The following is a 57671-nucleotide window of genomic DNA, read 5'->3' as shown; positions in this document are numbered from 1 at the left end:
CCGGATTGAGATTTTTAGAGGCGTATTGCATGATTAATTGTCCTGTGGTGGTTTCACCAGTGAAGGCAACTTTATCCACTCTTGAACTCGATGCCAAAGGTTTTCCTGCCTCTGGCCCAAAACCATGTACTACATTAACAACACCGGGAGGAAACACATCTGCAATTTTTTCCATCAACAAAGTGGCTGAGGAAGGGGTTTGTTCGGCTGGTTTCAACACCACGCAGTTCCCTGTAGCCAAAGCTGGTGGTAATTTCCATGATAACATTAATAGAGGAAAATTCCAAGGAATGATTTGCCCCACCACACCAAGTGGTTCTTTAATATTCATGGAAAGTGTATTGGCGTCCAATTCGGAAGCCGTCCCTTCTTCTGAACGAATACAAGCCGCAAAATAGCGCCAATGATCTGCCGACAATGGCACATCGGCATTTAGGGTTTCACGGATTGGCTTTCCGTTGTCGCAGGTTTCCACCAAAGCAAACTCTTCCAAATTGTCTTCAATAATATCGGCTACTTTGTTCAATAATAAAGAGCGCTCAGTGGCCGAAGTATTGCCCCACGCTTCTTTGGCCGCATTGGCCGCATCCAAGGCCAATTCTATATCCTCTTTTTGTGATCTAGGATACTTAGCGATTAGGCTATTATCTACGGGTGAGGTGTTTTCAAAATAATCACCCCCAACAGGTGGCACAAACTTCCCATTGATAAAATTGTGGTAGGTGTCCTTAAATTTTGGTTTAGAATAACTCATTTTTTTTTCACTTTTTAAGTTTAACTTTTTAAACAACTTCAAATCAAAACGTTACAACACGAACTAAAATTACCATGTTTGCAATTTGAAGCCTAAATATTTGACTATTGTGTAACTTTTATAAATATATTTTACCATATTAGCAATTTATTGAACATAATTATCATATTTTTGAACAAACCTATCATTTCAACCTTTTTTTGAATAATTTGAAAATCACGCTATGAATTCCTTGTTGAATCAACATAAAAAACACAGGAAACTAACCACACTAGTAGAGAACAGAACAACCTATAATGCGGACTATGCCGAATTGAATATTTACGAAACCCACGCCTATGCAGAACAGGTTTCCTTAACGTTCGATTTCCCAATTATTGCTAGTATGCTTACAGGAAAAAAAGTGATGCATTTGGATGGCATGCCTGCTTTTGATTTCTATCCGGGTGAATCGGTAGTGATGCCTACCAACAAGGAAATGGTTATTGACTTTCCTTTAGCAACCGCTGAAAGCCCAACACAGTGTTTGGCTTTGGGAATTGATGAAGGCAAAATAGATGAAGTGGTAGAAAAGTTTAATCAGAAGGTGACTATAGAGAATGAGAATAATTCGTGGAAACTGAATGAAACAGCCTCTCACCTAATCAACAATACCGATGTAAACCATTTGGTGGAGCGCTTGGTGTATACTTTTACCAATAGTAACAAATCCAAAGATGTGCTTTTGGATTTGATGATTCAAGAGCTGATTGTAAGGTTATTACAAACAAAAGCCAAGGCCTTTTTACTAAATGACCCTGACCATATGTTTAATGATACCCGTATTGGAATGGTCCTTAAGTATATTAAGGACAATCTTACCAACAAGGATATAACCGTAGATTTATTGGCTGAAAAAGCCTGTATGAGTACCTCTCATTTTCATAAGAAATTCAAAAACACCCTTGGTATTTCCCCTATAGATTACATTAACTCCGAAAAAATCAAGTTTTCCAAAAAGCTAATGAAGGAAGTCAAGGATTTTAGAATGTCTGAAATTGCATTTAAATCAGGGTTCAACAATACCAGCTATTTCAACCGACAGTTCAAAAAGCTGGAATTGATGACACCGCAACAATTTAAGGCCTCAATCAGTAAGTAATTATTGCTTTAAAAAGTCTGCAAACCATTTAGCCGAAGCTTTAGGTGTGCGCTCCAAAGTATCAAAATCTACATAGTGCATTCCAAAACGCTTGCTGTAGCCCGACGCCCATTCAAAGTTATCCATAAAGGACCAAGCAAAGTAGCCTGTTAGGTTCACCCCCTCTTCAATGGCTTTGGCACATTCTTCCAAATAGCCTTTAAAGAATTCCACACGTTTTGCATCATTGACTTCGCCATTTTCAAGTTGGTCGTCATAAGCACAGCCATTTTCGGTAATGACAATATTTGGATGGTCATAACGATCGGAAATCCAATGCAACAATTTTCTACAGCCCCAGGGCACAACAGCCCATTGCATTTCGGTTAATTCCCAATTGGGATCCAATGCTAAATTCACATCTTGATCCTCACTCAAACCTCCGTTACCATAAACCGAACCTGCATTGATTTGTTTAGCTTCCGAAGCCAACATAGTTGTATAATGGTTCAAACCAAAAAAGTCCGTGGAACCTAAAAGCATCTGGCGTTCTTCCTCCGTAAACTTAGGCAAACGGTCTCCCAAACGATCTTCCATACATTTTGGATATTTTCCAAAATAAATGGGATCTGCAAACCAAGCCAAGAAGAATTCCAAAGCACGTTGAGCCGCCTTTTGGTCTTCAACAGCATCGGTTAAAGGCTCTCTCCAATCACAATTATTGGTAATGCCAATTTTTCCTTCTTGTTCCTTTTGAAATTTAGTTCTGTAAAGTTGTACCGCCTTGGCATGGGCAATCAAAATATGGTGTCCAGCCAAATAAGGCTCTGTATTCGAAATACGTCCCGGTGCAAACACGCCTTGGCCGTAACCCAAAATAGCCACAACCCAAGCCTCATTGAACGTAATCCAATGTTTTACACGATCTCCAAAACGCTCAAAACACAATTGGGCATAGTCCACAAACACATCGGTGATTTCCTTGTTAAGCCATCCGTCCATTTCCAACTGAAGTGCCAGAGGTAAATCCCAATGGTACAAAGTCACCCAAGGCTCTATGTCATTCGCTAAAAGCTCGTCAATTAACTCTGAATAAAATTGAATTCCCTTTTCGTTGATTTCGCCTTGTCCCTGAGGAAAAATACGCGACCACGAAATAGAAAATCGGTAGGCCGTAAGCCCCATTTGCTTCATTAGGGCCACATCTTCCTTCATTTTATGATAATGATCACAAGCAACATCGCCCGTATCTCCTTCAAACACTTTGCCCGGTATTTGGCAAAAAGCGTCCCAAATAGATGGCCCACGACCATCTGTATTCCATGCACCTTCAATTTGATAGGAAGAGGTTGCCGAACCCCATACAAAATCCTTCGGAAATTTCATTTTTCAGTAGTTTTTATTGAGTCGGCAAGTTATTTATTAATGCGCAGACATGGTAGTAATATTTTGTCAAAATTGAATAAAATGTAACAGCAACAGTAAGAAACTTTCTCTAATGTCCCTGCGCTTCTTTAGCACCACTCGGGATCCTAATAAGTTCCACAATTTCCTGAACATCCTCTGGCGGAGCCTTTGTAAACTTCATGATGACAATAGACACAATAAAATTGCATAGCATGGCGATACTCCCAAAGCCTTCAGGAGAAATACCAAACCACCATTCACTTTTATCCGGAAGCTCCTCATCCAACCAGCCCAATTTGTATTTGATCATGTAGAACAGCATTAAAGAAATCCCCACAATCATCCCCGCAATCGCCCCTTCTTTGTTCATTTTTTTATAGAAAATTCCCAAAATAATGGCCGGAAAAAAGGAAGCGGCGGCCAACCCAAAAGCCAGTGCCACAACAGCCGCAACAAAATCTGGAGGATTGATACCGAAATATCCAGCCACACAAACCGCCCCAACAGCCGATAATCTTGCTCCGATAAGCTCTCCATTTTCAGAAATGTTTGGTTTGATGATTTTTTTGATCAAGTCATGAGATACTGAAGCAGAAATCACCAACAGTAAACCGGCTGCTGTAGACAAAGCTGCAGCCAAGCCACCAGCCGCCACAAGGGCAATCACCCAATTGGGCAATTTGGCGATTTCTGGATTTGCCAAAACCATAATATCATTATCAACCTTGAGTTCATTTTGAGTTTCATCTGCCACATAATTGATGATTCCATCATTGTTTTTATCCGTAAAGGAAATTAAACCTGTAGTTTCCCATTTTTTGAACCAATCCGGAACGGAAGCATAGGCTTTATTCGACACCGTTTCAATCATATTGGTTCTAGCAAATACCGCCACAGCTGGAGCCGTAGTGTACAAAATAGCAATTAGCAACAAGGCCAAACCTGCCGATTTACGGGCATCCTTCACTCGTTTCACCGTAAAAAACCTAACAATAACATGTGGCAATCCAGCCGTTCCAACCATCAAAGCCAAAGTAATGGCAAAGACATCCGTTAAAGATTTTGAGCCGTTGGTATATTCCGAAAAGCCCAGTTCAGCACTAAGCCCATCCAATTTATCCAATAAATAGGTTTCGGAACCATCGGCCAACTGACTTCCAAATCCTAATTGCGGAATCGGATTTCCCGTCATTTGAATGGAAATAAAAATGGCCGGGACCATAAAGGCGAAAATCAACACGCAATATTGCGCCACCTGTGTATAGGTAATCCCTTTCATCCCTCCCAACACAGCATAAAACAAGACAATAAGCATCCCGATAATCACACCGGTATCAATATCCACCTCCAAAAATCTCGAAAATACTACGCCAACGCCACGCATTTGTCCCGCCACATAGGTAAAGGACACCAACAAAGCACAAAACACGGCTACAATTCGAGCGGTTTTGGAATAATAGCGATCCCCAATAAAATCTGGCACGGTAAACTTCCCAAATTTCCTCAGATAAGGCGCCAACAACAAGGCTAATAACACATAACCTCCAGTCCATCCCATAAGATAAACGGAACCGTCATACCCACTGAAAGAGATGATTCCCGCCATGGAAATAAAAGACGCTGCACTCATCCAATCGGCAGCGGTGGCCATTCCATTGGCTAAAGGAGAGACACCTCCACCCGCAACATAAAATTCGTTGGTAGATCCTGCCCTAGACCAAATGGCAATGCCTATATACAATGAAAAAGTTAACCCTACCAATATATAGGTCCACATTTGCACATCTACTGTCAAAAAAATATTATTCATCATAGCCATATTTTTTATCCAATTTGTTCATCAATCTCACATACACGAATATCAAAACCACAAACACATACATAGAGCCTTGTTGGGCAAACCAAAACCCTACTTTAAACCCTCCAATTTTTATGGCATCCAATTCCTCTTTTAATAAAATTCCCGCACCATAGGACACCGCGAACCATATGGCCAACAAAATGAGTACATACCTAATGTTTTCTTTCCAATAGGCTTTAGAACGTTCTTTATTATTCATTTGATTTTAATTTTTGAAGATATTTTTGCAATTCTTTCACGACCCTAGGCGCCATGATCAACGTGGCAATCATCGTGGGAAATGCCATCAAGGCAAATACACCATCTATTAAATTGATTACTAGATCCAACTTAGTGGCAGCACCAAGGATGATACTTCCTATATAGAAATAATTGTAATAGTGTTTTTTATCGGCTCCAAACAGAAAGGACATGCACTTTCCTCCGTAATAGGAATAGGTAAACAAGGATGATAAGCTGAATACCGCAATACATAATAAAAGGAGATATGTTCCGATATGGGGAATTGCCTCTGAAAATGCCATAGCCGTTAAGGATACCCCATCCTTCTCTGAAGATTGCCATACTCCTGTGACCAAAATGGCTAAAGCTGTTAAAGTACAAACCACCAAGGTATCAATAGCAGGCCCTAACATAGCCACTAGACCTTCTCGCACAGGTTCCGATGTTTTGGCCGCTCCATGTGCCATGGGGGCTGTCCCTATTCCAGCTTCGTTGGAAAAAGCGCCCCGACGAATTCCCAAAAGGATCAATCCACCGACCATGCCTCCCAGAAAAGCATCACCCTTAAAATTACCCGGGGCAAAGGCATCTGTAAAAATCATCATTAAATATCTGGGTACTTCCTTGAAATTAACCGCAAGAATGACCATGACCAAGCCAAAATACAATACCACCATACTTGGCACTAATTTGGAGGCCGTTTGACTAATGCGTTTCAAACCACCCAATACCACCAATGCCGTGATGGATGCCAAAACAATTCCCAAGACAATTTTGGATTTCCAATCTACAGCAATCCCATTTGGAATCAACAAAATATCATTGATTGCCTGAGCCAATTGGTTGGCATTAAATACTGGCAATGCACCTATTAATCCAGCCATACTAAAAAAAATGGCCATTGGTTTCCAAGATTTTCCCAACCCTTCGATAATAAAGTACATAGGGCCTCCTTGCAATTCACCTGCACCATCTTTTCCCCTATACATAATTGCTAAAGTGGACGTGAAAAACTTGGTAGACATACCAACTACAGCACTAATCCACATCCAAAATACAGCTCCAGGACCTCCTATCGAAATGGCAACCGCCACTCCAGCAATGTTTCCCATGCCAATGGTTGAAGATAAAGCTGTAGTCAATGCTTGAAAATGGCTGATTTCACCTGGATCACTAGGATTGTCATATTTCCCCCTTAAAACCTGAACGGCGTGACCAAAAAGTCTGAAGGACATAAATCTGGATAGCAGCAATAAATACAAGCCACCTCCTATCAACAAAATCAGTAATGGTAATCCCCAAGCGAGCGAAGAAAAGTCGGAGACGAGTTGGTTAAGTTGGTTCATATTGGCTTTTGTGGATTATAAATGTAAGAAAAGCCAATGAATTTTTTAAACTTTATATTTTCAGAATCACACTTCTTTAAGAATACCTTAATTATAATCCCAATTTTTTATAAATCGAACATAAACCCAAAACTGATACGCATGGCATCTCTTTTAAAGGTTTCATCAAAATAAAACCCGTCAATATTACCATCAAATTTAACCGATTTAACTCCGTAGTCTACCTCTAACCCCAAGGTCATTCTATCATAAGCATCATACATCAGGTTCAGGATACCATAGTAATGTCTATGACGAAAATCACCTGCGATATAGTCTAATTCTGCTTCCGTTTCATCAATAATTACATAGCGCTCGGAATCGTTCGTACTATAACGTGTGTATCCAAAAACTGCATTGCCGTGCAGCTTTTCATTAAAAAAGTATTCATAGGTAACCCATCCCCCAAAAGCCAAAGTTCCTTTAAAATCATTTCCAACGGCAGGATATCCATCATAGCCAAATCCAGAAATAGTTGTGAGGTAATAGGAAATACCTTTACCGCCTACCAATTGAAATTGAAAACAATTGCGGTCAACCGTATGCTTACCACTAAAGGTCACACCATAGCCAAAAAAGTTATCCACCTCGTCGTTAAGTTTGTACTTAATATTTCTTAGAATAGATGCCAAACGCAAATGCCCCCAAACCTTCTGATAGGTCATTGCAAAAGTGACATCTGGTGTAGACTGGTGTGTATCATCCAAAAAAGGCTGAATTTCCTGAAGGGTGAAATAATCATCTTGAGGTGCTTCCAGGCTTATCTCATACTTCCATTTTTCGTCATTGAAAGTATTCATATATTTAATATGAGGGTTACGAAGCCAAATTCCAGAAGGAGGCCCTTCCAACTCCATAATGTTGGGCCAAAGATCTTCATCCCCAAAATTGTTCCAGTTTTGCCCAATCTGCCAATGCTTACTTTCCACATAGGCTTTCCTTAAACGTACATGCCCATTGCCACCCCAAAAATCGGATTCTACTATGGCCTTAATCTTTTGCCCATCTGGCATCACAATAAAAGTTGACCACCTAATCTGGGTTTGGTACATATCAACGTTAAGACTTGTTTCATCATCATCTCCAAACACATCGATATAACCAATATTAAAGGTGTCATTCCCCTGAAGTCCTCCAAACAAATCTAAATAGCCATTTAGTTTCATATGCACCCCCATACTACTTTTAAATTTGGGAGCACCATTAATAGAATCTTTGGATGTTATGGTGAGATATGGATCTTGTGCGAAACAATCTGTGGTAAAAAACAGGCACAAGAAAAAGCTAAGGGTAAAGAGTGGTTTCATGGTTAATTAATTTACGATTAAAGTTAAAAAATTTAACACAAAACCACACTAACTTACTTAAAAAGAAAAAGGTAGCTTTTTAAAGCTACCTTTTATTAAAATCCAAAATGGAGTATTGTTTTTATTTTAAATATTCCAAAACATTAGCTTCTATTCTGCTTTGGATATCACTTACATCTGCCTTCACAAAAGTCTCTCCTATAATGTTTTCGTAAAGCTCGATATAACGCTCACTTACTGTTGTAATGTACTCATCTGTCATTTCTGGAACCGCTTGTCCTTCCAAGCCTTGGAATCCATTAGAGATTAACCATTGACGCACAAACTCTTTAGACAATTGCTTTTGTTCTTCTCCTTTTTCTTGACGCTCTTCATAGCCTTCGGCATAAAAATAACGGGAAGAATCAGGCGTGTGGATTTCATCGATCAATACAATTTTACCGTCCTTGGTTTTACCGAATTCATACTTGGTATCTACTAAAATCAAACCTCTAGAAGCTGCAATTTCAGTTCCTCTTTGGAATAATTTACGCGTGTAATCTTCCAACACCAAATAATCTTCTTCAGAAACAATCCCTCTAGCCAAAATGTCTTCACGGGAAATATCTTCATCGTGGTCACCTTGCTCCGCCTTTGTTGCAGGAGTGATAATTGGCTGTGGAAATTTATCATTTTCCTTCATACCTTCAGGCATCTCTACACCACATAACAGACGTTTTCCTGCCTTATACTCCCTAGCCGCGTGGCCAGACAAATACCCACGAATTACCATTTCTACTTTGAAAGGCTCACACAACGCACCTACCGCTACATTAGGATCTGGAGTAGCTGTTAACCAATTAGGAACCAAATCTTCGGTAGCTTTCATCATGTTGGTTGCAATTTGGTTTAAGATTTGCCCTTTGAATGGAATTCCTTTTGGCATTACCACATCAAAAGCACTTAAACGATCCGTTGCAATCATGACCAATTGCTCGTCATTGATATTGTATACTTCCCTAACTTTTCCTTTGTAAACGCTTTTTTGCCCAGGAAAATTAAAATTGGTATCTATGATAGTATTACTCATAAGGTCTTAAAAATTGTCTCTATAGTTTGATCAATAAAAGTTAACCTGTTTGGGTTAATCGCTGCAAATTTACAAAATAGTTAAGCAACCTACATCAATAAAAAAAAGTTACTTATAGTAAATTTTGCAGATTCAAACTATTCCCTATTTTCAATGCTTTTATAAGCCTCAATTACCTTTTTCACCAATTTATGACGAATCACATCTTTGTCATCCAGGAATACCATCCCTACCCCTTCTACATTCTTTAAAATGAGTAAAGCTTCCTTAAGACCTGAAATGGTACGTCTAGGCAAATCAATTTGTCCTGGATCTCCCGTCAATAAAAACTTAGCGTTTTTTCCCATACGGGTCAAAAACATTTTCATTTGGGCGTGTGTGGTATTTTGGCCTTCATCCAAAATGACAAAGGCATTATCCAAGGTACGTCCTCTCATAAAGGCCAAAGGCGCAATCTGAATCGTTCCGTTTTCAATAAGCGTCGTCAATTTTTCCGTAGGAATCATATCCCTTAGGGCATCGTACAAAGGCTGCATATAGGGGTCTAATTTCTCCTTTAAATCCCCCGGTAAAAACCCAAGATTTTCCCCAGCTTCCACAGCTGGCCTTGTAAGGATGATTCGTTTGACCTCTTTGTTTTTAAGAGCTTGTACTGCAAGCGCAACTCCCGTGTAGGTTTTTCCTGTACCCGCCGGACCAATGGCAAAAACCATGTCGTTTTTGCGCATACTTTCCACCAATTTACGTTGGTTTAGGGTTTGGGCTTTTATCAATCTTCCTCCCACACCATGAACAATGGTTTCACCACTTTGCTCTGAAGTTGTATAATCATCAGTGCTTTGGCTAGTCAATACGCGTTCTATAGCGTTTTCATCCAGTTTGTTGTATTTGCCAAAATGGCCCATCAACATAGTAAGGCGGCGGTCAAATTCTTCGAGTAGATCTTCGTCGCCATAAGCTTTAATTTTATTGCCTCTTGCGACAATCTTCAGTTTGGGAAAGTACTTTTTAAGAAGTTCGATATTTACATTGTGCGCTCCAAAAAACTCTTTTGGAGCAATTTCTTCCAATTCAATTATAAGTTCATTCAAAAGCTAAGTGATTTAGTACATTATTCTGTTTTTGTTTTATTAGTTTTGTGGTAAATAAAACGGGCGCCATTTTTTTAATTCTCAGAATAAAAATAGCAGAAATAAATTGTAATTAAATTGACTTCGGTTATTTTTATTTGAATTTTTTACACAATGGAAAGCTACATAATTTTAATGAAATTTAGGTTAAAAAACTATCAACAATTTTAAATGGCAATCATTACATTAACGACCGATTTTGGTGAAAAAGACCACTTCTCCGGAGCCGTTAAAGGCGCTATTTACAGTCAACTTCCTGACGTTCGCATTGTTGATATCTCGCATTCGGTGTCCCCTTTCAATGTTCCCGAAGCCGCCTATATCATCCAAAGTGCCTACAGCAGTTTTCCAAAGGGAACCATACACGTTATCGGGATTGATTCTGAATTAAACCCAGAAAACAAACACATTGCAATTAAACTGGACGGCCATTATTTTATCTGTGCCAACAATGGCATTATGAGCATGATTTGCTCCGAAATTGCACCAGAGAAAATTGTGGAGATTAACATACATGATAAAATTGAAACCAATTTCCCTGTGCTGGATGTCTTTGTAAAAGTGGCTTGTCATATTGCCCGAGGTGGTACTCTTGAAGTGATTGGTAAAGTGATTGACCACATCAAACCAATCAAAAACCTAACACCCTTTGTAAATGATGAGAAAAACCAAATTATAGGAAGTGTAATCTACATTGACAACTACGGAAACGTAGTGACCAACATCAAACGTAAATTTTTTGAATCCATCCAAAAAACACGTCCTTTTGAAATTTCGGCAAGAAGCCATAAGTTCAAGGAAATATACAATAAATACAGTGATGTAATCAACTTTGATACTCCTAAAGAAAAACGCTACGACCAAGGAAAAGGACTCGTGGTGTTCAATTCTTCCAACTACATTGAAATTGCTATTTACAAGAGTAACAGTAGTACCGTAGGAAGCGCCTCTACCCTTATGGGACTGCAAATGCGGGATACGGTGACCATCAACTTCTTTTAGCGCAAGACCCTTTAATATTCAATTAACTAAATTACACATATGTTTGTACGGATCGTGAAAATGAGTTTTCAACCCGAAAAAATAGACACTTTTCTTTCCAATTTTGAAGCCAACAAAACTAAAATACGTGCTTTTGAAGGCTGTCAGTTTTTGGAATTATACCGAGACAAAACCAACCCCAACATCTTTTTCACCTACAGCTATTGGGACACCGAAACCGATTTGGAAAACTACAGACATTCGGAATTGTTCAAAGGTGTTTGGGCCAATACCAAACCTCTCTTTAATGCCAAACCAGAAGCTTGGAGCGTCGATAAATTGGAATCATTGGCTTAATACCTTCCTTCTCTCAAAATCTTCAAAGGCAATCCCATTTATTTTTTTACTTTTAACACCTAAAGTCAAGAAATGCTAGCTATACTTAAAAAAGAAATCAATTCGTTTTTTGCCTCCCCCATAGGCTACCTTGTTATTGCGTTGTTTTTATTGCTCAACGGCTTATTTTTATGGGTCTTTAAAGGCGATTTTAATATTTTGGACAACGGTTTTGCAGACCTGACCACCTTCTTTACCCTAGCACCTTGGATTTTAATTTTCTTGGTTCCCGCCATCACCATGCGAAGTTTTTGTGATGAGAAAAAACAAGGTACCCTGGAGCTTCTCCTCACAAAACCGGTGAGCCAAATTCAAATTGTGTTGGGCAAATATTTAGGTTCCCTGCTGTTAATTGTCATGGCTTTATTACCCACGCTGCTTTATGCTTATAGCATTTACAAACTGGGAAACCCAGAAGGTAATTTAGATGTGGGCAGTACCCTTGGTTCGTATTTTGGATTGTTGTTTTTAGCCGCCGCTTATACTGCCATTGGTATTTTTTCTTCGACACTTACCGACAATCAAATTGTGGCGTTTATCAGTGCTGTATTTTTATGCTTCTTCTTCTATTTTGGATTTGAAGGGCTTTCCAGTCTCAACCTTTTCGGTGATACGGTTTACCTAGAAAAACTAGGTATGGAAAACCACTTTAAAAGTATGAGCCGTGGGGTTTTGGACACTCGGGATTTGCTCTACTTCTTGAGTATTATTGCAATTTTTGTGTTGCTGACTGCTAAACGTATCCAAACAAAAAACATCAATAAGAAGGATATCATAGGGCTTTCCACTTTTGTTATAGGCTTATTGGTTTTTAATGTTATTGCCCAAAGCATCTACAAAAGATTCGACCTTACCCAAGATAACCGGTATACACTTTCGCAAGCTGCTTTAAATACAGTTTCTGAAGTAGATTCTCCTTTAATTGTAGATGTTTTTTTGGAGGGAGATTTCCCTTCGGAATTTAGACGCTTAAAGGAAGAAACCCGTCAGATTTTGGAAGAGTTTGCTTTATACAATTCCGATGTAACTTTTAACTTCATCAATCCTGTAGCCGATGAAGCAACACGTGACCAAAACATTCAACAATTGGCACAACGTGGTCTACAACCCTTTCAATTATCGATAAAGGAAAGCGGCAAATCATCACAAGAACTTATTTTCCCTTGGGCTTTGGCTAGCTATAATGAGCAAACGGTTAAAATTCCATTGCTGAAAAACAATATTGGAGCTACAGACCAAGAACGTGTGAACAATTCCATTCAGCATTTGGAATATGCCTTTGCTGAGGCTTTCAAAAAACTTACCACCACAAAAGATAAAAAAATAGCCATCCTAAAAGGAAATGGTGAACTGGAAGACATTTATATCGCCGATTTCTTAAAGACACTGAAAGAACACTACAACATTGCACCATTCACCATGGACAGTGTTGCCAATGCTCCTGAAAAAACGTTGAAACAGTTAGAAGGTTATGATCTGGTCATTGCCGCCAAACCAACTGTTCCTTTTTCCGAAGAAGAAAAATATGTTTTGGATCAATACACCATGAACGGCGGTAAAAGTTTGTGGCTAACGGAAGCTGTTATTATGGATAAGGACAGTTTGCTGAATGAAACTGGACGTGCCATCTCAATCATGAGAGACAACAACCTTAATGATTTCTTCTTCAAATACGGAGTTCGCATCAATCCTGTCCTGGTTAAGGATATGTATTCGGCGCCAATTACTTTGGCAATTGGAGAAGGTAACAATACGCAGTTTCAGCCACTTCAATGGCCATATTCGCCTTTAGCTGCCAACAACCCAAACCACCCTATCACGAACAATATCAACCTGGTGAAATTTGATTTTGCCAGTCAGATAGACACCTTGAAGAACAGTGTTGACAAAACCATTTTATTGAGAAGTTCCAGCCTTACGCAGTTGGAAGGTGTGCCACGAGAAATAAGTTTAGAGATCGTTACCCAAGAGCCGAATCCTGAAGCCTTTAACAAAGGTCACCAAACCTTGGCGGTTCTTTTGGAAGGTGAATTTACTTCGGTGTACAACAACCGTGTAAATCCTTTCAAACTATCCCAAGATAAAACTACCAGTGTCCCTACCAAAATGATTGTTGTTGCCGATGGTGACGTGATCAAAAATGATGTGGTTAGAAACCAACCACAAGAATTAGGATTTGATTTCTTCACCAAACGAAATTTTGGCAACAAGGAGTTCTTGGAAAATGCCGTAAATTACCTTTTGGAGGATGATGGACTTATAAACATTAGAACCAAGGAAATTGATTTGGCCTTTTTGGATCCTCAAAAAATAGCCGAGCAAAAAACCAAGTGGCAGCTTATAAATCTTGTACTTCCACTCCTTTTGCTGGCCCTTTTTGGACTAGGTTTCAACTATGCCAGAAAGCGAAAATACACTTAACAGTTGTTAATAAGTTTGTTTTAATTTAAAAGTGGTTTAGGATATATTTGTAGGACAATCTAGTATATAAAAACAAATACATGAAGTTTATAGTATCGAGTACGTATTTACTTAAACAATTACAGGTTCTGGGAGGCGTCATCAACAACTCCAATACGCTACCTATTTTAGATAATTTCCTTTTTGAATTAAACGATTCCAAGCTTGTAGTTTCTGCAAGTGATTTAGAGACTACCATGTCTTCTGTGATAGATGTAGAAAGTGATAGTACCGGAAGTATCGCCTTACCTGCGCGCCTGTTACTTGATACCTTAAAAACATTCCCTGAGCAGCCCTTAACTTTTGTGGTTGAAGACAACAATACTGTTGAAATTAGCTCTAACCACGGTAAATATGCCTTGGCATATGCCGATGGCAATGAATTCCCAAAAGCTATTGCTCTTGAAGATCCAAGTACTACAACTATTGCTGGTGATATTTTGGCGACTGCCATTAGCAAGACCATTTTTGCTGCTGGGAACGACGATCTTCGCCCTGTAATGAGCGGTGTGTTCTTCCAGTTTTCAACAGAAGGTTTGACCTTTGTGGCAACCGATGCCCACAAATTGGTAAAATATACCCGTGAAGATGTAAAAGCATCTCAGGTGGCTGAGTTCATCATGCCTAAAAAACCTTTAAATCTTTTAAAAGGAATTTTGGCCACCAATGAAGATGCCGTAACAATTGAATACAACGACTCCAATGCCAAGTTTATTTTTGACAACTCAGAGTTGGTATGTCGTTTGATTGATGGAAAATACCCTAACTACGAAGCGGTAATTCCTAAAGAAAATCCAAATAAACTTTCTATAGACCGTACGCAGTTTTTAAACTCTGTACGTCGTGTGAGTATCTTCTCTAACAAGACGACTCACCAAATTAGATTGAAAATTGCTGGTGCAGAATTGAATATTTCTGCAGAAGATATCGATTACTCAAACAAGGCCGAAGAGCGTCTAACTTGTGATTACCAAGGAGACGATATGCAAATTGGGTTCAACTCTCGTTTCTTAACCGAAATGTTGAACAACCTAAACTCTGACGAGGTACAATTGGAAATGAGTTTACCAAACAGAGCCGGGATCCTTACTCCTATTGATGGTTTGGACGAAGGAGAATTGATTACCATGTTGGTAATGCCAGTAATGCTAAATTCGTAATTAACTGACCCAAAATAAGTGTTAAATAAAAAAAGAGCTCACAATTTTAGTGAGCTCTTTTTGGTTTATCTCTTTATAAAAATAACTAACTAATAAAATTAAGAGATAAGGGATATTTAGGAACTTCTCCGTTACTTGCTTTTATGGCATTAATGATTGGAAATGCCAATGAAATCAATCCTACTACAATCAAGGTTACAATTCCAAGACCCAATAAAAAAATCAAAGGAATACTTAAAAGTGAATACACAATGATACTTAATTGAAAGTTCACAATTTCCTTTCCTTGTTGATCCATAAAGTACACACGATCCTTTTGGGTCAACCAAAGCACCAAAGGCACTATGAGCCCTCCAACACCAGTAAGACATGTCAACAACTGGCTTAAATGTGTTATTACCAATAGTTGTTTATCTTCTCTCATGGCTATTATTTAAATTGATTACACCTATTGGTAGGATAAATTCCAAAAACGTTACAAAGCAACTTAAATATTTTTATAAACTCTCCTTAAAACGAAAAAGGCCAATTCGCGATTCACGAATTGACCTTTTTCCATCTATATTAGTTTTTGTCTTACTTTAATGTAGAAGGACAAACATAATTGGTTACAGGAATACCTGCATTTTTAATGGCTGCAAATCCTCCAGCAACATCCACCAAATTGTGGATCCCACGGCTCTTTAAAATGGATGCTGCAATAACAGAACGGTATCCTCCAGCACAGTGCACATAGAATGTTTTATCCTCTGGGAACTCTGCCAAGTGATCATTTAAGAAATCTAACGGCGTAAAATGAGCAGTCTCAATATGTGAGGCAGTAAACTCTCCATCTTTTCTAACGTCAAAAATTGGCAAGTCTTCTTTTTCCATACGGGATTTCAATTCTTCTGCAGAAATTGAAACCAAACCATCGGTCTCCTTTCCAGCTTCACTCCAAGCCTCAAAACCACCTTTCAAATAGCCAAGAGTATTATCAAATCCAACTCTTGACAATCTAGTCACGGTCTCTTCTTCTCTTCCTTCTGGACATACCAATAATATTGGTTGTTTGGTGTCTTTTATCAAAGCACCTACCCATGGCGCAAATCCACCATTGATTCCAATAAAAATAGAACGTGGGATATGCCCTTTTACAAAATCTTCTGGATTGCGAACATCCAACACCATAGCGCCAGTTTCATTGGCGGCCACTTCAAATTCTTCAGGGCTTAAAGCTCTAGTACCACGTTCCAACACCTCATCGATATCTTCGTAACCTTCCTTGTTCATTTTCACATTCAATGGGAAATATTGTGGAGGCGGCAACAATCCATCGGTTACTTCCTTGATGAACTCCTCTTTGGTCATGTCTGCTCTTAAAGCATAATTCATCTTTTTCTGGTTACCTAAAGTATCTACCGTTTCCTTCATCATGTTCTTTCCACAGGCAGAACCAGCACCGTGTGCAGGGTATACAATCACCTCATCTGCCAACGGCATGATCTTAGTACGTAAGCTATCATAAAGATATCCTGCCAAATCTTCCTGAGTCAATTCTTTTCCTTTCTGGGCTAAATCTGGACGCCCTACATCTCCCAAAAACAAGGTATCTCCACTGAAAATGGCGTAGTCCTTTCCGTTTTCGTCTCTTAATAAATAGGTAGTGCTTTCCATAGTATGCCCTGGTGTGTGCAGAGCGATAATGGTAACGTTCCCCAATTTAAACTCCTGACCATCCTTAGCAATGATCGCTTCAAACGAAGGATTCGCGTTTGGTCCATATACAATTGGAGCCCCAGTTTGCTTAGACAAGGTAACGTGGCCACTCACAAAATCGGCATGGAAATGGGTTTCAAAAATGTATTTGATGCTTGCATTGTTTGCTTCTGCTCTATCTATATAAGGCTGTACTTCCCTTAATGGATCAATAATAGCCACTTCACCATTACTTTCTATGTAATAGGCTCCTTGGGCCAAACATCCTGTGTATATCTGTTCTATCTTCATAATAAATGATTTTCTTAATTATTCGCCTACAGCACTTTACAAAGTTACTATAAGCTTAGTTACCATTGAATAAATTCTCTAATTATAATATAAACTGCCATGATCAATATAAACCAACCAAAACTCTTTTTAAGCTTGGAATTAGACACATATTTTGAAAGGGATCCCCCAATCAAAATACCGATAATGGTCAATGCTGAAAACAATAGTAAAAAGGTCCAATTAATGGTTTGCGTATGAACGTCTCCCAAAAAACCGATAAGGGAATTGATGGCAATAATTACCAAAGAAGTTCCTACGGCCTTCTTCATCGACAAACCAGCCCAAAGTACCAATGCAGGCACATATAAAAATCCGCCGCCAGCACCTATAAGCCCTGTAATGACACCAATAACCATTCCTTGAACAAAGGTCTTGTAATATGGTTGTGGTTTATGAACTTCTTCTGTTTTTCCCTTCTTTTTGATCATGGAAGTGGCTGCCATAAACATGACCACCGCAAAAAAGACCATGATTAACATATCCTTGGAAAGTACATAGCCTCCAATATTGAATATTTCTTCAGGGATGTATGGGACCAAAAAGCGTCTTGACATATAAACCGCCAAAAACGACGGAAATGAAAAGGCCAATCCGGTTTTAAAATCAACTTGCTCCTTTCTGTGTTTTTGAACCACTCCCACCAAGGAAGATGAGCCTACCACAAATAAGGAATAGGCCGTAGCCACAACAGGGCTATAACCAAGAAGATACACCAATAAAGGCACTGTAAGTATGGAACCTCCTCCACCTATCAAACCTAAAACCACTCCAATTACTAGAGCTGCAACATAACCAACTATATCAATCAATGTCTTTAATTTTGGTGCAAAAATAATTTACTTACCGCAATTCATGGTAACATTGGTTACAGTTTATTATAGATCTAAGACTTTGATGCTGTTACGGTGAAGTTTGATATGCCCTTCCTTTTCCAAGGATTTTAGAAGTCTAGAGATTACTACTCTAGAAGTATGCATATCATTGGCAATTTCTCTATGGGTTACATTTATAAGGTCATCATGATTGGCCATAGCCTTGTCCTTTAGGTATTTTAACACCCTTTTGTCCATTTTTAAAAAGGCAATGGCATCAATGGCTTCCAACAACTCCGTCATGCGTTCGTTATAGCTCTGAAGAATAAAATTCTGCCAACTTTTGTACTTGGTCATCCATTCGCCCATTTTTTGAACAGGAATCATGATTAACTGCGCATCTGTTTCAGCAACCGCTCTAATTTCACTTTTCTTCTGCTCCATACAGCAGGATAAGGTCATGGTACAGGTATCGCCTCTTTCAATAAAATATAGAATCAGTTCGTCACCCTCTTGATCTTCGCGTAAAATTTTAATGGCTCCCGAAATTAACAAAGGCATAAACTTGATGTACTCTCCTATTTCTATCAAAATATCCCCTTCCTTGACCTCCTTAAAGGTTCCAAATTCCTGAATTTCCTCAAGCAATTCATCTTCAAACAAATAACCGTAATATTGTTGTAACGCGTCCTTCATAAATGTGTATTCTAAGAGGTGTTAAAGATAAGATTATAAAACTAATGTACCACACCTCTATTTTTACAAATCTCTAGAAGAAATATATCGTATTGAATACCAAAACAAAACAACTTTAACCAGCATAAAAATACATGTAGAAGAATAAAAATTTGAGGAATATTCGTTATATTCACCAAGAAATAACGACAGTAAAATCATGATATCCGTATCCGAAGCTTTAAACATATTAAACGGCATCAATATTCCGTATAAATCAGAAATATGCCCTTTGGATGAGGCATTGGGAAAAGTCCTATTTGAAGACATTTTTTCTCCTATTGATATGCCTCCGTTTCGCCAATCCGCCATGGATGGATATGCCATAAAATGGAGCATCTCCAAAAGCTATACGCTAATTAATGAATCGAAAGCCGGTGACACGCTTAACCATTCTTTGAATGATGGCGAGGCAGTACGCATTTTTACGGGCGCTTTGGTCCCTGATACTGCGGACACCATTGTGATACAGGAGCACGTTACAAGGAACAGTGATGCTATTACTATTGATAAACTACCAGAAAAGTCAGCCAACATTAGACCAACCGGCGAACAGATAAAAAAGGGAGGCCTCGCCCTAGCAGAAGGAACCAGTCTTAATGAAGCTGCAATTGGCTATTTGGCCAGCTTAGGAATTAATGAAGTTAAGGTTTATACGTCTCCTAAAGTTGCCATAATTGTTACGGGAAATGAATTGCGAGCGCCCGGAACCTCTCTCAAACCTGGAGAGATTTACGAAAGTAACGCCGCCATGCTATCGGCTGCTTTGAGAAAAATTGGTATCACCAATATAACAAAGTATAAAGTAGAAGATACTTTTGAAGCTACAGTAGAAACTATTTCCAAGGCCATAGCTGCCTCAGATGTGGTATTTGTCTCAGGAGGGATTTCTGTGGGTGATTATGATTTTGTAAGGGAGGCATTACTTAAAAACAATGTCGAAGAGGTGTTTTATAAAATCAATCAAAAACCGGGGAAACCTCTGTGGTTTGGACAGAACGAAAGTGCCTTTGTGTTTGCCTTCCCCGGCAATCCGGCCTCAGCCCTAACCTGCTTTTATGTCTATGCGCTTCCTCTACTAAAAAAGTATAAGGGATTTAATAATGGAGCATTACAGCGCATACAGGCCAAAACCAAACGCGATATTAAAAATCCTTCGGGGAAAACATTGTTTTTAAAAGCGCATTTGGAACATGATGCTGTAGAAGTTTTACAAGGGCAAAGTTCTTCTATGTTGCATACGTTTGCACTAAGTAATGCATTGGTGTGCATCCCAGAACATATTTCAGAAGTTTCCAAAGGTAACATTGTTGAATGCATCAAATTGAATGAACAATGAAAATTAAAAGTAGGGTTTGGATTGAGAATGACGGCAAAACCTTTTTAGGTTTCGGACGTATTTTACTGCTCAAAAAAGTGGAAGAAACCTCCTCTATCAATGCTGCGGCCAAGGCCATGAATATGTCCTATAAAAAAGCATGGAAATTGATGAATGACATGAACGATATTTCCAAAGAGCCTATTCTTATTAAAAATATTGGAGGTAAAAATGGCGGAGGCACTACCCTTACCCCATACGGAAAAGCCTTGATTGAACAATTCGAAACCATCAACAACAACTGTATGGCCTATTTGGAATCGGAATTTAAAAAATTGGAACTATGAGCATGCTAAGCACAGAAGCCTTCATCCTTTTTGCAATTATTTTAGTTGTGATTGCCTTTTTGTACGCTAGTGTTGGTCATGGTGGTGCCAGTGGCTATTTAGCCTTAATGGCCCTGTTTTCATTCCCTATTGCCTTTATGAAACCAACGGCCCTTTTACTGAACATTTTTGTGTCTGGGATTTCCTTTTGGTTTTTTAAGAAGAATAAACACTTTAGGTGGCAACTGTTCTATCCTTTCGCCATCACATCTATTCCTGCCGCATTCTTGGGAGGCTACTTAAGCATCAACCCAACCTTATACAAACAAGTTTTAGGGGTGTTCCTAGCCATCGCCATCATGAGAATTCTAGGGTTATTTGGAAAAGAACAAAATATTCAAAAACCTATTAAGCTTCCGTTGGCATTGGCCATTGGTTTTGGAATCGGACTATTTTCTGGAATGATTGGTATTGGCGGCGGGATTATCCTTAGCCCTGTTATCATTCTATTAGCGTGGGGAAACATGAAAGAAGCTGCGGCTGTTTCGGCTCTGTTCATTTTCGTGAATTCTATTTCAGGGATTTTAGGTTTTACATACAATCAGAATACCATTCCTATGGAATCTTTTGTATTTATACCAATAGCTTTAATTGGTGGGACCTTAGGCGCCCTCTACGGAAGTAGAATTTCTACCAATGTACAATTGAAATATATTTTATCGATAGTCTTACTGATTGCCTCCATTAAATTAATGACCTTATGAGTTTTGCGCCCAACATAACGGCTTATATTTTGTGCGGTGGCGCCAGCAAGCGTATGCAGGAGGAAAAGGGCTTGGTACTTTATAAGGGGCAACCATTCGTTAAACATGTCATCGACGCCTTGCATCCTATTACTTCCAATATTTATTTGGTGACTTCCAATGAAGCCTATCGCCAATTTGGACTGGAATTGCTTCCTGATATTTATAGTAATAAAGGCCCTGTTGGAGGCATTTACACTGCGTTGAAACATTCTTCAACAGCAAACAATCTTATCTTGAGTTGTGACATTCCAGAAGTGTCTACCCAGGTCATCTCAAAATACATCATAGCAAATCTTTCTGAAGCCGATGTAACCTATGTTAGCAATGGAACGGATAATTTTCCCCTTATTGCAGCTTATTCCAAAACATGTTTACCAATTTTTGAAAAAGCCTTAGCGCAAGACAATTTGAAATTGCGAAGCGCAATTGAACAATTGAATTGTAATCGGGTTATTGTTGAAGAGGAAGACCAATTGGCACTAAGAAACATCAACACGAAGGAAGAATTACAAACTTTAATCAATGAAACCCAAGATACCATGGGAACTAAATTGCAAATTATGGAAACAAACGAACTATATCCCATTTTTGTAAAAGTACACCAACTCGATGTGCTTATTGTTGGTGGCGGCAATATTGGTCTGGAAAAGTTATCATTTATGTTGAAATCCAGCCCCAGTGCCAATGTAGAAGTGGTTTCTATAACTTTTCATGAAGAATTGGTTGCATTGGCAAGTAAACACCCTAGTGTAAAGCTTACTCAAAAAGCCTATGACATTTCAGATTTGGAAAATAGGCATTTGGTAATTGGCTGTACCGATAGTCTTGAAGTCAACTTACAGATAAATAAGGATGCTAAAAGTAAGCACCTTTTAGTGAACATCGCCGACACCCCAGATCAATGCGATTTTTACCTAGGCGGAATCGTGACCAAGGGCAATGTGAAAATTGCCATTTCCACAAACGGAAAATCTCCCACCACCGCCAAGCGTATCAGACAGTTTTTGGAAGATGTCATTCCGGAGGACATCAACCAATTGGTCAACAATCTTAACGCCTACAGAAAAACAATTAAGGGCGATTTTGAAGAAAAAGTGAAACAAATGAACCAAATCACAAGTGGTTTGGTCAATAAAAAAGAATAATATGGCTGTTATAAAATATTTTGGTGCGGTTGCTGAAATTACACAGTGCACAGAAGAACATATAGAAGTGAAGAATGAAACATTAAGTGACATCCTAAAACACTTATTTAAGAAATATGAACTTCAGCAATTGCCAATCCATATTGCTTTAAATGCCAATTTAGTTAGCATTGAAGCCGAAACGGCAATTGCAAATACCGATGAAATAGCTTTATTACCACCATTTGCAGGAGGATGATTATGAATAGATACAGCAGACAAATTAATTTGCCTCAAGTAGGCATTTCTGGGCAGCAAAAACTTACCAATGCCAATGTGTTGGTTGTGGGTGCTGGTGGTTTGGGATGTGCTGTATTGCCATATCTAACATCGGCTGGAATTGGGACCATAGGCATTATTGATGGAGATACTGTTGATGAAACCAATTTACATCGCCAAACACTTTACAGTGAAAAAGACATCAATCTCAGCAAAGCAAAAACTGCAGCAGAACATTTAAAGAAAAATAATTCAACAGTATCTATTGAAACCTATGATGCTTTTTTAAATGGTAAAAATGCTTTGGACATCATTCCTAAATATGATTTGGTAATTGACGCCTCAGACAACCTTACGACACGTTACCTTATTAACGATGCCTGTGTGTTGTTGGACAAGCCGTTTATCCATGGCTCGGTTCACCAATTTGAAGGACAGGTCACGGTATGTAATTACCAAAATGGGCCAACTTACAGATGTTTGTTCCCCGAAGCCAACGGCAATGTTCAAAATTGTGAAGAAGCAGGGGTTCTAGGAACTACGGTTGGCCTCATAGGTATGTTACAAGCCAATGAAGCCATGAAACTCATTTTAGATATTGGCGAACTGTTATCAGGAAAACTATTGGTGTATAATGCCTTGACCTCGTCACAACACATCTTTTCCTTTTCTAAAAAGCAGGAGCCAGTTATTGACAAGACATTTTATTCCGCCCAATATTTAAATAGTTATGTTAGGAATCAATCCATTACTGAAGCACTTCAAAATGATATAATCCTTATTGACGTTAGAGAAACAGGAGAATTGCCTTCTATAGAACACCCCAATGTGCTCAAGCTTCCGCTTTCTACCTTAGAATTAAATCTAGACAGTTTAAATCCTGAAAATATCTATGCTGTTTTCTGTCAAAGCGGGGTAAGAAGCAAGCAAGCTGCTAACATTTTAAAACAACAACAATTCAAATCCATTATATGTATCACCGATGGCGCCGAAGCCATTTCAAAACTATTGAAAGATGAAAAAAGTATTCATTGACGGTCCTATTTCACCGGAATTCATTTCAGAATCCATTCGCAAGCACCAAACAAAAACCGATATTGGTGCCCACAATATCTTTTTGGGACAGGTTCGCGCCGATGTGGTGAACAATAAAACGGTCGCTGCTATCGACTTTACTTGTTATGAAGCCATGGCTAATGAAATACTAACTGATATTAGGGAAAAAGCATTTAAAACCTTCAACCTTACCTGCATGCATATTTACCATAGTTTGGGTACCGTGAAAGCTGGAGAAATTTGCTTTTTTGTGTTTGTTTCGGCTAAACACAGTTCTGAAGTCTATGAAGCCACACAATACTTAGTGGACATTGTAAAGAAGAAAGTGCCACTGTTTGGAAAGGAGATTTTTGAAGACGAAACCCATCAATGGAAAACCAATAAATAAACCATGGTAGACATTACCCATAAAATAAAAACCTTAAGAGTTGCCACAGCCCAAGCTGTAGTTAAAGTAAGTAAACAAGATACGATAGACGCGATCAAAAACAATATGGTGCCAAAAGGTAACGTGTTTGAAATGTCCAAAACTGCGGGACTGTTTGCCGTAAAGAACACGCATAACGTTATCCCTGATTGCCACCCCTTGCCTATTGAGTTTACTTCTGTTGAATTTGAGATTGAGGATCTTGACATCAAAATTGATGTTACCATAAAAACCATATACAAAACAGGGGTTGAAGTTGAAGCCATGCACGGTGCTTCCGTGGTTGCCTTGACACTTTATGACATGCTAAAGCCTATCGACAAACAGATTGAAATTGGCACTATTAAACTTTTGGACAAAAAAGGTGGCAAAAGTAGTTTCAACAACAAACATAGATCGCAACTTAAAGCTTGCGTGTTTGTATGTTCCGATACTATTTCGGCAGGTTTAAAAGAAGACAAGGCAGGTAAAGCCATCATTGAGAAACTCGAACAAAATGATGTGGCCATTTCCAAATACGAAGTGATTCCAGACGAGATCGATATTATAAGAGAAAAAACAATCACTAATTCCGAAAACCATAATCTTATCATTTTTACTGGAGGTACAGGATTATCATTTAGGGATGTTACTCCAGAAGCATTGGAACCTATTTTGGAGCGACGTATTCCAGGTATTGAAGAGGCCATCCGCAGTTACGGACAAGAACGCACACCTTACTCCATGTTATCACGAAGTGTTGCAGGAACACTTGGGGATTGTTTGGTTTTAGCCTTACCAGGATCTACCAATGGCGCTAAAGAATCTATGGATGCCGTGTTCCCTCACCTTCTCCATATTTTCAAAATTTTAAAAGGACAACAGCACGATTAAATGTCAAAAAACGATTCCATATTGACCGATAGTTATGGGCGAAAGCACAACTACCTCCGCATTTCATTGACTGAAAAGTGCAATCTGCGCTGCACCTATTGCATGCCTGCCAATGGCGTTCCATTGACTCCCAAAAGTCATTTAATGACTGCCGATGAAGTTTTTGATATCGCTAAAATATTTGTAGAAAATGGCGTGACCAAAATACGACTTACAGGCGGTGAACCCTTGGTGAGAAAGGACTTTACAGATATCCTAAAACATCTTTCAACATTACCCGCAAAGCTGTCTATTACTACCAATGCCGTACTTTTGGACCGATTTGTTTATGATTTCAAAACTTATGATCTTCAAGATATCAACATTAGTTTGGATACACTCAATCCTGAGAAATTCCAACTGATTACCCGAAGAAATGAATTTCAAAAGACCTATCAGAATATTTTGCTTGCCTTGGAAGACGGCTTCAACGTTAAAATAAATGTCGTTTTGATGAAGGGCTTTAATGATGACGAAATAGTGGATTTAATTACTTTAACCAAAAATCTTCCAATCTCTTTAAGGTTTATTGAATTCATGCCATTTGACGGCAACAACTGGAATAAGGACAAGTTGGTTTCCCAAGAAGAAATTCTCAATCAAGTTTATAATCATTTTGGATCTTCAGAAATTGTATCTTTAAAGAACGAAGACAATTTCACTTCAAGGAATTTTAAAATCAAAGGATTTGAAGGACAGTTTGGAATCATCAGTACAGTTACCAACCCTTTTTGCGATAGTTGTAACCGTGTTAGGTTAACGGCCGATGGCAAACTTAAAAATTGCTTGTTTTCAAACAATGAAACCAATTTGCTCACATCCCTTAGAAATAACGAATCTATTGAACCTTTAATTCAATTGGCATTATTCAAAAAGAAAGCCACTAGAGCAGGTCTAACCACTATTGAAGCATTCAACAATACCGAACTCCACAACAACCGAAGCATGATTACCATTGGTGGGTAATTTCCAACCCAACTCTATTTTCTATTGAAAAACAATCTAGAAATTGGAATCAGCATTAAACCGGAAAACACGAAGACAAAAAAGGCATATCGCAATCCAAAAGCGTGTGCTAAATACCCCACCATTGGAGGGCCTATCAACATTCCGATGGTTCCATAAGTAGAAATGATAGAAATAGCCATTCCTGCGGAATACTTTTGGGAAGTTCCAGCCAAACTGAAGGCCATTGGGAATACAGAAGCAGTACCAAAACCAACTAAACAGAATCCAAACAGAGCTGGCCAAAAGTAAGGCCAAATAATCGAAATCAAAATTCCAATCGCCACACTAACGGCACTAATTGCAAAGGTTTTTGGCATTCCTAACAACTCCACCAAACGATCTGAAAAGAAACGTGACAACGCCATAAAGGTCATAAAAATTAAATACCCATAGGTAAAGACTTCTGCCTTGACCACTTCCTTAAAATACACCCCACTCCAATCGAACATCCCTCCTTCACACAACGCGGCAAAAAAAACCAAAAGTCCCAAATACAAAATAAAAGCATCAGGCTTGCCCAAAATCAATTTATTACCAGAAGGCGCTTTGTCATTAGTCAACGTAAAAAAGTAAGCTACAATGGAACACACCAGAGTTACAATTGAAACAACCATTAAGTGAACAGGCATTCCAATATTAAGTTTTACCATTAAAGTTGAAAAACCAACACCAACCAAACCTCCCGTACTCCATAATCCATGGAAGGAACCTACAATTCGCTTTTCATATTTCTTTTGCAATGTAATTGATTGAGTATTCATAGAAATGTTGAGAATCCGCATAAAAAAAGAAAATACACAAATACTTATTACCAATAAAAATGGGGTCGTGACAAACCCAATAGCCATTAGCGCCAAAGCAAAACAAACAAAAGCCACCACCAAAGGTCCACGGCTGTTATACTTGGAAATCAACCAACCGGACACAGGCAACCCAATGATAGAACTGATGGGCATGGCTAAGAGAATGGTTCCCAATTCCGCCTCATTAAAATTGAAATAGGTTTTAATACTTGGAATCCTCGATGCCCAAGTAGCAAAGGTCAAACCAGATAAAAAGAAATAGGTATTTAAGGCAATACGTTGTTTTACTCTCTCTTGCATAACAGGATTTGCGGAATATATACACTAATTGAAACCTACAAAATTAGTTTAAAATGCGCTAGCAATACACTCTAAACTAACCAACAGTAAAAAATTATAGCATCCTTATTTTAATGAAGTGCTATTGATAATGAATCAGAGAAAATATGAATTTAATGCAAAGTTTGTATTCTAATCTTTGCTTCAAACGCCAGCTCCAAACTTAAAAAATACCCTAACAGAGACAAATCACCTTCAATGCAAATACCTCAAAATAATAAATTTACAATATTTAAGTATCTTTAATAAACTGATACAACAATCAAGTTGTTCAAAAACTTCCTCTTCATTGGCTGATCTAAAAAGAATCCAAAACTTAGATCCATTGCGCGGATTCCTTGCTCTAATGGTTGTATTTAACCATATTGCAATGTTGTCAAGATCTGCCGACTTACCCAATCTTTCACAATTTGCAATATGCAATCGAGGTCCTGAAGCAGTTTTTGTGTTTTTTTCTTTAAGTGGTTATCTCATCATTGGACTATTGTTTGAAGAAAAGAAAAAGCTTGGAACAATAAACATAAAAAGCTTTTATATACGACGCATTTTAAGACTTTATCCGGTATACTATTTAGTCCTATTCATGGGATTATTTCACTATCAAATTGTCCTTCCTGCATTGAACATCCCTTTCAAAATTAATTACAATACAGCAGAAGCACTTCTTCTGAATGTAGGCTTACTCCCTAATGTTTTTAAGGCTCTTTATAATCCTGGGTCCATACTAAGTATTTTATGGTCCATAGGAATAGAAGAACAATTTTATTTAGCTGTAGCACCAATACTCTATATCATCCCATTAAAAAAACACTTCAAATATCTGCTATTGTTTTCAATTGTATATTTCTTGCTATACCATACAAACATGTTTTCATTCTTGAGGCAATACTATTTACTCTACTTTTACATGTCCACAGGTGGCCTATTAGCAATTCTGGTTAAATTAGGCTACCGGGTTCATTTTTCCTCATGGAGTTTAAGAATTATAATGTATATAATTTTCATCGTTCACTTTTTCTCCAACCTGTTTCAATTTTCAACTATATTTTGGCAAAACCTTTTTCAGCTAATTCTATTTAACTTGGTGATCGTTAATCTTGCAAACGAATCCAAATTCAATATCACAAATCCATTTATTAATCACCTTGGGAAAATTTCATATGGTATCTATATGTATCACATGTTTGCAATTCATATAATTGTGTTTGTTTTCATGAAACTCCACAATGAAATTTTACCCAAATGGGCCACGATACTTACTATTAACTTATTTTCATTAGCTGGGACGCTCATGGTTTCTCATATCTCATACAAATACTATGAATTAAAATTCTTAAGACTAAAAGGAATTTTTCGACCAAAATCACAATACAACACTCAATAACAACTACTTACACAAAACACTCGCAATTTTCAAAAAAAATGATTGAAAATTATTTCAAATTCATCTAAGTTTGGTTGCAATTTTCAACCTATACAACCAACTAGTTTATGCTCTATATCCTAAATTCTGTTATCAAAACAGTTAAATTTAACCTACTTTTTTTAATAATATCTCTTCTAGGTTTTAATTCCTACTCACAAATATCATTTGAAAAAGGTTACATTATCGACAATTCCGATACAAAGACTGAATGTTTGATAAAAAACATGGACTGGAATAATAATCCTTCCGAAATTAAATTCAAATTAGCCCAGAACTCCGAAATTAAAACAGCTAACTTAAAAAGCATTAAAGAGTTTGGAATATATAATAAAGTACAATTTATAAAGAGCGATGTAGAAATTGATGTTTCCTCTGACGACCATAACATTTTGAGTTATACCAAGGACCCTATTTTTGAACAACAAGAAATATTCTTAAAAGTTATTGCTTCCGGAGAAGCCAACCTTTACAGTTATAGAAATGATAAAATAAAGCGATATTTTTTCAACTTGAATGATTCTAGAATTGAACAGTTAATTTTTAAAAAATATAAAATTTCTGAAATTAGGATTCAAGAGAATGCATTATACAAACAACAACTTTGGAATGCTTTAAAATGTGAATCTATCTCTATAAGGCAAATAAGAAAATTAAAATATTATGAAGACGATTTACTTAAGTTATTCACCATATATAACCAGTGTCAAAATTCAGCATATGAAGTTCCTACTGAAAAAGAAAAACGAGACCTTATAAATTTAACAATTAGACCTCGTATAAACAATTCTATCCTAAGTATGAATAACACGATGACTGATTTTAAAGATTCTGAATTTAAACGAAAAAACAATTTTGGAATAGGACTTGAAGCTGAAATAGTTTTGCCTTTCAACAAAAACAAATGGTCATTTTTTATAGAACCCACTTATCAATATTTTAAATCAAAAAGCACACAAGAATCAGGTAGTTTTACCCTAGGGGAAATTAACAGTACTGTAAATTACGAATCCATTGAATTACCCATAGGTTTTAGACATTATTTTTTCTTAAATAATTCATCAAAACTCTTTTTAAATGTTGCTTTAGTATTTGATTTTAGTTTCAGTAAATCTAAAACGACTTTTGTGTCCAACGAAACAACAAGTCTAGGTGTTTTTGAAATGCATTCTATGGAAAATTATGCTATTGGCGCAGGCTATAAACTTAAAGACAAATATAGCTTTGAGGTGAGATATTTCACAAATAGAAATGTACTAAAGGATTATGTTCACTGGGATTCTGAATATAGTACAGTTTCTTTTATACTCGGCTATTCTTTCCTATAACTATTTGCAATTAAAGTTTTCATACACACCAAATAAGTTTCCTATTCAGTCTCAATTTTTATTTCAAACTTTCTATTTATGCTTTACCATTTTAATTCAGCTACTAAAAGACCTGAATTTAATATTTTTTTTATCCTAATATTCCTTTTTTGTCTTAATGCCTCTGGACAAATCCTCTTCGAAAAAGGTTACTTTATTGATTATTCAGGAAAAAGAACAGAATGCTTCATAAAGAATATGGATTGGAGAAAAAATCCAACCGAATTTACCTATAAACTATCTGAAGACTCCGATCTTAAAACAGGAAACTTAAAAAACTTTCTTGAATTTGGTGTTTACAATACTGTAAAATTCTTACGACATACAATCAATATTGATTTTTCTTCAGAAAGCATTTCCTATCTTGACTACAAAAGGGAACCAAATTTTGAAAAAAAAGAAGTTTTCTTAAAAATTCTGTTGGATGGCCATGCTTCTTTATATCAATATGTTGATGGCGGCATAACACGGTATTTTTTTAAAACAAATGACAATTCAACTGAACAGTTAATCTATAAAAAATACATAGATTCCAACAATGCTATCAAAGAAAACATGGAATTCAAGCAACAACTATGGAACTCTTTAAAATGCGCGACCATAACGATTGAACAAATCAAAAAATTAGACTATAACCAAAAAGACTTATTGAATTTCTTTATTGCATATAACCAATGCATAGACCCAACTTACAAAATAATAGACCAAAAACGCAAAAAAGACTTATTCAATTTAAGTATTAAAGGACGTGTCAACAACGTTTCTTTAATGACCAATTCTTCCAATTTCGAATTTGGCAACCCTGAATTCAATGACAAAATTATTTTTGGATTTGGACTTGAAGCTGAAATTTTTCTTCCTTTTAACAAAAACAAATGGTCAATATTTGTTGAACCAACCTTGGAAAAATATAAGAACAAAAATACATTTGAAACAACTAGTGTATCCACAGGAAAGGTTAAATTATTAGTTGACTATACTTCTATTGAGCTCCCCATCGGATTAAGATATCACCTTTACCTAAATAAAAATTCAAAACTATTCTTAAATGCAGGAGCAATATTAAACTTTAGCTCCAATAATTCCCAAGTTGAATTTGAATTAGACCACGGTACTTATCCTTCGATTGAGATAAATCCATCTAGTAATTTTTGCTTTGGGATAGGATATACTTTAGCAAACAAATATAGTCTAGAATTAAGATATTCCACAAACAAAGATATTTTGAGCAGGCCATCATGGAATACGGAATACGAATCACTTTCCTGTATTTTTGGGTACTCAATCCTTTAGCAATTTTTAATTTTCATTAAAAGGTTTTGTCTCATCAACTAATGAATTTTACTTTTTTCAAATCAATTTAATCTTAATTATAAAATATCAAATCTACATTTCATGCTTCTTATATTTTCCTCAGCTAATAACAAATTCCAATTTCTTTTTTTAAGCCTACTTTTAAGCTTTACCACCTACGCCCAAATATCCTTTGAAAAGGGTTACTTCATAGATTATTCTGGCAATAAGATAGAATGTTTAATAAAAAACACTGATTGGAGATACAACCCTACTGAGTTTAAGTACAAATTAGTTGAAGAATCTAAGGTTGAAACAGGCAATATCAACACAGTAAAAGAATTCGGAATTTACAACAAATCAAAATATTTAAATGCCACTGTAAAAATTGATATTTCCTCTTCAGACCTATCAAAACTCGGTTATCAAAAAGAACCAATCCTTAAAGAAAAACAACTGTTTTTAAACGTTTTAATAGAGGGAAAAGCTAATTTATACCTATTTGTAGACGGTGCTATGAGAAGATACTTTTTCAGTACAGATATCAACCCCTTGGCACAATTAATTTATAAGGAATATAAATTTGAAGAAAATAAGATAAAAGAAAACAATGAGTTCAAACAGCAGCTTTGGAATTCATTGAAATGTGAGGCTATTACTATGGGGCAAATTAAAGCTCTAAACTATCACAAAGATGATTTATTAAATATTTTTATTGACTACAACGAGTGTAATGGTACAGGATATCGAACTTTCAAAGAGAAAAAGAAGATTTCCTTTAATTTATCATTGCGTCCAAGACTCAACATTTCCTCACTAAGTGTCAACAACTTAAAATCGAGCTTTAAAGACACAGAATTCGACCAAAGTTTGAATTTTGGTTTTGGAATAGAAGCTGAATTTGTTTTACCCTTCAACAAAAGGAAATGGGCCATAGTTCTTGAACCTACTTACCAATATTACAAATCTGACACCAAAATTAATGCAAGTGGAGTAACCTATGGAGAAATCACTACTAGCGTAGACTACTCTTCCATCGAAATTCCTTTCGGATTACGTTACTACTTCTTTCTAAGCGATAATTCAAAACTCTTTATTAATGGACTAGCTGTTTTTGATCTTGGAATAAAGGAATCTGCCATCGAATTCGATTTAGGTTATACAACTTTAACCCCACTAGACATTAACACTTACCTAAATGCAGCATTTGGTGCTGGATATAAATTTAAAGATAAGTATAGCCTTGAATTTAGATATTTTACACCTAGAAATCTAGTAAGCCATTATGTGAATTATGATTCCAACTACCAATCGATGTCACTTATTTTGGGAATCTCCATATTATAAACATTAAATTACTTATTTTCAAACATTTACAAAACAACCTAAAAACCTAAGCTTTAATTTTAGTATCTTGTAGGAGTATTTAATACTTGAAATTATGCGTTATATTTCCATAATCTTTATTTTAGTTACTATGTTTTTAACCTCCTGTAACGAGTCTAAAAAACAGCCGTCCATGGAATCCTCGTCAAAACCTACAGAAATGACAAATAACTTTTCCTTGGAAGGTACCTGGGAAGCCAATTACATTATGGGCGCTCCAAAAGATTTGGGTGAAATCTACCCACACGGTGCTCCAAAAATTACATTTGATCTGGAAAAAGAAACAACTGGAGGCCAGACAGGATGCAATAATTTTAGCGCACCTATAAAAATTGACGGCAATAGCATTCAGTTCAATGAAGCAATGGCTGTCACCCGAAAAATGTGTCCAGATATGACAGGGGAAAAGCTATTTCTAGAGACCTTAAAAAAAATAAACAAATTCTCAATCAGCGAAGAGGGCAATACACTCAACTTAATCATCGGAGATATTGCAGCCATGAGACTTCACAAGCTTTAAACTTCCATAGTTTCAACATACAATATTCTAGGACACACAGCCTCCTCGCAACTTATAAACAATTCAAAAACAAAAAGTTACACGTAATCCACTTAAAATTAGTTATATTAGCTTTGTAAATAAACACTTATGTTTTTTACAATAGTCCCTACACCATATTACATTCAAGTACCGATGTTCACAAGAAGAAATTGATGATTCCAATCTACTTTGTCAACACCATGAAATGCTGATTAGAACTTCTTCCATAACACTATTTGCCTTACTGTTCTTTTGCAGTCTATATGCTCAGAAGAAACCTAATGACAATGATACCCTACAGCTTATTGTAAAACCCTATGGCAGCTTTAGAGGCCATATGGCGGTATTTGAAAGGGAGTTGGAATTTCAGGAAAATGCCTCCAGAATTGGAATGAATATTGATATTAAGGCCAAAGGTATCACTTTTTTTATGGGAAGTGAGTTACAACTTAAAATGTTTAAGGGAAATTTGGATTTTAATGCCGATGCCAATTTATCCAGTGGGTTTTTAGTGGCCGAATCCTCCCAATCGGACCAGGTGTTTGGAAGTCGATTGGGGTATTTAGGCTTTGACCTCAAAAAGTACGGCAAACTTACCTTTGGCAAACAATGGGGCGTCTTTTATGATGTTACTGGGTTTACAGACTGCTTTAATGTATTTGGTGGACGTGGATCACCTACCTATTACGGAGGGACCGATGGAGGTACCTTAGGTACAGGAAGGGCCGATCAAGCCTTTGTATACCGCAACTCCTTTGGCCCAGTTTCGCTAGGGCTTCAAATGCAGGCCAGGTCTGCTACCAACAATAAGTTTTTTGACAGTTATGGAGTCTCTTTAAAACTAAAACTCTTAAAACACTTTTTGGTTGCAGGTGCTTACAACAAAGCATATTTAAATCAAGCCCTTATTGACGATAATTTGATTCTAGGTCTTGAAGGCCAACCTGAGTACTTTGCTGTTGGGATGCAATACAATAGCAAACACCTACAGTTAGCGGCGGTGTTGTCGCACCAAAATAATGGTGATTTAACTCATGGCGTTTTGGTTGAAGATCAAGAAATCACAAATCCATCTGTTGTATTTGATGCCACAGGGTTTGAATTCTACGGCAGGTACCAATACCACAGTGCCATTTTTATAGCAGGCTATAATCTCTACAACCCACAAACCCAAGAAATCACAGCACCTGATGGTCAAAAGCCTGTTGTTAGGGGGTTCAAAATTGAAGATTTCATCCTTGGCGCCGAATACCGCCCATTAAAAAGAGCCTATTTTTACTCTGAATACAGAATTTCCAACGGCAAATCTTCCCTAGGCGTGAAAGACTATGACGTATTTACCATAGGTATCAGGATAAATATTGAAAAGATTTACAGAACAAGAATCAAGAAATTGATCTAAGCTGAGAGCGAAGCAAACCAGTTGCTTTTTATTCTCCAACAGGTACAGCGCTCGCTTCAATTTTTCCGTCGTAAGTAATACGATTTCTGTTGCTGCTACTAACGGAGAGGTTGGCATTTCCGTTTCCGTAAATGGTTAAAATCATCCTGAAATTTTCCGAGTTGTTCTTTACCGAAAAACTAGTCGTGATCCTTCTTTTCCTTTCATCCACTTTTTGGCTTTCCTTGTAAATTTCACCTTTGGCCACTACACCTCCACTAGAACTTGAACCATAGCCATAAGCCACCTGTGCAACGCCAAAATATGGTAAATCAACATCAATATTTTGGTGGTCAAGCCTTAAAAAATTAGGGTTTCCCATTAAGTTAATCCGACGTCCTTTTTGGGTCGTTGCCCATTCGGCATTGAAAGTATACACCGCTCCTTCTACAAGTGTTTTGGTTTTCAAAAACTCTTCCTGCTCTTGTGCATTCTTTATAGCCTTCTTTTCTGATTTTTTTTGGCCACTCAATGTTGCCGTTGAAAACACAAAAGAAACCAAATAGGCCATCATTATTCTCAAAGTAATTTTCATATCATCCCACCTTTATTTTTTATAATCCATGAACTGTCTACTTAAATTACAATTTCCATAGCTTTTTTAAAAATTTATTCACTGCAATTTCAATTCCTATAAACACTCTTTAGCCTTCCTTGCTGGTAGTAAAACGCAAAAACAAGTAGCCCAGCAATCCTGCAATGAGGGAGCCTGATAAAATACCTAACTTGGAAAGTTCAATAAAATTAGGCTCTTCCTCAAAGGCCAAATTGGCTATAAAAATCGCCATGGTAAAGCCTACACCAGCTAATAAACTCACCCCTACAATATGCTTAAACCGAATCCCCTTAGGCAGAGCAGCCAGCCCTAGTTTTACGCCTAAAAACGAAAAGGAAATCACTCCTAAACTCTTTCCTATCAATAGGGCCAACGCTAAATTAATGGCCAAGCTCATATCTCCAGTATTACTGCCGCTTAAAGGAATTCCGGAATTGGCAAAGGCGAATATTGGAATTATAAAATAGGCTACCCAACCATGTAAATTGTGCTCTAATTGTTGCAAAGGAGATTGGGCATTGGTAATCCAATCCTGAAGGCCGTCCATTAAATACAACTGTCTTTTGGAAAGCATTTCTCCCCCATCATTACTAGTTCTGTGAAGCTTCTTAGTGAAATCATCAAGATCTTCAAGACTGTCTTTTAAAGGATGTTTTCTTCTTATTGGTATTATCAACGCAACCAAAACACCAGCAATGGTTGGATGAATTCCGGATTTTAAAAACAATAGCCATACCAAGGTTCCACATAAGGTGTAAATATACATATTGAAATACCTCCTTGCACTCAATGCTACCAATACGAGCAATACCAATAAGGCATAACCAATGAGTACCCAATCAATATGATGACTATAAAATATGGCAATGGCCAAAACCGCCATTAAATCGTCTACAATAGCGAAAGCTGTCAGAAATATTTTAAGGGACAAGGGCACCCGATCTCCCAACAATTGCAAAATGGCTAAAGAAAATGCAATATCTGTGGCCATAGGAATCCCCCAGCCATCAGCTGTCATAGAGTCTTTGTTAAGAAACAAAAACAACCCAATTGGAATAAAAACGCCACCTACGGCTGCAAAAATAGGTAATGAAGCTTTTTTTAAACTATTCAGTTCCCCCAACAAAATTTCACGCTTAATCTCAAGACCTATCAAAAAGAAGAATATGGCCATAAGCCCATCATTTACCCATAGCGACAAAGGCTTGGATAATTCAAAACTTCCTATCTCAAAGCCTATATGATGTGTCCATATTTTTTGGTAGGAAGTTGCATAAGGAGAATTGGCCCAAATTAGGGCCGCAATAGTGGCCGTAAACAGTAAAACCCCGCTTAAACTTTCAATTTTTACAAATTTAGCAATGGGAGTAACAAGAGATCTTCTTAACTTTTTGGCCATTTTGGATAATTTGTATCTAAGGTATAAAAATACTTTGACCACCACTAAAAAGTGATGGTCAAAGTTAAATGTAACATACAAATAATGAACAACTTAAATCAATCAACCTGCCTTTCCAAGATCTTTTATAACAAGAGCATTGGATGGCACTTTTACCCCACTTTTAAGGGACATTGGGGAAACGGGCTTGTCATTATCGGATATCACAGATGTTAGATGAGTTATGGAGTTTTCGATTTTATATTCACTTCTAAACCCAACCAAACTAATCTCAATTTGTTTGTCCTTACAACCTGTTTTGGCAAACTCCTTTATTAATTGGAGTACATCATGATCTATATATACGGTATTTGAGGCATCTATAATTAAGTGACTGTTTTCTGGTAAATGGGCAAAGGTTTGCTTGATGGCTGCTTTGTTCAAAAAAGAGACCTCTTGAGCCAATTCCATATGAATGGCCTTTCCTTTTGAATGTTCATCCTTTTTAAAGAAATAGGCCAACTTTAAATTCCCTCTTAAAATAAAATATACACTCACTGTCAAACCAATGGCAACCCCTACCAACAAATCGCTAAGTACAATGGCCACTACAGTTACAACAAATGGAATGAACTGAAATTTCTTGCTGTTTTTCCACATATGGATAAATACCTTTGGACTTGCCAAATTGTAGCCAATCACGATCAATACAGCTGCTAAGGAAGCTAGCGGAATTCTGTTCAACAAGGTTGGAATTACAATTACAGCCAACAATAAAAATAGACCGTGGGAAATTGTTGCCAGTTTTGTTCTACCACCGGAATTCACATTAGCAGAAGACCTTACAATTACAGAGGTCATTGGAAGTCCGCCAATCATACAACTTAACATGTTTCCAACCCCTTGAGCCTTTAACTCTCTATTAGTATTGGTATAGCGCTTCAAGGGATCCAATTTATCTGATGCCTCAATACACAAAAGGGTTTCTATACTTGCCACTGCAACAATTGTCAATGCCACTACCCAAACACTTGGATTCACGATTTGAGAAAAATCCGGGAGACTAAATTGCCCCCAAAACGCAGCCATGGAATCAGGCACAGGTAAACTCACCAAATGCTCAGAACTTATGGCTAGAGAAGAGCCAGTATATACAAATATTTCATTCAAACCTACCCCCACCAAAACAGCCACCAATGAGCTAGGTATCGATTTTATTTTTTGTAGAAAAGGTACTTTTTTAAAGGCTATGATAACTCCCAAAGATGCCAACATCACCAACAAAGCGCCTAGATGAACAAAGTTTATCGCATCGATTATAGTTGAAAACAAGTCGTGTTTACCGTCCTTATCCACATGGAAAAAATCACCTTCATTTATGACATCATATCCTACGGCGTGAGGCAACTGGGTTAAAATAATCAGTATTCCTATACCTGCAAGCATGCCTTCAATAACATTGGAAGGCAAATAGTTTGAAATAACACCTGCTTTTAGGTAGCCCAAAACAATCTGGAGTACCCCAGCAATAACCCCAGCCAACAAAAATGCCTGAAAAGACCCCAATGTTGAAATGGCAGTAAGTACAATGGCGGTTAAGCCTGCAGCCGGTCCTGTTACGCTTAAGGGCGAATTACTTAAAACGCCAACCACAATACCTCCTACCACTCCAGAAATAATACCTGCAAACAGAGGAGCCCCACTGGCCAAAGCTATTCCTAAACACAAAGGCAAGGCCACCAGAAAGACAACCAATCCAGATTTTAAATCTGATTTTAAATAAGTAGTATCCAATAATTTCATTTTGATGATTTTATTTTAATTGTAATTTCACTAATAGTGTATCCAGAAGCCCTTCAGGTTTTCTTTCTTCTCCAAGGCACTCATTGTTGCTCTCTACTTCAATGTGCTTTATGTCACTTTTTCTTACATATGGAGTAATATCGAAACATTTTTTAGAAACAAAACTGGTAAATCCCTTACCTGGAATCAGCGCTTCATCTATATTGTACATTTCCAAAAAATCTTTAAAGGCATATTTGTTGTTTCCGGTAAATACGACATTCTGGATGTTCTTTACCTTATAACCATGATCTTCAAACAGTTTTTTCTGTACCTCTAAATATTCTGGAGCTGCAATAAAATTTAAAATTCGTGTGTTTGAGAAATTCATATAATCAAACAAAGATTCACCAATTCTATAACCCGATGCAAAAACAATATGCAATGTATCCTCTGGATAATTCAGTACAGCACTTTTAAGCAACTGTAATGAACTTTCACTAAAATTTGTTGGTATTAATACTGTTTTCATTGTCCTATTTTTAACAATGCAAACATATTCCCCCCTTATTAGAGCGGTTTAAGAATGAGATTAGAATGAGATTAGAATATTACAGATACACTATCAAAATGACCTGTGAGGAATAATTAAAGTGACAATAGTTCCTTTCCCTTCTTCGGAATAAACTTCGATGTGGCCATCGTGCAGTTTTAATATTTTGTTGGTGAATGGCAGCCCAAATCCATAGCCTTTCACGTTTCGAGCATTGGAGCCCCTAAAAAATGGTTCGTAAATGTTTTTGATGTCTTGAGAAGGAATCCCTACCCCTTGGTCTGTTACCGTAATTTTGGAGCCCTCCACGTTGGAGGTAATTTTGACTATCACCTTTTTATTGTCTGAAAACTTACAGGCATTGTCCAAGACATTGTTTAGCGCTATTTTAAGCAGTCCATAATTGCCCTGAACAACCAAAGCATCAGGATCCTCAGGAATGCTACTTAAATCCAATTCAATTTTGTGCTCTGGACGGACCAAATCCATACTCTGCATTACCTCCATCACCAGTTCGTCCAATCTCACATCTTGTATAAGCCCCTTGTTTTCTTGATTGGTTTGGGCAAACTTCAACAGGCTGTTTATCAACAAATCCAAGCGCTGCGCTTCCTGTTCGATACCTTTAAGCGTATTTTGATACTCTTCAGGATTCCTCTCCTTTATCAAGGCAATTTCGGTTTGTGTTAAAATAGCCGTCAACGGGCTTTTAAGTTCATGGGAAGCATTATTGATGAAATTGCTTTGTACCTCAAAGGAGGTTTCCAATCTATCCAACATATCGTTGATGGTTTTGGACAGTTCGTTCAATTCATCCTTGTTATTCTTAACTGCCAACCGTTCATACAGATTACTGGCTCTAATGGAATTGGTTTTCTTGATTATTTTGGAAAGAGGACTCAGCAATTTGCTGGCAAAATACCTTCCTAAAAAGAACAACAAAACATTACTCAATAAATAAATTACAATCAACGTATTTCGAAGTTTCTTCAGGCCTAATTCACCGTAAACATCAATTGCTGATAATACTAATTTAAAATCCCCTTGATTATCTTCTTGAATACTCCCAACGTAATAGACCTTTTGAATCTTACCATGATATACCACTCCCTTTTTGAGGTTTTTCATGACCTCAACTGGAATATCCTGCTTACTTTCAATTAAATCACCTCCTTTAATCGGGAAAATATATTCCCTTTCCTCAGGCAGCTTCTGCAAATGTTTGTTACGAATATCCTCATAAATGGCTGTATTGAGTTCATCTTTATCAGCATAAGCCTTTGCAGCTATGGAGGCCCTTTTTGCCAACCGGTCCTTGAAACTTTCGTCCATATGGTTTTCAGCAAAAAAATACACCAGTATAAATGCCAATAATTGCATGGTACCGGCCAATGCCATAAAGATTAAGGCTATTTTATTCCTAATCTTCATCTTCCACTACTTTTAAAATATAGCCCATTCCCACAACGGTATGGATTAGTTTAGACTCAAACTGCTTATCGATTTTATTTCGAAGATAGTTGACGTACACATCTACAACATTGGTCCCCATATTAAAATTGATATCCCAAACATTCTCCAACAAATCAACTCTAGAAAGCACCTTGTTTTTGTTTTTCAAAAAATACTCCAACAAACGGTATTCTGTAGAGGTTAACTTAATTTCCTTGCCACACCTAGAGGCGATTTTTGTATCTAAATTCAATTCCAAATCGGAAATAGACAGAACAGAACTTGTCACTGCCTTTTTTTGATGGCGTCTGGAGACCGCCCTTATTCGGGCCAATAATTCTGAAAACTTAAAGGGTTTGGTCATGTAGTCATCGGCTCCTGTATCCAATCCTTTCACAATGTTCTCGGTAGTACCCAAAGCAGAAAGAAAAATAATTGGAATATGCCCAAACCCCATAGTCTTGATTTCTTTGGAAATATCAAAACCGTTCATTCCAGGAAGGATGACATCCAATAAGATTAAGTCTACTTTTTTTTGCTTCAGCAACTCAAAAGCAGTGGATCCATCATAAGCTATTACAGCCTCAAACCCTGATTCATCCAACCCCTTTTTCAAAGATGTAGCAACATTGTATTCGTCTTCAACAATTAGGATACTCTTAACCTCCATAGACTCAATTTAGTATCTCTAAAATAGTTCATTTTTTTAAGATAAACATTGTTGAGATCCCTCTTAAAAACAAAAAAGCCCGACTATGGAGTCAGGCATTTGGATATTCAAAAAGCTCAATTTATCTTTTCAATCCTTTAACAACATACAACATACTTCCTTCACTGGAAGCTGTTACAGGATTGGCATTAGGATCTGTAAAACTTGGATCTACCCAACCGTGGTTCTGAGTAATTAAAAGGAAGGTTTTATCAACTCCCACAACATCTGATATGTCAATCATTCCTGTAATTTCCCAAGCATTGTTAGTCGTACCATAACCTAAAGCTTCAGCTTCTGTTTGGTTACACTCCAAAACGGTGTTCAATTGGTGAGAATTTAAGCTGTACTCATACAAGGACGCAAAATGCTGCTTGTCTGCAGAATCCCAATATCCATTTGGATCTTCTTGGATGTAGATATAATTTTCAGTTACCACAATATTATCTGGACTATGGAATCTTTTAGCCTCTCCATCTACAACATCACCATCCAAAATACAAGTAATGGCACCTGCTTGTGTTGGATCTTCTGGGTTTAAAGTTACTTTATAAACACGACCATAGATAGAACCTTTCCCTACCAAATCGTTCTTTTTTCTTCCTGTCACACAGAAATAGATTTCTCTGTTGTTTTCTGCCGAACCTTTTCTCCAATCGATATCTTCCAACCTAGAGAATCCCATCACTCCTTTAGCTTTACATTCTGCATCCAAAAGGTTGATCTCAGTTTCTTCCAATTGTACAAACTCCATTGGATATGATTGGCCTTGTTCCATGTCCATTTCAAATTCCACACTAGGATCTGTCACTTTCAAGCCATAAAGGTTTCCTCCGTCCAAATCTCCCATATTACCAACATACATACCTAATTGACCTGAAGGTACCACGTTGTCTGAATGGTCATCTCCAATAAACACAACCGTTTTTCCTGGATAGGCATCCTTACCAATTGCCACCGCATTTTCTGTAGACCATTGCCCCATAGCAGGTAACATAGTGGCTACAGAAGCATCGTTGGCATCTTTATAAGGATTGGTTACAAATACTCCTTTGGAAGCTCCTCCCCATTCACCTCCAGAAAGGTAAAGTGGTCCGAAACCATGCTCTTCTGGAGTAATCAAAGATCCTGAACACTGTGCGGTAGACCCCGTTGCTTCAGCATTTAAAATATATTCACCATGAATTGGCTTAAAGTTTTCATTCAAGGTAATTCTAGCAATAGAATAATCAGCCTCAATATTATTGATCAATGTATAAGTACCATCATCGTTTTTCAACAAACCTGCACCATCTGCCATGGACCCGTAAACGAACTCAGGAGAGTTTTCAAGGACATCCTCGGAAGATAAAATAGGATAGATTTCAATGTTTTTGAACCTAGGTTTCACCTCTAATAAAGAGGGTGTAGAAGAATAACTTTGGAATTGGATGGTTCCCGGCTTTTTTGCTGCAGAAGCAACCTCTACATTTTGAGCCAGCTCTTCTTTAGCTACCTCATTGTCACAGGACAACAATGAACAAGCTGCCAAAGACGATAAAAAGAAAAATTTTTTCATTTTTTTTTAGTTTTTAGAATGGATTAATGTTTTCATAAAAATATTTCAACAAATCCTCCCTGTGGTTAACTAAAAATTGGTATTAAATGAAAAAATTGTTTCGAAAATGTTATCAATGTAAATTTTAAGGAACTGTTTAAAATCGTTCCAAATAAAACACTATCAATCAGTTAAAAAAGTAAAATTCAATAACGAAATCCCTTTACACAACTATTAAAACCCAAAACCTAGTCCAAAGGCAACACGAGGCCCATCTACTGAACCAAATATCCCAAGATTGGCAGTGAGCAAATCGGCACCGTTTACAAACAGGCCTCCTCCATATGAATTGTGCCATCTATCAGAATCTTCATTGGTCCACCAAACCCGTCCATAATCAAAACCTCCGTACATCCCAATTTTGATAGGAACCAAAGCTGTTTTTAAATTACTGAAGCTATATCGCACATCTGTATTCTGATAAAAGGCTGTTTTCCCCGTAAAGCGTTGGTTCCGGAAACCTCTTAAACCGTCCAAGCCACCTATAGCAGCCGCTTGGTAAAATTCAAAATCGTTCCCCATATTCACATGTCCCTTTAAGGTAGTTGCCAATACCAACTTCCCAGAGTGATTGAGTTTATGGGCAATTCCCAATTTGGAAATTAGGTAGCCATAGTCCCTTCCATTTGTATCTAGGTTTTGCTTATAACCTAAATTCAAATCAAACAACAAGCCCATAGTTGGATAGGCTTTATTATCATAATTAACAAAATGATAGCGAGCATTAAGTCCACCAAATTGAACTTCATCAAAAATGTACTCCGGTAATTCTCCACTCTGTTCATACACGTACCTATTTTCTGTGTCATGTACCTCAATAGATTCATATCCTACAGCAAAACTGATTTCACTTCCTCTCTTGGAATTCCATACCAAACCTGGTGCTATAAGGAAGGACCGCACTTTTACACGATTGTAGTTCAGACCGAAATCATCGTCATAATTTGAAGTTTCATTACCGTAGCCAAAAAAGTTCAGAGTGTAATTGGGACTTTGGAACCCTGCATTCAAACGTACATTCAAACCTCCCACGGCGTTGGCAAACTCCCCGTGGTACAACAATTCATAGCCATCTGTAGCAAAATAATAGGCTGCCCGAAACTTATGCTGCGAGGTAAATGGATTTCTTTCAAAGCCATATTTGGTATAGGTATCCGCAACACCTATTTTCAAACCATCATCTGGGTTGGCTCCCACAATTGGGATTAATTGATTGGTGTTGTTCTTGACCTTTTTGTAATCGTAAACATTGGTTTCGTAGTCATCTCTTAATTTGATATGAGCTTTCTTGGCCTGACTCAAATCGTTCTTCTTGGATTTATAATCATAGATGACCACATTTTTTCCTTTATCTACGATAAATTCATCATTGTTCTGTCCTCCAATCAAACGAATTTTAATCCGTTTACTTTTGCCTTTCACTTCAAAAGTATCGTCATCATCCAATCCATAAATCCATATCTCCTTGGTTTCTTCAGGATCATAAATTCTATGGTGAAATTGGTCTTTTACCGTTCCGTCCTTTTTCCTTAGCACACTTACTTCAATCTTGCCATCCTCCATAGCTTCCACCAAAATATAATCGTCCTTATTGGTCGCTGTCACCACACCAAATCGACTTATCAACTTATAATACCTATCGGAAATCACCTGTAAATTGGTGCGACGCTGTTTTAAAATACCTTTGATTCTATCTATGGTTTCATCCTGAACTTCTTTTGGAAAATGAACAAAGGCTTCCTCTATCACCTCATCGGTAATGTGTTTCTGGATATAAGCCACTTGAGCATCCCAAACCGATTTATCCACATCCACTAAAAATGCCATATCCAAAGGAAAAGGCTCCGCATTGACACCTTTTACATCTTTCAAATCCGGTGTATATGATCTCAATACACGGGCTGCCGGTATCAAGGTCACGCCTGCACCCAACATAAAGCCTTCGGACATCATACTGAAAGATTGGTCGCGATCCCTCGGCAAAGCTCGATAGACTTTTTTGCCGTCCTCCTTGAATTCCATCCAACGCCATTGGTCATGGTGGCGATCCCAATCGCCAATAAGCATATCAAACAATCTGGAGCGTACAAACTGCTCTTGGTCAATCTTCACATCTTCATCGGAATGCACTTCTTCGATGACGTCCAAAGTACTGATGATGTCTCCCGTAAAACTTTCCCCTGCGAGATGCATATGCCCTTCAGAAGCATGCTCTTCCAAGAGGTAGAGTTCATTCCCAAAGTCATCATTAAAATCCTGTAACGCGTTTTGCTTTGGGATATAGTACAATTTCGGATTCAAATGATACACACCAACAGCATCAGATAAGGTTCCCACAGTTAAAGGGGCATACGGATGGGCTCCTGTAAAAACATCCAAGACCAACTTTTCACTGGCGGTGTCCTCAAATTGCCCTTCCACATATTGATCCTTGAACATGGAAGCCTGAATGTATTGTGTGGCACTTTTACGAACTGCCCTCATCACATATTGCTTGCCTTCGGCATCCTCCAAACGCAGGGATCGTGATTGTGTGCCTCCCCCTTTTCTTATAGGAGTTAGCCCTCCAAACAAGGTATCCAAATTGACGGTTTTGGCCGTAACCGGCATGCTATAATACTCTCTATAGCGTTCTCCCCATAGAAATTTATAAAATTTGGATTTATCGGTTTCCTCTTTTGAATACAATGAAGCGCTAGTGGAATCCTGAAATTGCTTTGGATAATTAATACTTGTGTGTGCTTTAGCTTGGTGAATTTCCTTTTTAAATACACAGTTATTCGAATATGTTTCAAAAAACTGAACGTCGGTAGACTGGTCTTTATGGATGTTCAATAATGCAAACCCATACTCTCCCCAACCAAAATCTCCTTCTCGATGTCTTACACCTGTTTCTTTTGAACCGGAACCACTAATGATCTGCGTTAAATTATCACGCTGAAGAAACTGTATGCTATGCTCATGACCAGATAAAAAGATAACCTTATCATTATGTTGGGATGCCGCAATCAGGTTTTTTCGCAAATCGTTATAAAACCAATTGGAAATATCGGCATTGGAAATGCCGGAAGTACTCCGGAGAATATTTTTAAAAGTTCCTAAACCAGGTAAGGGTTTCATATGATCCCAAAAGGTGTACTGCCCTCCGTGGGGTCCGTTGGTAAACAAGGGGTGATGAATAGCTACCAAAGTGGTCTTTCCCCTCGCCTTTTTGATTTCACTCCTGAACTCCTCCAAAAACCGCGTCCTGGTGTTGATCTCGCAATCGTCATTAATTGTTGGGTGTTTGTTCCAATTGGTTATGTACCATTGCGAGTCTACAATCAGCAGTACCACATCGTCATTGAGGTTCACCTTTTCAAAGGGACAGCCATTTTCTGGTTGGAAGGTGTTTTTACCAAGCTCCTTTTCTACAAATTTTTCCTGACGCTTTAATCCGTCAAGACCACTATACCAATCATGGTTACCGGGAATAAAATATACTTTCCCTGGAAATTTAGAAGCGATATCAGTTTGTAATTTTAATGCCTTTTTAGCTGCCTCGTATCCCTTGTGTCCTTTGTTTGGAAATCCCTTGGGATAAATGTTGTCACCCAAAAACATCAAAATGTCATCTTCATCGGCTGCTTGAAAGTTGTTGTACAAAGCCTTCAAGGATCTCGAGGCTCCTCCATCATCATCGGGTTTTCCCGCATCCCCAATTAAAAACACATTCAAGGTCTCTTTATCTACATGCTGAATCTGTTCTGGTTGGGGTGCTTCATAAAAATAACGATGGCTCGCACAACCAACAAAAAATACCGAAAGGAAAACAAGTAGTTTATACTTCATACAAAAAGAACATCTCATAGGGAAACTTCCAAATCGGCAATCGATGCCAAGCTGTCCAACTTCTGAAGGTCTGGATTGATCTCTGCCCTTAATGCCTTAATCCCACTGGCTCCTTGAAGTTCTTCCAATTCCACAATTTCTATGGAATTGCCTATGTAATTTTTAGATTGTAAAAATTCAAAATAATTGAGGTACTCCTGTTCCACCTCATTGCTGGAATATACCACACATAATTTATGCGGCTGAGTGAGGCGTTCATTGGTACCTTTTATATACGCCTTATCAATGCGCTTTTTAATCATTTCGTATCGCACATTATATGCTCCATCCACATCAAAATGCTTTTCGTCAATACGATAGCGTATGGTCAAAGGCACATCGTACACCAAAATCAATGAGGCCACATCCAACTTTACCGGGAATTTACTATGCTGCTCATAGTACATGGCTTCCATTTCACACATCACTTGAAGTTGCCACAACCTTAGATTATACAACACCGACTCATGGTAATTGCCATGTTCGGCTATGGATTGCCCAACATACATATTGTGTTCAATACCGTCTGTTTTGAACTTTTCAAAATAATGCGGAAAAATAGCCTGGGCCATTTCCTGTTGTTTATCCAAAAAGGCAGAAAGCTTTTTATTAATGAGGTTTATGGAATGGTCATAATTCTTTCTAGCTACATAAAGGGATCCTGTTTCCTCATCAAGAGATTTTAAAAAGGCCCTAACTGAATCAGTCTGAGTATTAGAAGCCTCCAAATGCTCAAACAGAGGCAATATATGTTCATCAAAGAACAGGTGAATTTCCTGTTCCGTATTGCTATGAAAGTCTGCTTCCAACTCAAAAATATGTTTATCGATTTGGTATACCAACTGCTCATAAAATGGCATGTTTTGTACTGCGATCAATTCCTGAAGGATGTTTTTGGACTGTTGCAAGGCCAGTAGCAAATCTTGTTTAATGGCGCTATTTCTTGCATCCGAAGACCCTACCACATCTATTTGGCCATACAATGGATATACATTTTCAAAGACAATTTCATGAAATGTGGGCGATTCTCCCAAACTTTTATTTTGAATGTATGCGTTGGCCTCTTCCACAAAGCGCCATTGCACCGAAGGGTGTATGGAGGTACATTCGTTTTGTATCACGGCACTCACTTCATTTTCATATTCCGTAATGGTACGTTTTACATAACTCAAAATAAAAGGCATAATGCTGTCCAACTTCACCATATTAATGGCATTAAGCTGATTGGCTTTAAAAGTAGCCAACTCAATGATAAACTGAAGCTCACCATCAATTACCATAGGCAAGAGTACGGCACTCTTCAATTGCTTTTCTACAAGGGTATCTCTCAACCTATTGCTCTTGGATTCCTTTTGGTAGCGTTCTATATTTGGAATTATCACCGGTTGGTGCTCTACAAACAAGCGTTCGTAAATATATTTACAGGCATAATTACTACAGGTAAGCTTATCACCTCTTTTCAATGTAAGCGCTCCAAATCCTTTATCAAAAGGTGGCAATAGTTGATTGCCATCCACTTTATAACTTCCAACCTCTAGGTCCTCAATGCCAAAAATCTTCCTAATATCTTCAACAATGGCTTCGTAACTTTCTTTTCCAGGTTGAATAAGGTGCGTTTTAAAGGCCTCGATTTGATGGTCTAATGTTACATCAATCATGTTTACAATTCCAAAACCTTCCACGGTCCATGAATTTTTTGGAAAATAACGACTCCAAACACTCGTGTCATGGGCATTGGTCAACAATTCATCCAAAATATCCTCTGTAATCTCAATAGCATTGGTATTGGGATAGATATCCAAAAAATCGGCATTATAGGTCACCCTGTATACACGAGTATTCCCTTCCTTATCCTGCAAGCCAATTTGTTTAGGCCTTCCAAAATCTACATTAAAACCATAATGTTTATTGAGAATAATGGCGTAGGGCATAATGTTTAAGGCCTCTTCAGATTCCTTATACAGTTTTCTGAATGCTTCACCGGTATCTGAGCTAGTTTGACTGTTAATATCATTAAACCTTTGGGACACATAAAAAAACTGATTGGAATAGGGAAATACGGCTACCTTGATTTCATTACTTCCCAACACCGAAGGGAACAAAAAGGACATTACCTGATCAATTTCTTTGCGGTACACATTAAATTCCTCGGCAGAACTACTCCCGCTAACCAAAGCTGGACACTGTTCAAAAATAGCCATTACCTGCTCCGCCTGAAAGCGCTCCATAGGATTATTGGATGACAACAAAGTCTCGTAGCGCTCCTTTAAATATCTAAATGAAATAATTGGTTTAAATGGTCCTGTGTTGAACTTTTCCATAGGCTACTGTATTATTTAATATCTGCCAAAAAATGATAACTCACTACAAACGACAATGCCGAAACAATAATGCCTATCATGAATACCGTATACGTGATACGCAGCAAGCGGTACTTACGTTCTAAGACCAATCCCAGATAGTACAAATCTCTGGTCATTGAATTGTAAAGTATGTCTTCGTTTTGCATCAAATAGTCGATGCCCCACTCAAAATCTTGCAAAGACATTTTATAAAAGTTACCAAAAAACAACAAATTGGTCTTTTTGGACTTGATCAATTCACGTGTTAAAGTCTCATTAAAGTTGGCATCGTCAGAAATATTGGGACGTGTAGACAAAACCGACAATACCACAGAAGCAACACTAAACACCATTAAAATAAGCGTAGGATACACCAAAAATGAATTGGACGCATTGTCCAACTTTGGCACCAAACTAGAAAGCGCCACCGAAATGATGATCGCGTTTACAGATAGTAAAATATTCGCCTTGGTATCGGCTATGGCACTAAGCTCTATATGGTTTTTAAGCGTCACCCTAAACATGGTCTCTACTCCCCTCCCTAAGCCCTTGTTTTTGGTTTTATTACGCTGTTTCTCCTCTATCTTTGTGATTTTTTGGTCCAGCTCAAAGTTGTTCATTTCCTTGATGGGCTGCCATTTGGAAAGGGCATGCTTACTGTAAAATTGGTGCTTATCCATAAACTGCTTGTTCTGTAGCAGCCATTCCAATTCAGAAATCTCCTGTTCCTTTTTGTATTTTTCCTCACGTCGCAACTTTTCAGAAATCTCGAAAAAAGCTTCAGACGCCACATGTCCACAATCGGCATCCTTTATCACACCCTCCAGAGCATTGTTGGGCTTACGATCCATTTTGGTGGCCAAAATCAATTGCTCCACTTTTGTTATATCCTCTTGGGCCACTTGCTTTGACTCTAAAAATTCCCTGGCCAAAGCGGCACTTGCCTCCTCATGTCCTAAATCCTTTTCAATAAATCCGGTATCATGAAACCAAGCAGCCATTTTCAACCAAAAAGCATCCGTGTCATTAAGGCCCTCCTTGGCACTCAATTGCGTAACCGCTTCTACCACTCTACACGTATGTTCTATGTTGTGATAAAAGTTTTTAGGGGACAGTTTCGTTTCAAAAAGCTGACTCACAAAGTCTTCCGATTGCTGTAAGAGTTCTTCTTTCATAAATTAAAGATAATGAAATTTGGCTACAAAAATCCCCTTGGTAACTTTGGTCACACTCAAGCAGTAGCAACCTAACATTTTATAATTCTTTTGAAAAAGAAATGATTAGAATACGCCGAGAAATAAAATCCCTTGAAAATATCGCATTGCAGATTAACCTTTGGACCATTATTTATTTCATTAATTTAGCCCTAAATCCACAACACTTATCATATGACAAAGGCTAAACACATAATTGCACTGGTGGTTTGCTTTGCATTTTCACTTTTGGAAGCATTTGCACAGGACATAAAAACGTTTCAAGTGGCAGACAACCTTTATTTTGTGGGAGACCGTACCTTTTCTTGTTTTTATATCACGGAAGCATCCGTTATTGTCATAGACCCCTTAGATTCTACAAGAGCTCAAGCTACTTTAGCAGCCATAAAAAAAGTAACCAACAAACCCATTTCCACAGTATTTTATAGCCATAACCATTGGGACCATATTAGTGGTGGCAAGGTGTTCCAAAATACTGACACTAAATTCATCAGCCATATAGAAGCCAAAAACAACATTGCACCCAATAATGCTGTTATCACTCCAACCGAGACTTGGCAAGGCAACACCACCTCTTATGATTTTGAAAACGGTCAAGTGCTAGAACTTTTCTATTTTGGCCCCAACCATGGTGCGGGGATGACTGTATTTCGCTTTGCAGAGCACAACGCAGTTTTTATTGTAGATCTTGTGGTTCCCGATAGGGTTCTTTACGCCTATTTGCCAGATGCCAAACCCAAGCATTGGGTAGAAAGCTTGGAACAAATCCAAAAGTTGAAATTTGAAAAGGTATACATGTCGCATATGCGAGTGGATGGCAACAGAAACGATGTTACTTTTATGCAGGAATATTTCAAGGCTTTGTATGCTGCTATTGATAAGGAATTGGCCAACAATACGCCTTTTTTTGACATTCCTTATGCCGTAAAACTACCTCAATACGCCCATCTAAAAAATTACAACCTATGGCTCCCCATGAATGTGTGGCGTATTCTTATGGAGAAATCTATTGGCCAATAGGTAATTAGTACTTTAAACAAACTACCTTAACACCCTCATATCAAACAATATATACATAAAACATTTCTAAAATACTACTTTAAAAATTCGAAATAGGTTCTTATTTTTACTGAAAATACAACACCCAGATTAACATGAATTACAAAACGCTCCTCTTAGGAACAATAACCCTAATCCTCCTAGGTTGCAAAGCAGACACAAAAACTTCATTTGTTTCCGATACCTATCCAGATATAGCCATTGTTCGCGCCATGAAAAATGTCATGTGGGATGGTGCTTTGGAAGGAGCTATTCTATTGGATACCATATCCAACAAGCGTGGGTTGTATGGTCTTGGCCCTAAAAGTTATCTAACGGGTGAATTGCTTATCTTTGACGGGCACAGCTATGTTTCCAAAGTAACTTCAGATTCTACCATGGCAGTAGAAGAAACCTATAATGTGTCAGCACCATTTTTTGTCCATACCAACATACAGGAATGGGAAACCATTGAACTGCCCGCTTCCTTAAAAACAATATCGCAATTGGAGTTGTTTATAGACAGTAATACCAAAGCATTTAAACGGCCTTTTACCTTTAAACTGCAAGGTACTGTTAACAACGCAACCATCCATATACAAAATTTGCCAGAGGGTTCTAAAGTGTCCTCTCCTAAAGAGGCACATCAAGGTCAGGTTAATTATCCATTGGAAAATGAAACTGTAGACATCGTTGGGTTCTTTTCTACAGAGCACCAAGGAATCTTTACACACCATGACTCCTTCATGCACATGCACCTAATTACCAAAGACCGTCAAAAAATGGGCCATTTAGATGCTGTTGAAATAGACAAAATGACGCTGTATTTACCGAAACTTTAAATTCCAATAAGCGAAACCAATTCTTTGATGAATCCGTTATTTATAGGCTTCTTCTTTCAATTTCTTCTTAAAGGCTAAATAAACACCATTACTCCATCCAAAACCATTTTGCAGAGGATATTCCCCTCCTCCAGCTTCCAAGCTTAAGTCTTCCACATTGTACTTCTCCATAAATTTTCCTGTAGCCCCATATACCCTTTCGTTAAGGGCTACCCATCGTTCCATAATGGTTTTGGCCAAGGTGTAGTGCCCGTAATTCTCCAATCCTATTACCGTCATCCATTGTAAGGGAGCCCAGCCATTTGGCGCATCCCACTGCTCACCTGTATGGAAATTGGTTGTGACCACTCCTCCTGGTTTCAAGAATTGTCCTGAAATAACACTGGCAATGGCATCGGCCTGTTCCTGTGACGTCATTTTAAAATACAGTGGATACACCATGGCTAGGGATAAGCGTCCTGTTGGTTGTTGCGTGCGCCAATTATAATCTTCAAAAACACCTTTGGCCTCATTCCAACTCAAAGAATTTAAGAACTCCTTTCTGTTTTGCTGACTCCTTTTTAATTCTGCCACAAAATTAGAATCGTCTTTGGCAAAACACTTAATCAATACCCCTTCCATTCCAAAAAGCAAAGCATTGAGATCAACAGGAAGTATTTCCAATGTATGCATGGTATTTAAATGGGAAGCATCCATCAACCAACGGGAGCTAAAATCCCAACCAGACTCCGCCGCAGCTCTAATTTGTCTGTAAAATAGGGTATCGATTGTTCCTTCTTTCTTAAGATTGTAGTCCTCTTTATACGATTCATCCCTTGGTTGATTTAAGGCATCATAATAACGATTCATTAATCCAAATTCCGTTGAAACTGCATGTTGATAAGCTGTATCTGAACCTTCATAAGTCATCCAATACTCGTATTCCTTCCGTAATACTGCCCGATATTTCATATAGACATCATCGCCTTTGTAACTTGCAAAAAGCACAATCATTTGTGAGAAAAATGGGGGTTGCGACCTTGAGATATAATAACTGCGATTGCCATTAGGTATATGCCCGAAAACCTCAATGAGATAGGCAAAGTTGTCCAACATGGCTTCAATGGTTTCAAACTTCCCACTTTCAGCCAGACCCAACATAGTAAAATAGGAATCCCAATAATACACTTCCCGAAAACGCCCGCCTGGTACTATATAGGCATTTGGCAGAGGTATCAAACTATTCATTTTATGCGTTGTATCCGCTGTTTGGCTTAGGAAGGACCACAAGGCCTCTATATGTTCTTTAGCAGTTCGTAAAGAATCATACCCAAAGCTCCTCTGCTGTACCTCCGGACGAATAAAATATCTATTTACATAATTGTCTAGCCTAAAATTGTGTAGCGTTTTTTCTCTATGGTATATTCCTAAAATGGAATCGTAAGGTAGTTCAGCTGTACAATCCACAAAAGTCTTACTATCTCCAAACACATCCGACAATTGCACCTCCACAAATAAATCTTTCAACAATGCGCTTGGTGGTTGATACGATACTTTTTGTGCCTCTGAAGGTAAAACAATTGAAGTTGCTTCCTCTTTGCAGGACCACAACAAAAAACAAAGCACATAAATGTAAAATCTCATAAAATTAGGCTTTAGCTTCCTTTAAAATACGTTTTTTTTTCAGATATGATTAAACCTACAAAAAATGAGAAGCTGCCTTTTAGGGCAGCTCCTCTGTACACAGTCACGTATACACCTTAATCTGAAAACTCAGCTTTTTATGTCCTTATGACAATTTTATAATACTATCTATACAGCGTAAAATGTCCAACAAACTCTCTGTCGTTATTTGAACTGTTCAGCCTTACTACGTACCAGTAGTCACCCGTTGGCAGCTCTTGGTTTTTGTACCTTCCGTCCCAGTACTGTCCTTGGTGATAGGTACCCACCTTACGGCCATACCTGTCGTAGATATCAAACTCCAGATTCGGGAAGTCATCCGTACAAGGCGCCCAAGTGTCCTGGATACCGTCACCGTTAGGGGTAAAGTAGTTTGGGATACATGGGTCTATGTATTCAAGGAAGATTCTAGCCTCTGCCACACAACCATTGCTATCGGTAACAGTGACCAAATATTCTCCCGTTTCGGAAATCATAAAGGTATTCTCACTACCGTAGTCCTCATCGTTAAGGGTAAAGGTATACTCTCCGTTACCTCCCGTGGCCAAGGCTACGATCTGGTTCTGGTCCCCTTCGTTAAGGGCCAAATCCACTGGCATGAACACACCAATATCAAAGAACTCCGTGGTCTGGATACAGCCATTTGTATGGCGTACCTCTATATAGTGGTCGGTTCCCGGAGGTACATTTTCGAACACATTGCTCACCTGGTAAGGACCACCGTTCAAGGAGTAGTCCACTTCGGCAGGATCCACGCTCTCGTCTATCAATACCGTCACAACATTTGTGGAGAAGTTGTCGATACATACGTATTCCACTTCCAACAGAGGGTCAAGGTTCACGGACTCAGGGAAAGTGATGTTCCACTCCGACTCACAGCCCATGCTATCTTGAACATATACAATATGGTCTCCACCGGCCAATCCAGTAAAGTCAAAAACGGTCTGACCAGCAGCTCCCGTGGTATACGGTCCCTCGTACTCATCCAAGCTTACGCTGTATGGCGCCGTTCCTCCGGAGATCTCGATACTGAACTCTCCGTCGTTATCGCCCTCACATGGTGTTGGCAATATAGAATCGGGCACGATGCTCACGATCAACGGCTCAGGCTCTGTAATGGTAAAGCTGAACATTACATAACAGCCCAGCTCGTCCTGAACGATCACCTCGTAGTCCCCTGGCCAAAGGTTCTCGAACACATTGGTCTCGAAGAACTGGTCCATCTGTGGGGAGATGGCATACTTGATGATGCCGGTCCCTCCCGTAGCGGTAATCTCCAAAGAACCGTCATTACCACCGTAACAGGCTACGTTGTTGATCTCAAAGGTTGCTTCCAATGGCGCATTGGGTTCGGTAATAGTGATGGTCGCTGAAGTGCTTTCACAATCACCGCTCTGCACATGTACCGTATAGGTACCTGCCAAGAGTTCCGTAAACACCCCTGGGGTATCCTGTACCGCAGTTGGGATGGCATTGCCGGCGGCATCCTGCAAGGTATAGACATAGTTACCCAGACCTCCCTCGGCAACGGCAACAATGGTTCCGTTGTTGTCGCCCGCACAGTTGATGGTCGGGTTGGTAGAGGCCAACTCGATAGTCAACTCTGGAAGCGGATCTATGGTGATCTCATTGGATACTATCGCTATACATCCATTGGCATCCATAACGTAATATTCATAGCTTCCCGCCGGTACCGTAAAGGATATAGAGGATGTGAACGATCCCAATACTGTTGTAAAGGCACTGGTATCACTATAGGTATAGGCTCCCGTTCCGCCCGTAGCGCTCAGGGTAAGCTCCCCATCGTTCAGACAGGTTGGCGAGGCACTCTTCACCAAACTCGCCTCGATGGCCGTAGGCTCGGAGATGGCAATGTCCACAGAAGTGGTGCTACAGCCATAACCATCGGTGATGGTCACGTTGTAGGTCCCTGCCCCCAAGTTGGCAAACTCGTTAGAGGTCTGCGGACCAGAGGTACTGGCTATAGGAGCCAGTGTATTTAAGGTATAGGTATAGTTGCTTTCCTGTCCGCCCGTTACGTTGTCTACAACAATTGTAGCGTTCTCGTCTCCAAAACAGGACAGCATGGTCGTACTCGGTGTAAAGGTCGCAGCAATAGGCTCTGGAATTTCCAAAGTTACATCCACAGAATCAATACAGCCTTGTGCATCCATAACGTTTACCGTATAAGTTCCAGCTGAAAGCCCAGTAAAGGTTCCATTTGGTGAATTGGCCACCGTTGCAGCTCCGGTCAATTCATATTCATAACTGCCCCATCCCCCTTCGGCAATAGCCGTAATGGTTCCCTGGTCATCGGTACAGGTTACGTTGGAAGTTTCCGTGGCCGTTAAAGTCAATTCTTCAGAAGGCGATCCTATTACTACTGTGGAAGTCGCAGAACAGAACGGAATGTCCGTTTCGGTGATCACCACCGTAAAAGTACCGGCATTCATGCCCGTTACCGTTTGTGGGTTGGTAGCCGTATTGGCCGCAACCGCTCCCGTTACCGATACCCCGGCATTGTCAAATACTTCATAGGTATAGGCTCCAGAGTAATTAGACACGTTGATATCGAAGGCGCCCGTATCATCTCCAAAACAGGTTACTGTACTTGGCGTGGTCGTAAAGCTTGGCAATATGGCCTCTGGTAAATTTACACTTACCTCTTCCGTACAGGAAGTTACGGTATCGGTTACCGTAACAGTATACAGTCCAGAAGGCAGTCCAGAGTATACATTACCGGACAGCGTTGCCGTGGCCGGGTTTGGACTGATGGTATAGGTAAATGTTCCTGAACCTCCTGTATTTGTAATGGTCAGTGTACCATCATCATTGTTACAAGTAGGTAAAGCAGTTACTTCTGGAGTTATTACCAAAGGTGCTACAATGCTTACCGTTACCGTGTTCCCACAACCATTGGCATCCATTATCTCTACCGTATGGTCTCCTGATGCTAGGTTCGTTATGGTAAACGGCGCCGTCTGTGTCTGGAAGGCCCCACCGTCAATACTATAGCTGTAAGGAGCAATTCCAGTTATATCCAAAGTTACCTGTATTTCAAAAGTCCCATCTACGTCCAGACATTCATTGCTTACCGATGCTGAAATTGAAGGAATTGCATCCTGAGGTAATACCACCACTGGACTACTTACAATACAGCCATAGGCATCCATCACATGTACATAGTAGTCCCCTGCATCCAAATTGAAGGTATTGGCCGAAGCCCATCCTGTATCGGCTGCCAAAGGCGCTGTTGCCGTAGTAGTTATTTGGTATTGGTAAGGAGCTGTTCCATCATGTCCAACGGCACTGATTAATCCAGAATTGGCATTACAGTTGGCATTCTGATCTACAGAGGTCGTTAGGCTCAACGGAATTTCCGATTCCGTAATATTGAACGGTACCGTTACAACACTACAACCAGCATTAGTACCTGAAGTTTCACTAATTAAAACATAGTAGTTTCCAAAAGGCAGTGGACCTAATTCTGTTACTGTCATGTTTCCTCCTGCAGGAACAGAACCTGATCCTGTAATTCCTGTAGAGACTAAAGTCATAGAATCAAACACCTCATAGGATACATTGGTAGCTGTTCCATAAGAACTGTTAATTGTAAAGGATACATTTCCATCGGCACTACCAGTACAAGTAATATTATTGGAAGTTACTGCTGTTGCCGTTAAGGTGGAATTGGTTGGAATTGCCTCTGTGGCTGGTTCGTAATAACTACAGTTGGTTGAGGCATCATATACTATAAACGTATATAAAACTCCTGGTGTAAGGCCTGTAAATGTGGCCGACTGGCTGCCAGGGGCATCCTCTGGAATCCATGACCCCGCTGGGTTTGGATATACCGATACCGGTCCCTGGTAGATGCTGAAATAGAACGGCCCAGTACTTACTAAGGTAGAGCCAATACTCACAACAGCCTCTCCTCCGGTAGTACAGTCCACAGTTGTTGCAATGGAAATATCAAGATCGGTTGGTGGCGAGGCCA

47 protein-coding genes and 1 pseudogene (1 of these 48 running past the window's edge) are annotated in these 57671 nt (G+C 38.4%); 23 read left to right on the top strand and 25 right to left on the bottom strand.

The annotated features are described in order from the left end of the window. On the bottom strand, positions 1 to 754 hold the 5' portion of the coding sequence (locus tag ZA05_RS14595; RefSeq protein WP_053992548.1) for an aldehyde dehydrogenase family protein. 746 nt of this gene lie to the left of the window's left edge; only the first 754 of its 1500 coding nucleotides appear in the window; the start codon lies at positions 752 to 754; its stop codon lies off the left edge, out of view. 223 nt (positions 755 to 977) lie between these two features. On the opposite strand from ZA05_RS14595, the gene ZA05_RS14590 reads away from it, so the two are divergent. Beyond that, on the top strand, positions 978 to 1895 hold the full coding sequence (locus tag ZA05_RS14590) for an AraC family transcriptional regulator (protein ID WP_053992421.1): 918 nt from the start codon (positions 978 to 980) through the stop codon (positions 1893 to 1895). On the opposite strand, the gene ZA05_RS14585 is transcribed toward ZA05_RS14590, so the two are convergent. The 7 genes from ZA05_RS14585 to ZA05_RS14555 form a co-directional block, all read right to left on the bottom strand. Continuing rightward, positions 1896 to 3260: a GH1 family beta-glucosidase gene (locus ZA05_RS14585; RefSeq protein WP_053992420.1), complete on the bottom strand. Its 1365-nt coding sequence runs from the start codon at positions 3258 to 3260 to the stop codon at positions 1896 to 1898. Between the two features lie 109 nt (positions 3261 to 3369). Next, positions 3370 to 5094, bottom strand: coding sequence for a sodium:solute symporter family protein (locus ZA05_RS14580; RefSeq protein ID WP_053992419.1), 1725 nt, complete (start codon positions 5092 to 5094; stop codon positions 3370 to 3372). Next, entirely contained in the window at positions 5084 to 5341 is a 258-nt protein-coding gene (locus ZA05_RS14575; RefSeq protein ID WP_053978018.1) for a DUF4212 domain-containing protein, read from the bottom strand. Before ZA05_RS14575 ends, ZA05_RS14580 begins: the two co-directional genes overlap by 11 nt. Further along, positions 5334 to 6710, bottom strand: coding sequence for a sodium:alanine symporter family protein (locus ZA05_RS14570; protein WP_053992418.1), 1377 nt, complete (start codon positions 6708 to 6710; stop codon positions 5334 to 5336). Before ZA05_RS14570 ends, ZA05_RS14575 begins: the two co-directional genes overlap by 8 nt. 107 nt (positions 6711 to 6817) lie before the next feature. Then, positions 6818 to 8056 (bottom strand): hypothetical protein, encoded by a 1239-nt coding sequence (locus ZA05_RS14565; RefSeq protein ID WP_053992417.1) that lies wholly within the window; start codon positions 8054 to 8056, stop codon positions 6818 to 6820. 121 nt (positions 8057 to 8177) lie between these two features. Continuing rightward, positions 8178 to 9125, bottom strand: a complete 948-nt coding sequence (locus ZA05_RS14560; RefSeq protein WP_053992416.1) for a phosphoribosylaminoimidazolesuccinocarboxamide synthase — start codon at positions 9123 to 9125, stop codon at positions 8178 to 8180. 137 nt (positions 9126 to 9262) lie between these two features. After that, entirely contained in the window at positions 9263 to 10216 is a 954-nt protein-coding gene (locus ZA05_RS14555) for a PhoH family protein (protein WP_053992415.1), read from the bottom strand. Between the two features lie 210 nt (positions 10217 to 10426). On the opposite strand from ZA05_RS14555, the gene ZA05_RS14550 reads away from it, so the two are divergent. The 4 genes from ZA05_RS14550 to dnaN all read left to right on the top strand — a co-directional run bounded on the left by ZA05_RS14550 (position 10427) and on the right by dnaN (position 15252). Beyond that, the gene (locus tag ZA05_RS14550; RefSeq protein ID WP_053992414.1) at positions 10427 to 11257 is read left to right on the top strand and encodes an S-adenosyl-l-methionine hydroxide adenosyltransferase family protein; all 831 of its coding nucleotides are present in this window, start codon (positions 10427 to 10429) and stop codon (positions 11255 to 11257) included. Between the two features lie 39 nt (positions 11258 to 11296). Further along, entirely contained in the window at positions 11297 to 11593 is a 297-nt protein-coding gene (locus ZA05_RS14545) for a putative quinol monooxygenase (protein ID WP_053992413.1), read from the top strand. A 72-nt stretch (positions 11594 to 11665) separates the two neighbouring features. Then, positions 11666 to 14053, top strand: coding sequence for a gliding motility-associated ABC transporter substrate-binding protein GldG (gldG, locus tag ZA05_RS14540; RefSeq protein WP_053992412.1), 2388 nt, complete (start codon positions 11666 to 11668; stop codon positions 14051 to 14053). Between the two features lie 80 nt (positions 14054 to 14133). After that, complete coding sequence (dnaN, locus tag ZA05_RS14535) at positions 14134 to 15252, top strand: DNA polymerase III subunit beta (protein ID WP_053992411.1); 1119 nt, start codon at positions 14134 to 14136, stop codon at positions 15250 to 15252. An 85-nt stretch (positions 15253 to 15337) separates the two neighbouring features. Here the strand turns inward: dnaN and ZA05_RS14530 are convergent, their stop codons facing one another. The 4 genes from ZA05_RS14530 to ZA05_RS14515 all read right to left on the bottom strand — a co-directional run bounded on the left by ZA05_RS14530 (position 15338) and on the right by ZA05_RS14515 (position 18791). Then, positions 15338 to 15676 carry a DUF4870 domain-containing protein gene (locus tag ZA05_RS14530; RefSeq protein WP_053992410.1) on the bottom strand — a complete coding sequence of 113 codons (339 nt, stop codon included), beginning with the start codon at positions 15674 to 15676 and terminating at the stop codon, positions 15338 to 15340. A gap of 152 nt (positions 15677 to 15828) precedes the next feature. Then, positions 15829 to 17241: a rhodanese-like domain-containing protein gene (locus tag ZA05_RS14525; RefSeq protein WP_053992409.1), complete on the bottom strand. Its 1413-nt coding sequence runs from the start codon at positions 17239 to 17241 to the stop codon at positions 15829 to 15831. Positions 17242 to 17300: 59 nt separating this feature from the next. Then, on the bottom strand, positions 17301 to 18092 hold the full coding sequence (locus ZA05_RS14520) for a sulfite exporter TauE/SafE family protein (protein ID WP_053992408.1): 792 nt from the start codon (positions 18090 to 18092) through the stop codon (positions 17301 to 17303). Between the two features lie 66 nt (positions 18093 to 18158). After that, on the bottom strand, positions 18159 to 18791 hold the full coding sequence (locus ZA05_RS14515; RefSeq protein WP_053978030.1) for a Crp/Fnr family transcriptional regulator: 633 nt from the start codon (positions 18789 to 18791) through the stop codon (positions 18159 to 18161). A 199-nt stretch (positions 18792 to 18990) separates the two neighbouring features. Between ZA05_RS14515 and glp the strand changes: the two genes are divergently transcribed. From glp to moaA, 10 genes and pseudogenes are all read left to right on the top strand, one after another. After that, the gene (glp, locus tag ZA05_RS14510; protein ID WP_053992407.1) at positions 18991 to 20169 is read left to right on the top strand and encodes a gephyrin-like molybdotransferase Glp; all 1179 of its coding nucleotides are present in this window, start codon (positions 18991 to 18993) and stop codon (positions 20167 to 20169) included. Next, positions 20166 to 20495: a winged helix-turn-helix domain-containing protein gene (locus ZA05_RS14505; protein WP_053992406.1), complete on the top strand. Its 330-nt coding sequence runs from the start codon at positions 20166 to 20168 to the stop codon at positions 20493 to 20495. The genes glp and ZA05_RS14505 overlap by 4 nt, the downstream gene beginning before the upstream one ends. Next, complete coding sequence (locus ZA05_RS14500) at positions 20492 to 21238, top strand: sulfite exporter TauE/SafE family protein (protein ID WP_053992405.1); 747 nt, start codon at positions 20492 to 20494, stop codon at positions 21236 to 21238. The genes ZA05_RS14505 and ZA05_RS14500 overlap by 4 nt, the downstream gene beginning before the upstream one ends. Continuing rightward, positions 21235 to 21705, top strand: a pseudogene (locus tag ZA05_RS18505) (molybdenum cofactor guanylyltransferase); the annotation flags it as partial. The gene ZA05_RS14500 and the pseudogene ZA05_RS18505, both read left to right, overlap by 4 nt. Before the next feature lie 135 nt (positions 21706 to 21840). After that, positions 21841 to 22425 (top strand): bifunctional precorrin-2 dehydrogenase/sirohydrochlorin ferrochelatase, encoded by a 585-nt coding sequence (locus tag ZA05_RS18500; RefSeq protein ID WP_053992547.1) that lies wholly within the window; start codon positions 21841 to 21843, stop codon positions 22423 to 22425. A 1-nt stretch (position 22426) separates the two neighbouring features. Then, positions 22427 to 22663: a MoaD/ThiS family protein gene (locus tag ZA05_RS14490; RefSeq protein ID WP_053992404.1), complete on the top strand. Its 237-nt coding sequence runs from the start codon at positions 22427 to 22429 to the stop codon at positions 22661 to 22663. 2 nt (positions 22664 to 22665) lie between these two features. Further along, a complete protein-coding gene (locus ZA05_RS14485; protein WP_053992546.1) occupies positions 22666 to 23718 on the top strand; it encodes a HesA/MoeB/ThiF family protein in 1053 nt (350 codons plus the stop codon). Beyond that, positions 23699 to 24127, top strand: a complete 429-nt coding sequence (locus tag ZA05_RS14480) for a molybdenum cofactor biosynthesis protein MoaE (RefSeq protein WP_053978035.1) — start codon at positions 23699 to 23701, stop codon at positions 24125 to 24127. The genes ZA05_RS14485 and ZA05_RS14480 overlap by 20 nt, the downstream gene beginning before the upstream one ends. Positions 24128 to 24130: 3 nt before the next feature. Then, positions 24131 to 25039, top strand: coding sequence for a bifunctional molybdenum cofactor biosynthesis protein MoaC/MoaB (gene moaCB, locus ZA05_RS14475; protein WP_053992403.1), 909 nt, complete (start codon positions 24131 to 24133; stop codon positions 25037 to 25039). After that, positions 25040 to 26044 carry a GTP 3',8-cyclase MoaA gene (gene moaA / locus ZA05_RS14470; protein ID WP_053992402.1) on the top strand — a complete coding sequence of 335 codons (1005 nt, stop codon included), beginning with the start codon at positions 25040 to 25042 and terminating at the stop codon, positions 26042 to 26044. Between the two features lie 14 nt (positions 26045 to 26058). Here moaA and ZA05_RS14465 read toward each other — a convergent pair whose 3' ends face one another. Continuing rightward, positions 26059 to 27189, bottom strand: a complete 1131-nt coding sequence (locus ZA05_RS14465) for an MFS transporter (RefSeq protein WP_053992401.1) — start codon at positions 27187 to 27189, stop codon at positions 26059 to 26061. A 328-nt stretch (positions 27190 to 27517) separates the two neighbouring features. Here ZA05_RS14465 and ZA05_RS14460 point away from each other — a divergent pair, with 328 nt between their 5' ends. The 6 genes from ZA05_RS14460 (at position 27518) to ZA05_RS14435 (ending at position 34640) form a co-directional block, all read left to right on the top strand. Next, on the top strand, positions 27518 to 28612 hold the full coding sequence (locus tag ZA05_RS14460) for an acyltransferase (RefSeq protein ID WP_157514720.1): 1095 nt from the start codon (positions 27518 to 27520) through the stop codon (positions 28610 to 28612). Between the two features lie 266 nt (positions 28613 to 28878). Beyond that, positions 28879 to 29979: an outer membrane beta-barrel protein gene (locus ZA05_RS14455; protein WP_197276108.1), complete on the top strand. Its 1101-nt coding sequence runs from the start codon at positions 28879 to 28881 to the stop codon at positions 29977 to 29979. A 237-nt stretch (positions 29980 to 30216) separates the two neighbouring features. Further along, positions 30217 to 31311 carry an outer membrane beta-barrel protein gene (locus tag ZA05_RS14450; RefSeq protein WP_197276107.1) on the top strand — a complete coding sequence of 365 codons (1095 nt, stop codon included), beginning with the start codon at positions 30217 to 30219 and terminating at the stop codon, positions 31309 to 31311. Between the two features lie 102 nt (positions 31312 to 31413). Further along, the gene (locus ZA05_RS14445) at positions 31414 to 32658 is read left to right on the top strand and encodes a porin family protein (protein ID WP_053992397.1); all 1245 of its coding nucleotides are present in this window, start codon (positions 31414 to 31416) and stop codon (positions 32656 to 32658) included. A 199-nt stretch (positions 32659 to 32857) separates the two neighbouring features. Next, on the top strand, positions 32858 to 33217 hold the full coding sequence (locus tag ZA05_RS14440) for an META domain-containing protein (RefSeq protein WP_197276106.1): 360 nt from the start codon (positions 32858 to 32860) through the stop codon (positions 33215 to 33217). Positions 33218 to 33443: 226 nt separating this feature from the next. Next, positions 33444 to 34640, top strand: a complete 1197-nt coding sequence (locus ZA05_RS14435; RefSeq protein ID WP_053992395.1) for a porin — start codon at positions 33444 to 33446, stop codon at positions 34638 to 34640. Positions 34641 to 34668: 28 nt separating this feature from the next. Here ZA05_RS14435 and ZA05_RS14430 read toward each other — a convergent pair whose 3' ends face one another. The 10 genes from ZA05_RS14430 to ZA05_RS14385 form a co-directional block, all read right to left on the bottom strand. Further along, positions 34669 to 35214, bottom strand: a complete 546-nt coding sequence (locus ZA05_RS14430; protein WP_082333797.1) for a DUF4251 domain-containing protein — start codon at positions 35212 to 35214, stop codon at positions 34669 to 34671. Positions 35215 to 35323: 109 nt separating this feature from the next. Next, entirely contained in the window at positions 35324 to 36634 is a 1311-nt protein-coding gene (nhaA, locus tag ZA05_RS14425; RefSeq protein ID WP_053992393.1) for a Na+/H+ antiporter NhaA, read from the bottom strand. Between the two features lie 102 nt (positions 36635 to 36736). Continuing rightward, positions 36737 to 38416, bottom strand: coding sequence for a SulP family inorganic anion transporter (locus tag ZA05_RS14420; RefSeq protein WP_082333796.1), 1680 nt, complete (start codon positions 38414 to 38416; stop codon positions 36737 to 36739). A gap of 10 nt (positions 38417 to 38426) precedes the next feature. Further along, positions 38427 to 38927 (bottom strand): hypothetical protein, encoded by a 501-nt coding sequence (locus ZA05_RS14415; protein WP_053992392.1) that lies wholly within the window; start codon positions 38925 to 38927, stop codon positions 38427 to 38429. 93 nt (positions 38928 to 39020) lie between these two features. Then, positions 39021 to 40379, bottom strand: coding sequence for a HAMP domain-containing sensor histidine kinase (locus tag ZA05_RS14410; RefSeq protein ID WP_053992391.1), 1359 nt, complete (start codon positions 40377 to 40379; stop codon positions 39021 to 39023). Further along, the gene (locus ZA05_RS14405; protein ID WP_053992390.1) at positions 40369 to 41070 is read right to left on the bottom strand and encodes a response regulator transcription factor; all 702 of its coding nucleotides are present in this window, start codon (positions 41068 to 41070) and stop codon (positions 40369 to 40371) included. The genes ZA05_RS14410 and ZA05_RS14405 overlap by 11 nt, the downstream gene beginning before the upstream one ends. 121 nt (positions 41071 to 41191) lie before the next feature. Continuing rightward, entirely contained in the window at positions 41192 to 42667 is a 1476-nt protein-coding gene (locus ZA05_RS14400; RefSeq protein ID WP_053992389.1) for an alkaline phosphatase PhoX, read from the bottom strand. A gap of 213 nt (positions 42668 to 42880) precedes the next feature. Further along, positions 42881 to 46537 (bottom strand): metallophosphoesterase, encoded by a 3657-nt coding sequence (locus ZA05_RS14395; RefSeq protein WP_053992388.1) that lies wholly within the window; start codon positions 46535 to 46537, stop codon positions 42881 to 42883. 14 nt (positions 46538 to 46551) lie between these two features. Further along, positions 46552 to 48897, bottom strand: a complete 2346-nt coding sequence (locus ZA05_RS14390) for a hypothetical protein (RefSeq protein WP_053992387.1) — start codon at positions 48895 to 48897, stop codon at positions 46552 to 46554. A gap of 11 nt (positions 48898 to 48908) precedes the next feature. Beyond that, entirely contained in the window at positions 48909 to 50093 is a 1185-nt protein-coding gene (locus ZA05_RS14385; RefSeq protein WP_053992386.1) for a Pycsar system effector family protein, read from the bottom strand. A gap of 213 nt (positions 50094 to 50306) precedes the next feature. On the opposite strand from ZA05_RS14385, the gene ZA05_RS14380 reads away from it, so the two are divergent. Further along, positions 50307 to 51152: an MBL fold metallo-hydrolase gene (locus ZA05_RS14380; RefSeq protein ID WP_053992385.1), complete on the top strand. Its 846-nt coding sequence runs from the start codon at positions 50307 to 50309 to the stop codon at positions 51150 to 51152. Between the two features lie 134 nt (positions 51153 to 51286). After that, positions 51287 to 52012 (top strand): acetolactate decarboxylase, encoded by a 726-nt coding sequence (locus ZA05_RS14375; RefSeq protein WP_053992384.1) that lies wholly within the window; start codon positions 51287 to 51289, stop codon positions 52010 to 52012. Positions 52013 to 52048: 36 nt separating this feature from the next. Here the strand turns inward: ZA05_RS14375 and treF are convergent, their stop codons facing one another. Together treF and ZA05_RS14365 are read right to left on the bottom strand one after the other, a co-directional pair. Beyond that, a complete protein-coding gene (treF, locus tag ZA05_RS14370; RefSeq protein WP_053992383.1) occupies positions 52049 to 53635 on the bottom strand; it encodes an alpha,alpha-trehalase TreF in 1587 nt (528 codons plus the stop codon). Positions 53636 to 53799: 164 nt separating this feature from the next. Beyond that, a partial coding sequence (locus ZA05_RS14365; protein ID WP_157514719.1) for a T9SS type B sorting domain-containing protein occupies positions 53800 to 57671 on the bottom strand: 3872 nt, incomplete at its 5' end.

This window comes from Mangrovimonas sp. TPBH4 (genome assembly GCF_001280505.1).
Lineage (GTDB): Bacteria > Bacteroidota > Bacteroidia > Flavobacteriales > Flavobacteriaceae > Mangrovimonas_A.
This window is presented reverse-complemented; position numbering and strand designations above follow the sequence as displayed.

Excerpts from the sequence above, each read along its gene's own strand:
- ZA05_RS14590 (WP_053992421.1), top strand. The coding sequence starts at position 978 with ATGAATTCCTTGTTGAATCAACATAAAAAACACAGGAAACTAACCACA.
- ZA05_RS14585 (WP_053992420.1), bottom strand. The coding sequence starts at position 3,260 with ATGAAATTTCCGAAGGATTTTGTATGGGGTTCGGCAACCTCTTCCTAT.
- ZA05_RS14580 (WP_053992419.1), bottom strand. The coding sequence starts at position 5,094 with ATGATGAATAATATTTTTTTGACAGTAGATGTGCAAATGTGGACCTAT.
- ZA05_RS14575 (WP_053978018.1), bottom strand. The coding sequence starts at position 5,341 with ATGAATAATAAAGAACGTTCTAAAGCCTATTGGAAAGAAAACATTAGG.
- ZA05_RS14570 (WP_053992418.1), bottom strand. The coding sequence starts at position 6,710 with ATGAACCAACTTAACCAACTCGTCTCCGACTTTTCTTCGCTCGCTTGG.
- ZA05_RS14565 (WP_053992417.1), bottom strand. The coding sequence starts at position 8,056 with ATGAAACCACTCTTTACCCTTAGCTTTTTCTTGTGCCTGTTTTTTACC.
- ZA05_RS14560 (WP_053992416.1), bottom strand. The coding sequence starts at position 9,125 with ATGAGTAATACTATCATAGATACCAATTTTAATTTTCCTGGGCAAAAA.
- ZA05_RS14550 (WP_053992414.1), top strand. The coding sequence starts at position 10,427 with ATGGCAATCATTACATTAACGACCGATTTTGGTGAAAAAGACCACTTC.
- ZA05_RS14545 (WP_053992413.1), top strand. The coding sequence starts at position 11,297 with ATGTTTGTACGGATCGTGAAAATGAGTTTTCAACCCGAAAAAATAGAC.
- gldG (WP_053992412.1), top strand. The coding sequence starts at position 11,666 with ATGCTAGCTATACTTAAAAAAGAAATCAATTCGTTTTTTGCCTCCCCC.
- dnaN (WP_053992411.1), top strand. The coding sequence starts at position 14,134 with ATGAAGTTTATAGTATCGAGTACGTATTTACTTAAACAATTACAGGTT.
- ZA05_RS14530 (WP_053992410.1), bottom strand. The coding sequence starts at position 15,676 with ATGAGAGAAGATAAACAACTATTGGTAATAACACATTTAAGCCAGTTG.
- ZA05_RS14525 (WP_053992409.1), bottom strand. The coding sequence starts at position 17,241 with ATGAAGATAGAACAGATATACACAGGATGTTTGGCCCAAGGAGCCTAT.
- ZA05_RS14515 (WP_053978030.1), bottom strand. The coding sequence starts at position 18,791 with ATGAAGGACGCGTTACAACAATATTACGGTTATTTGTTTGAAGATGAA.
- glp (WP_053992407.1), top strand. The coding sequence starts at position 18,991 with ATGATATCCGTATCCGAAGCTTTAAACATATTAAACGGCATCAATATT.
- ZA05_RS14505 (WP_053992406.1), top strand. The coding sequence starts at position 20,166 with ATGAAAATTAAAAGTAGGGTTTGGATTGAGAATGACGGCAAAACCTTT.
- ZA05_RS14500 (WP_053992405.1), top strand. The coding sequence starts at position 20,492 with ATGAGCATGCTAAGCACAGAAGCCTTCATCCTTTTTGCAATTATTTTA.
- ZA05_RS18500 (WP_053992547.1), top strand. The coding sequence starts at position 21,841 with ATGGAAACAAACGAACTATATCCCATTTTTGTAAAAGTACACCAACTC.
- ZA05_RS14490 (WP_053992404.1), top strand. The coding sequence starts at position 22,427 with ATGGCTGTTATAAAATATTTTGGTGCGGTTGCTGAAATTACACAGTGC.
- ZA05_RS14485 (WP_053992546.1), top strand. The coding sequence starts at position 22,666 with ATGAATAGATACAGCAGACAAATTAATTTGCCTCAAGTAGGCATTTCT.
- ZA05_RS14480 (WP_053978035.1), top strand. The coding sequence starts at position 23,699 with ATGAAAAAAGTATTCATTGACGGTCCTATTTCACCGGAATTCATTTCA.
- moaCB (WP_053992403.1), top strand. The coding sequence starts at position 24,131 with ATGGTAGACATTACCCATAAAATAAAAACCTTAAGAGTTGCCACAGCC.
- moaA (WP_053992402.1), top strand. The coding sequence starts at position 25,040 with ATGTCAAAAAACGATTCCATATTGACCGATAGTTATGGGCGAAAGCAC.
- ZA05_RS14465 (WP_053992401.1), bottom strand. The coding sequence starts at position 27,189 with ATGCAAGAGAGAGTAAAACAACGTATTGCCTTAAATACCTATTTCTTT.
- ZA05_RS14455 (WP_197276108.1), top strand. The coding sequence starts at position 28,879 with ATGGACTGGAATAATAATCCTTCCGAAATTAAATTCAAATTAGCCCAG.
- ZA05_RS14450 (WP_197276107.1), top strand. The coding sequence starts at position 30,217 with ATGGATTGGAGAAAAAATCCAACCGAATTTACCTATAAACTATCTGAA.
- ZA05_RS14445 (WP_053992397.1), top strand. The coding sequence starts at position 31,414 with ATGCTTCTTATATTTTCCTCAGCTAATAACAAATTCCAATTTCTTTTT.
- ZA05_RS14440 (WP_197276106.1), top strand. The coding sequence starts at position 32,858 with ATGACAAATAACTTTTCCTTGGAAGGTACCTGGGAAGCCAATTACATT.
- ZA05_RS14435 (WP_053992395.1), top strand. The coding sequence starts at position 33,444 with ATGCTGATTAGAACTTCTTCCATAACACTATTTGCCTTACTGTTCTTT.
- ZA05_RS14430 (WP_082333797.1), bottom strand. The coding sequence starts at position 35,214 with ATGAAAATTACTTTGAGAATAATGATGGCCTATTTGGTTTCTTTTGTG.
- nhaA (WP_053992393.1), bottom strand. The coding sequence starts at position 36,634 with ATGGCCAAAAAGTTAAGAAGATCTCTTGTTACTCCCATTGCTAAATTT.
- ZA05_RS14420 (WP_082333796.1), bottom strand. The coding sequence starts at position 38,416 with ATGAAATTATTGGATACTACTTATTTAAAATCAGATTTAAAATCTGGA.
- ZA05_RS14415 (WP_053992392.1), bottom strand. The coding sequence starts at position 38,927 with ATGAAAACAGTATTAATACCAACAAATTTTAGTGAAAGTTCATTACAG.
- ZA05_RS14410 (WP_053992391.1), bottom strand. The coding sequence starts at position 40,379 with ATGAAGATTAGGAATAAAATAGCCTTAATCTTTATGGCATTGGCCGGT.
- ZA05_RS14405 (WP_053992390.1), bottom strand. The coding sequence starts at position 41,070 with ATGGAGGTTAAGAGTATCCTAATTGTTGAAGACGAATACAATGTTGCT.
- ZA05_RS14400 (WP_053992389.1), bottom strand. The coding sequence starts at position 42,667 with ATGAAAAAATTTTTCTTTTTATCGTCTTTGGCAGCTTGTTCATTGTTG.
- ZA05_RS14395 (WP_053992388.1), bottom strand. The coding sequence starts at position 46,537 with ATGAAGTATAAACTACTTGTTTTCCTTTCGGTATTTTTTGTTGGTTGT.
- ZA05_RS14390 (WP_053992387.1), bottom strand. The coding sequence starts at position 48,897 with ATGGAAAAGTTCAACACAGGACCATTTAAACCAATTATTTCATTTAGA.
- ZA05_RS14385 (WP_053992386.1), bottom strand. The coding sequence starts at position 50,093 with ATGAAAGAAGAACTCTTACAGCAATCGGAAGACTTTGTGAGTCAGCTT.
- ZA05_RS14380 (WP_053992385.1), top strand. The coding sequence starts at position 50,307 with ATGACAAAGGCTAAACACATAATTGCACTGGTGGTTTGCTTTGCATTT.
- ZA05_RS14375 (WP_053992384.1), top strand. The coding sequence starts at position 51,287 with ATGAATTACAAAACGCTCCTCTTAGGAACAATAACCCTAATCCTCCTA.
- treF (WP_053992383.1), bottom strand. The coding sequence starts at position 53,635 with ATGAGATTTTACATTTATGTGCTTTGTTTTTTGTTGTGGTCCTGCAAA.